We start from the raw sequence: 57,671 nt of genomic DNA, 5'->3' as shown, positions 1-57,671 counted from the left end.
TGGCGAAATCCTGCGCCATACGCACCAGAGCATCATAAATAGAGGCATCGCCATGCGGGTGATATTTCCCCATAACATCGCCGATAATGCGGGCGCATTTGGCATAAGACTGGTCGGGATAAAGCTTTAACAGCCGCATAGCATGCAAAATGCGGCGGTGCACCGGCTTTAAACCATCGCGTATATCCGGCAAGGCCCGGTTCATAATAGTGGAAAGCGCATAAGCCAGATAGCGCTCTTCCAGCGCCGCTTTCAGCGTGACCTGATCAATGCTCTGAGACATGACTTAATCCTTGGCCGTTAATTATGAGAGAGCACCGGCATCGAGCCGGCAGAACTGGCAAAGCCGCTGCCTGAGCCTGTATCGGCACTGTCACCGGCAATATTTACGAAAAAAACAAATAAGATTGCAAGATAAAACGGCAAGTGCCGCGCGGTCTAAAAGCCGCTCAGGCCAAAGGCGGCAGCATAAACTCCCTATATGTTGCCGGAATTTTACCCTGGCTGGCCGGCGCAAAGTAAAGACAGGCTTGCGGTAAGGCAGAATAATTGCTAAACAGCGCCGGTAATAGCTTAAATTTGCGGTAAATTTTGCCATCAGGCAGAGTTTCCGGCAAGGCGCTTGTGAAAGGTATATTATGTCTGTTTTCGCCGGTTTTAAACATGCTCCGCGCGGTCTTGTTGCGAGCTTTGCTCTCTCCCTTGCTTTTTCCAGCTCGGCTTTTGCCCTGGACGGCAAGGCTTTTATCGATATTATACAAGACGGCATGCAGCCTTATGGTCTGACTTTGGATCATAAAGGCCTGACAGTTACAGGAGATGATATTACTTTAAAAAATGTGCGTTTGCTGCAAAAAAATGAGGCGGATACTCCCTCTTTGCCGATTTATCTGGGCACTGTTGCTTTTAGCGAAGTGAAGGCAGAGGCAGACGGCTCTTTTAATGTTGCAAAAATTGCGGCGGGAGCAGACAGCCTGGCGGCGGCAGCCGATAAAAGCGAAGATAAGGCAGACGGTCTTTCCGGCCGCATTATTGTGCAGAATATAGAAATTGCGCAGGCGCATATCAGCCCGAAAGGCCAAACCTATACTATCGCCCAATATTTGCCCTATAAAAATGTGACAATCAAAAATATCACTTATCAGGCAGGCGATAAAACAACGTTAAGTCTTGACAATATTACAGCACAATATGAAAAAAAAGGCGATAATCAGTTTGAAAATATCAGCAAAATCGCCTCTTTTACTTATGATCCCGCGGCCTGGCCCGGGCAGGACGGGCAAAATGCCAAAACAGTGATGAGCGCTTTGGGTTATGATAAAATCCGCGGCAATTTTTCCGCTATTGCTCTGTGGAATCCGCAAAAGGGGAATCTTGATATTACCGAATATAAATTGGTCGCCGATAAAGCCGGCAGCCTGAGTTTCAGCGGTGATTTAAGCGGTGTTACCCAGCAATTTGCCAGTGCTTATCAAAAACTGGCGCTGCAACAGGCAGAGAATAAAAATCCGACAGAGCAGCAACAGCAGCAGTTAAGCCAAAGGGCTTTGGCTCTGGCTTCGCAGTTGGATTTCAATGCTTTTACCCTGACATATCAGGATAATTCTCTGGCAGGGCGTATCCTTGATTATATGAGTGAATCTTCCGCCACTGCCCGTCAGGAGCTGGTGTCGATGATGAAAGCCAATATTTTGCAAAATACGCAAAATTTCCGTGATACGGCTTTTGCCGATCGGGTAGCCGGCCAGATCAATGCTTTTCTGGATAATCCGCAATCTTTTCAGATAAGTGCGCGGCCGCAAAAGCCTGTTTCTTTTTCTGCTGCTTTACTGGCTATGTGGCTGTCGCCCGAACAGTTGATTGATCTTTTGGGGCTTAATGTAACCGCCAATAAATAGCAGCTTTCTTTGAAATCGGCCGCCGGCTGCAAAACAAGGCCTGCATAAAGCAAAAGCGCTGCCGGGCGGGGCAGCGCTTTTATCATCGACCGGGCTGATACTATGCCCGGTGATACCCTGTTTATCAAAGTGAAGATTCTGTCCAGCGGACAATATCCTGCAATACGCTGGAAAAGGCTTTATCCAAAGCCGCGGCATAATCAGCATTGCCGGAGCCTTCTACCCGTCTTTTCGCTGAAAAAACACGCGTTTTGCGTATATTGCCGGTTTTATCGTCCATCAATTTGGCAGCAATTTCCACATTGGCAAATCTGCCCTGGCTGTCAATATCAACGCTAAACACACGCAGATCCGTGATAAGCTGATAATTGGCATTAAGGCCGTCACCCGGCCGGCCGACACCGGCAAAATGCCCGGTATCCTCCAAAGCCTGCAAGAGCCGCATTTGCACAATATTGGTCAGGCGGTCGCTCCATTGCGCCTTTTTCAGATAAGCGACAGAGCCGTTCGCCTCGCGAATAACAATATCCTGACCGTCCAGCGCTTTTAACGCACCCGGATTGGCCACCAGGATTTGCCGGTGCTGCCTGGCTGTTTTTGCTGTCGCGCCGCTCCTGTAAGCGGGATTAAGATCAAAAGTCTGTTTAACCGCAGAACCGCAGCCCGACATTAAGGCCGCACACAAAGACATAATAATAATTTTGCTCGTCACTTTTTTCACTTCCCTGTAAACTACCTGATACAATGTTACTGTCATGCACCGGTAATTTTATCACCGGCCTGTTCTCCCATTATATTGCGGCACAGAACCTTGACCGCCGAAAATAATACGCTGCGGATTTTGCTCAAGATCAGACAGAGTGCGCTCAATACGCTGAATAGATTGACGGCTATCCATTGCCAGGGCCTGAATCTGGCGCAAACCCTGGCCGGAGAAATTTTGCAAATTGGCGGCAATCGGCCCAATATGCGCATTCAGAGTTTTGACAGCCTGCTGAATACCGTCCAATGTCTGGCGCATTTGCGCAGTCAGGCTGTTTTTATCGTCAGGAGAAAGCAAAGTATCAAGTTTGGCCATCAAGCCGTCAATATGCTGTGACGATTGATTAAGCCGCGCCATCATTTCCTTGCCATTGTCAAGAATTGAGGCAATATCGTCTTTCTTGTCTTTTAAAACAGAGGTAAAAGCATCGGCATTTTTGACAGTCTGGAGCAGAGGCCCGCGCGCATCATGGGTAAAGCCTTCCAAATCGCCGAGAATGGTATCGGCGCGGGCAAAAATATCCTGCGCTGTCGCCAGCAAATTATTCAGGGTAGAAGGATCGGCGTCAATACGGGCAACAGCATCAACTTTTTCCGCTTCCTGCAGCAAATTCGGCTCACTGAGATTGCCGCCGCTCAACTGGACAAAAGCAATCCCTGTCAGACCCTGAAAGCCCAGTGTCGCCTGGGTTGATCGGGTAACCGGCGTTGTGCCGTTAATCGCGGTTTTGGCAATCACCATATTGGGATCAGAGGGATCCAGCATCAGGCGGCTCACCTGGCCGACACGAATGCCGTTAAACAGAACCTGACTGCCTTCGCTTAACCCTGTAACCGAGCCTGGAATGCGCACGTCCAGAGGCTGCAAATTGGAGCGATCACCCAGCCGCGCTGTGTAATAAACCAGGACAAAGGCGAAAAAAAGCACCACAATAGTAAAAATGCCGACAAGAGTATAATTGGCTTTGGTTTCCATGTTTCTTTACCTTGTTACCTGTTCTTCCCCGGCTTGAGAGGGCCTGAGGCTGCGCTTTGCGGGAACAACCATTTGTCTGGCCCGGCGGCCGTGGAAATATGCCTTAATCCACGGATTATCAAGCTGCTGCATATAGGCAACCGTCCCTTCGGCAATAATATGTTTGTCGCCTAAAACCGCTATGCGGTCGCAGACAGAATAAATACTGTCCAGATCATGCGTTACCATATAGACTGTCAGCCCCATAATATCGCGCAGGCTGACAATGAGCTCATCAAAAGCCGAGGCGCTTATCGGATCCAGGCCGGAAGTCGGCTCGTCCAGAAAAACAATAGCCGGGTCAAGCGCCAAAGCGCGGGCAAGAGCAGCGCGTTTAATCATGCCGCCTGATAATTCTGCCGGGTATTTTTCTGCCGCATCGGCCGCCAGCCCCACAAGTTCTATTTTAACGCGGGCCAATTCGTCCATAAGCGCCGGCGAAATCTGCAAATATTCACGCATGGGCACTTGAATATTTTCCAAAACAGTGAGGCCGGAAAACAAGGCACCCTGCTGGAACAAAACCCCCATGCGCATATCAATACCGATTTTTTCCGCCTGACTTATTTTACCAATATTCTTGCCCAAAATACTAATATCGCCGGCAAGCTTGCGGTTAAGCCCCAAAATCGTTCCGGTTAAAACCGATTTTCCGGCACCGGAAGGGCCGATAAAACCCAGAATTTCACCGCGGCGAACGTCTAAATCCAGATTATTCAAAACCGTCTTGCTGCCAAAGCGCACAGTTACCCCGCGCACGGAAATAACCGGATCTATTTTATCTATGGCAGTGGCCGCGGCCTGGTTCTCGTTCATTTTTCACTCCGTTCCGCCTTTGCCTGCCGGCGATTGGCGAAACCCGTTTTGTCAAAAATTGATGGCGGCATAAAATATGGCAAAAAAGCCGTCAACAATAATTACCCAGAAAATAGATTTAACTACGGAAGAGGTAACGCTCAACCCCAGCGATTCGGCGCTGCCGCCCACTTTCAGCCCTTCTACCGCGGCGATAATACCGATAATCAGGGCCATAAACGGCGCTTTTATCAAGCCGGCAAAATAGGTCGTCAACTGCACACTGTCAGACAGCCGCGCCATAAAAGCACTAACCGAAATATTGGAATAAAAATCGGCAATAAGCCCGGCACCGACCAGCGCCGCCAGATCAGCAATAATAGTCAGTAAAGGCAGGACAAGAGCCAGTGCCACCAGGCGCGGAAAAATCAGGACGCTAATCGGGTTAAGCCCCATAACCTGTAAGGCGTGCGTCTCTTCCCGCATGCGCATGGAGCCGATTTCGGCCGTAATGGCACTGCCTGAGCGGCCGGCAATCATAATCGCCGTCAATAGCACGCCCAATTCACGAAAAACCAGAATGCCGACCAGATCGACCGTAAAAATTTCTGCTCCGAACTGGCGTAGCTGAAACGCGCCCTGCTGGGCAATAATGGCACCGACAATAAAAGACATAAGGATAATAATGGGAACAGCGCCAACGCCCATTTTATCCATCTGATTGATCAAAGCAGGCATGCTCACAGCACTGCGTTTGCGGTTTTTTTTCAACTGTGTGCCGCGAATAACCGAACCGAGAATAAACATTGCCATTTTGAAATCATGGCCGCCGTTTACTACAGTTTCGCCCAGTCCGTTCAATATGCGCCGGAGAAAAGAATTTTTTGGCGCTTCAACATAATCTTCCCTATGATCAAGGGTTTTGCCGACAGCCTGGAACAAATTCAGCCAGCCGTTTTTTGCCCCGGCAAAAGAGACATGCCGTTTTTTGCTTTCCAGGCTGCGATAAAGGCGCTCAATCAGCCAGGCGCCGGCAGTATCCAGCCTGGTAATATTGCCCAGACTGATAATAACAGTATCGCTTTCTGCTTTTTCCAGCCGCCGCATTGTATTATCAAGCGCAGCCACTGTCCCGGTATCCCAGGAACCTTGCAGATCCAATATTAAAACGCCGCCTTCACGCCGTTCTTTTATTGTCGGCTCATCTGACCGGTTATAAACAGGCGATTTTTTTACAGACATGGTTCTCAAATCAAAATTTACAAAAGCAAGACCATAATCGGGAAAAGGCAAACCCAAAACCGATAATAGCGCGTTCAAACTCTGTTTCATGCCGTATTCAAGCAATTATTAACATAAGCTTAAAAACGGCAAACTCCCTTAGCCTATATAGGCCGCAACAGCAAGGCTTATTAACGCCGGCAGGCCAAATTAGCGGCCTTTATAGCGTTGATAATGCTTATTTTAGCCGATTATACTTAATATAAAGCTAAAATTCTTCTTTGAGCGGCGGCCGGAAGCCCGCAATTTACTGTTTTATTTATGCCTCTTAATTGTCCGGGCGGAGACGGATAAAAAACGGAGAGACAGAAAAAAAGTCAAAATCCACAGGCAATAAACTGCCGTCAGCTTTCCCTGCACCTTTATATCCTGTATTAAGGGAGTCCGGCTTAAAGCGGCTCCATTTACCGGCCGCAGTGCGGTAAAGGCGGTAAAACAGGACGGCAGGCCGGGGCAGATTGTGTTAAACTGAGAGAAACCGAGGCGGATATGGCAAAAGGTAACAAAACAGCCAATAGCGACAAAAAGACCTTATCGGAATTTGAAAAAGCGGCGCTTTATTACCATCAACTGCCGCCGCCGGGTAAATTAAGCATTCAGGCCACCAAGCCGCTGGATAATCAGCGTGATCTGGCGCTGGCCTATTCTCCCGGTGTGGCAACACCTTGTCTGGCTATTCAGGAAGATCCGTCTCTGGCGGCGCAATATACGGCGCGCGGCAATCTGGTAGCCGTTATTTCCAACGGCACTGCGGTTTTGGGCCTGGGCAATATCGGCCCTCTGGCCGGCAAGCCGGTAATGGAAGGCAAGGCCGTTCTCTTTAAAAAATTTGCCGGTATTGATGTTTTTGATATTGAAATCAACGCGCCGGATATTGACACAGCCGTCAATACAGTTGCCGCGCTGGAGCCGACTTTTGGCGGCATAAATCTGGAAGATATTAAAGCACCGGAATGTTTTGACATTGAGGATCGGCTACGTAAAATCATGAAAATTCCCGTTTTTCATGATGATCAGCATGGCACTGCCATTATTGTTGCCGCTGCCATTTTAAACGGCTTGAAACTGGCGGGCAAAAAACTGGGAAATGTCAAAATTATTGCCTCCGGTGCCGGTGCCGCCGCTCTTGCCTGTCTTAATCTGCTGGTGCATTTGGGGGCAAAAGTGCAAAATATCTGGATAAGCGATCTCTCAGGTGTGGTTTATAAAGGCCGCACAGATCGTATGGATCGCTGGAAAGCTGTTTATGCCAAAGAAACCAAAGCGCGCAAACTGAACGAAATTGTTGAGGGCGCCGATATTTTTCTCGGCCTTTCCGCCGGCGGCGTGCTCAAGGCCGAAATGCTGAAAAAAATGGCGGCCAAGCCGTTGATTATGGCGCTGGCCAATCCGACACCGGAAATTATGCCTGATGAAGCGCGCAAAGCGCGGCCGGACGCCATGATATGCACCGGCCGGTCGGATTTCCCCAATCAGGTCAATAATGTTCTGTGCTTTCCCTATATATTTCGCGGCGCTCTTGATGTCGGTGCCACGGCCATTAACGAAGAAATGAAAATGGCGGCTGTGCGCGCTATTGCTGCTCTGGCGCAAGAAGAGCCGGAAGAAAATGAAAGCGATGCCGACAATATTTATCATACTTTCGGGCCGGAGCATTTAATCCCCTCGCCTTTTGATTCCCGCCTTTTGACCCGCATTGCTCCCGCTGTGGCGCAAGCGGCAATGGCAAGCGGTGTGGCTGCCCGTCCGCTGGATAATATGGATTCCTACCGTGAGCGGCTGGAGCGTTTTGTCTTCCGCACCGGCCTGGTGATGAAGCCGATTTTTGCCGCCGCCAAAAAGGCAGAGCAGAAACGGGTTATTTATGCCGATGGCGAAGATGAGCGTGTGCTGCGGGCCGCACAGGCTGTTATTGAAGAAAATATCGCCAGGCCGATTTTGGTCGGCCGGCCGGGTGTTATTGATGTGCGGCTGCGCCGCCTTGGTTTGAAAATTACTGCCGGTGAAGATTTTGATATTATCAACCCGGAAGATGATCCGCGTTATCGCCAATATGTGCATTTATTGCAGAAAACAGCAGGAAGATACGGCATTACCCCCAATATTGCCGAAACGCTCGTGCGTACATCGACCACAACTATTGCTGCTTTGGCGGTGATTCGCGGTGAGGCTGATGCCATGCTGTGCGGCCTGGCCGGCCGGTTTGATGAAAATCTCGGCCTGGTGGAACGCATTATCGGCCTGGCGCCCAATATTGGGCATTATGCTGCCTTGAGCCTGCTGGTATCACAAAACGGCTCGCTTTTTTTGGCGGATTCTTATGTCTGCCAGGATCCTTCCGCCGATGAGCTGGTGCATATTGCTGTTCAGGCCGCCATTGAGGTGCGCCGTTTCGGCATTGAGCCGAAACTTGCCTTTTTATCGCATTCCAATTTCGGCTCGCGCTTGAGCGACAGCGCTTTGAAAATGCGGCTGGCGGCTGAGAAATTCCGCAATCTTTACCCGGATATTGAGGCTGATGGAGAAATGCACGGAGATGCCGCTTTATCGCAAAAACTGCGTGACCGTATTTTACCTTCATCTTATTTGAAAGGTGAGGCAAATCTGCTGATTTTCCCTAATCTTGATGCCGCCAATATTACACTTAATGTTTTGAAAAAGCGCTGTGATGCCCTGCATATAGGGCCGATTTTACTGGGGGTGAAAAGGCCGGCGCATATTTTGACTCCTTCGGTCACAGCGCGCGGCATTATCAATATGACAGCCCTGGCCGTGGTGGAGACTACGAGTCAAAAGGCAAAAAGCGCCTAAAAACTGCCAGGCCTGACAAAGTGGGCCAAATTAAATTTTGTGCCAATGTCGGCGCAAAGGTGGAAATCCGCGCAAAACGGCAGTCAGCCTGTTGCTTATTGCCGTTTTTGTTTAATAATCCGACCCTGAAGAAGGCAGGAAATTGCCATGAGATAAATATCATGCTAAAGGGGATATATCCTCGGTTTGCGCCAAACCTGTTTGCCGCAGCGTGCTGATTTGGATAAATCAGCGGCTTCAGATAATAAGGAATTATGGATTTGTCTTCTACTTTTGATAAAGTTGCCGATATTATTGCTGAAACCAGCGAAATTGATCGCGCTATTATAACACCGGAGAGCAATACTGACGATTTGGGTATAGACAGCCTTGATTTCCTCGATATTGTTTTTGCCATTGACAAGAGTTTCGGCATTAAAATTCCGCTTGAGCAATGGACACAAGAGGTAAATGAAGGCAAAGTGGATAAAGAGGAATATTTTGTTCTCAAAAATCTCTGTGCTAAAATTGACGCTCTTGTTGCGGCCAGGAAAGATTCGTAAATTTTCTACCTTTGGCGCCGTAATCCGCAGGTCGGCTGGAGTTTGCACATGAGTGAGATCGGGGCGGCGTGCCTTGGCGGAGGTCTGGGATAATTTATCATGCAGGGTAATTCTGTCCTTATTACCGGTATCGGGCTTGTCTCCTCCATGGGGGAAGGGATTGAGGCGCATTGGCAGGCTGTTACCGCCCCATTGGCTCCTAATCTGGATAAAACGGGGTTTGCTCCCTATATAGTGCACAGGCTTGGCGCAGTGGACTGGAATTTGCAAATTCCCCGCCGCAGCGATCAGCGGCAAATGGAGATTTGGCAGAGGCTTGGCACTTATGCCGCCGGTCTTGCTCTGGAAGATGCGGGGTTAAAAGCGCGTGAAGATCTGACCGCCAAAATGGATATGATTATTGCCGCCGGCGGCGGTGAGCGTGATATTGCCGTCGACACCCAGATTTTGGCGCAAGCGCGTTTATGCCGGACGGAAGAAGAGCGCGGCCGGCTGCTTAACCGGATATTATTGACAGAATTGCGCCCTACTCTGTTTCTGGCGCAGCTTTCCAATCTTCTGGCCGGCAATATTTCTATCGTCCACAAGGTCACCGGTTCTTCCCGCAGTTTCATGGGGGAGGAAGGCAGCGGCCTGGCGGCGATGGAGACTGCCTTTGCCCGGATTCGCTCCGGCCAGAGCAGCCATATACTGGTGGGCGCTTCCTATAATGCCGAGCATTATGATATGCTGTTGGGGCAGGAGCTGAATTCTTATCTCAAGGCTGACGGCTATGCCCCTGTCTGGTCGCGTCACCGCGGTGATGAGCGCGCTCAGGCGGCCGGCGGCCTTATTACCGGCACGGCAGGTGCTTTTCTGGTATTGGAAAGCGCCGCTCATGCCGAAACGCGCGGCGCCCGCGTCTATGCCGAAATTGATATTATTGCAACCGGTCAGACAAACCGGCAAAAAACATCTTTGGCCGAAACTCTATCTGCCATGATCAAAACAGCAATAGCGGAAAAAAAGGCAGATTTTGCCGTCAGTGCCGCTTCCGGCGTGTATGGGGTAACACAGCAGGAGGAAAAGGCCCTGCAACAGGCCGGCCTTGTCTATCGCGCTTTCAGCACTTTATTCGGCCATATGCGGGAGGCGCAATTTCCTTTTGCCGTGGCCCTTGCCGCCCTGGCTGTGCACAAAGGCCGGGCTTTTGCCCCGCTGGAAAAAAAGGAGCCGGCGCAAATGCCGGAGCTTGAATCAGCCCTGGCAATAATAGCGGGGATAGACAGGGCGGAAGGTCTCGCTTGTCTGTCAAAAGTATAATATGTCTCACACCTCTGCCGATAAAAGGGCGGCGGTTTGCCTGAGACAGTTTAATACGCGCCGGTGAGGGCGCGGGTAATGGATAGAGCATGAGCGCGGAAAAAGATAAACAAGGGCGCCCGATTGTTGCGGTAACCGGCATGGGTGTCGTTTCTTCCCTTGGCCGGGGGAAAGCAGAAAACTGGCGCAAATTGACTGCCGGGATAAGCGGCATTCATAAAATCAGCCGTTTCCCGATAGCAGATTTGCGCACTTACATTGCCGGCACGGTTGATTTTTTGCCGGAAAGTGCGGCCGGCTCCTCTGTTTTATCGGAAACTCTGGCGCGTCTTTCGGCAATAGAGGCAGTTGAACAAGCAGGGTTTGAACCGGGAAATTTTGGCGGGCGGCTGGTTTTGGCTGCTCCGCCAGTGGAGCTGGACTGGAAAAACCGTTTTGCTCTGGATAATTTTGCCCGGCAGCATTGGGGCAGCGACTGTCCTCCCTCTTCTTACGCGTTATTATTGGCGGAATGCCGCCGCCACAAGTATGAAGCTTTTTTCGATACAACGCAATTCGGCCATATTGCCGAGCGGCTGGGGCGGGATTTCGGCACATGCGGCCTGCCTGTTTCACTTTCTACTGCCTGTGCTTCCGGCGCTACGGCTATTCAAATGGGAGCTGAGGCAATAAGGCGCGGCGAAAAGCGTGTGCTGGTTATCGCCACAGACGGTTCTGTCTCGGCGGAAGCTTTAATTCGTTTTTCTTTGCTTTCTGCCCTTTCTACCCATAATGACCCGCCGGAAAAGGCCTCAAAACCTTTTTCAAAGGATAGAGACGGTTTTGTTATGGCCGAAGGTTCGGGTGCTTTGGTGCTGGAATCCCTGGATAATGCGCTGGCACGCGGAGCAGAAATTCTGGGGATTGTCGCCGGCTGTGGCGAAACGGCCGATGATTTCCACCGCACCCGCTCCAAACCTGATGCCTCGCCGGCTGTCGGCTCCATGCGGGCGGCCATGGCTGATGCCGGGATCGGTATTGATGCTATTGATTATATCAATGCGCATGGCACTTCTACCCCGGAAAATGAAAAAATGGAATATTTGGCCATGTCGACCGTTTTTGGCCATGCTTTGCCTCATATTCCTGTTTCGTCCAATAAATCAATGATTGGCCATACTTTGACGGCAGCCGGCGCTATAGAGGCGGTTTTTTCCCTTTTGACAATTCGTGACGGTATTATCCCGCCCACTATCAATTATGACAGACCTGACGATACTATCCCGCTCGATGTCGTGCCTAATCGCAGCCGTCAAAAGCCGGTTTCTTTGGTTCTTTCCAATTCTTTCGGTTTTGGCGGGCAAAATAGCAGCCTGGTGCTGAAAGCTTACAAAATATAACCCTTATCTGCTGTATAAACGGGAGTGCAGCGCCCAGATCCAGGCAAATATAAGGACAAATTTATGCGTGCCTTACAATTATCAGCCAATCGCAAACTGGAACTTACCAATATTGCCGCGCCGGGCAAACCTGCCCCAGGTGAGGTGACGGTAAAAATCAAGGCTGTCGCCCTTAATCATATTGATGTCTGGGGCTGGCGCGGTATGGCCTTTGCCAAAAGAAAAATGCCGCTGATTATCGGCGCTGAAGCAGCGGGAGAAGTAACAGCGCTGGGAGAAGGTGTCAGCTCGGTTTTGCCCGGCCAGTTGGTTGCTGTTTACGGTGCCAAAACCTGTGGTCTGTGCGCCGCCTGCCGGGCCGGACAAGATAATTTATGCACTTATGTCGGCGGAGTTTACGGCTTTCATCTGGACGGCTTTGCCTGTGAGGCGGTTAATATACCGGCGCGCCTGCTGGTGCCGGCACCGCCCGGTGTCGATGCTATTGGCGCTGCTGTTGCCCCAATAACCTTCGGCACAGTGGAGCATATGCTGTTTGACAATGCCAAATTACAGCCGGGGGAGACAATTCTTGTTCATGCCGGCGGCTCAGGTATTGGTTCTGCCGCTATTCAACTGGCCAAAAAAACAGGTTGCACAGTGATAACCACTATTGGCTCTGATGATAAAAAGCCCAAAGCTGCGGCTTTGGGGGCTGATCATATTATCAATTATCGCAAAGACCGTTTTGAGGGCGTTGTCCGTAAATTAACCAAAAAAGCCGGAGTTGATGTTGTTTTTGAGCATGTCGGCGTTGACACTTGGGCCGGCTCCATGCTCTGCCTGAAACGCGGCGGCCGTCTGGTTACCTGCGGCTCCACTTCCGGTATTTCCACGCAGATGAATTTAATGCAATTATTCCAGCAGCAACTGAAAATTTTCGGCTCTTTTGGTTGCCGTATGGAAAATATGGCCAATGCCATGCAAAAAATAGCGCAGGGTCTGGTGCACCCGGTTATTGATACGGTAGCGCCGTTCAATGCTATTGGCGAAGCCTTGCAACGCATGGAAGAGCGTAATGTCTTCGGCAAAATTATTCTGGAAATTGCCTGAAAAAACAGGCATATTCGATTGGTTTCTTTAGAGAAATTATGAAACCCTTATTGCGCCTGCCAAGAAAAACTCTTAAACGCGGCTGGGATTGGCTGACAGCCGCGGCGGTTTTTTTATGTCTTGCCGGGCTTAAATGTTTTCCGGCCAGACAGGGTATTGCTTTTTTTGCCTGGCTGGCGCGTTTTCTTGGGCCTTTGACCCGGCGGCATCAGGTGGCTTTGCGGAATTTGCGCGCCGCTTTTCCAGAAAAGTCAGAACAGGAGCGCCGCGCTATTGCACGCGGCATGTGGGATAATGTCGGCCGCCTGTTTGCCGAATATGTGTATCTTGATAAAATTTTTGATTTTGATCCCTTGGCCGAAAAACCGGGGCTGGTTGAAGTCTCGGGCAGAGATTTATTTATCAAATTGCGCGATGAAAAAAAACCGCATATATTTTTCACCGCTCATACGGGTAATTTTGAACTTTTGCCGATTTGCGCGGCGGCGTTTGACCTGAATGTAACGGCGCTGTTTCGCCCGCCGAATAATCCTTATATAGCTAAACGCGTCTTAAAGGCGCGGCGCACAAATATGGGGCATCTTGTGCCCTCTAAAGCCGGATCGGCCTGGGCTTTGGCCAATGTGCTGGAAAAAGGCGGTAATGTCGGCGTGCTGGTGGATCAAAAGTTCAATCGCGGCATTAAAGGCCGTTTTTTTAACCGCCCGGTTAAAACCAACCCGCTGCTGGCCAAGCTGGCGCGGCAATTTGATTGCGCGGTTTATCCTGTCCGCTGTATTCGCCTGCCCGAGGGGCGCTATCGGCTGGAGCTTTACCCTGCCCTTACCCTGCCGCGCCGGAAAGACGGCACTATCGACATTATCGCCGCCACGCAAAAACTGAATCTTATTGTAGAAAGCTGGGTTCGGGAATATCCGGAGCAATGGCTGTGGTTTCATAAACGCTGGAAAAACGGCCGAAAATAACGGCAATATTATATAGCCGGCTCTATAGTTGCCCGATATTACAGATTCACCCTATAATACCGCATGCAAAGCAGGGAGAAGCTGATAAGACAGATAATCTTGCAGAAAAATGAAAAGATTTTCAGCAAAACGGGAATCCTGATCAATGAAAACCGGCTAATCTACTGAAAAAACAGCAAATCAGCCGGATTGCCGGGGTCTGTCAGAAAACAGGAAAGAAGCGAAACAAAACGCAAGGCCGATCATCTGGAGCAGCAAATAAAGCTGATAAATATTCGGGAATATTAGCCCTGATAACCTTGCGGATTTTTTACCTGAAAATTCCACATATCGGCGCACATAGAACGCAAATCCCGCTTTGCCTCCCACCCCAGTTTATCTTTGGCGGCCGCAGCATTAGCATAAAATTCTGCTATATCGCCGGCGCGGCGCGGCCCAATATCATAATTTATCGGACGATTTGAAATATGCTCAAAAGTATGAATCACATCAAAAACGCTATAGGGCCGGCCGCAACCAAGATTGTAAATATTCAGCCCTGCTTTTTCCAAATGCGCCAGCGCCGCTACATGACCTTCAGCCAGATCGGCAACATGAATATAATCACGCCGCCCGGTGCCGTCTGCTGTCGGATAATCATTGCCCCAAATGGTCAATTTTTCTCGCCGGCCGCCGGCCACCTGGGCAATAATCGGCATTAAATTATTGGGGTGACCGCGCGGATCTTCTCCTATCAGGCCACTTTCATGCGCGCCGACAGGGTTAAAATAGCGCAAAATGCTGAAACTCCAGCCGGGATCGGCCGCATACAAATCCGCCATTATGGTTTCTACCATCAATTTGCTGCGACCATAGACATTTTCCGGCGCCAGAGGGTGCTTTTCATCATAAGGTAAATATTGCGGCACTCCGTAAACCGTGGCGGTGGAAGAAAAAATGAATTTTTTAACATTGGCGGCCTGCATGGCCTGTAACAGACACAGACTGCCATAAACATTGCAATCATAATAATCCAGCGGCCGGTGCGCAGATTCCCCTACTGCTTTCAGCCCGGCCAAATGAATAACGGCGCTGCATTTGTAAGTTTCCAGCACAGATTTCAAAAAAGTACGATCGCGAATATCACCTTTCGCCAAAACCGGTTTTTTACCGGTTATAGCAGCAATACGCTCTATGACTTCCGCATAACTATTGGAAAAATTGTCAATAATGACAACAGAATGACCCTGCAATAACAGGGAAACACAAATATGAGACCCAATATAACCCGCGCCGCCTGTGACCAGAATTGTCATAATTGCTCCCGTTTAATTGTGCCTTGCATTGCCTCTGCTTCTTCTTTATTTTGGAACAGATTAAGGCAAAAGGCAAGCCGAGGCCAAAATATCCGCCTCACCCGCCCCCAATATAAATTGCCGCAAAAGAGCAAATTATGCAGGCTAGCGATAAAATAGAACAATTATTGGCTCTCATAGTCGCTCTGCGCCACCCGCAAACCGGTTCTGCCTGGGATATAAAGCAGAATTTTCGCTCTCTTGCCCCCTATGCAATAGAAGAAGCCTATGAGGTGGTTGACGCTGTCAATCGCAATAATAAGCAGGATTTATGTGAAGAGCTGGGGGATCTACTGTTGCAGATTGTCTATCATGCCCGATTGGCCGAAGAAGAAGGCAGTTTTAATTTTAATAATGTGGTGCAAGCCGTTAACAGCAAGCTTATCCGCCGGCACGCGCATATTTTCGGCCCGGCTGCCGCCAAAACTGCAAGGCTTGACGCTGCTGCGCATAAACAGCAATGGCAAGCAATAAAAATGCAGGAAAAAGCTGCCAAAGGGCAAGGTAATATTTATTATCTTGATGCAGTTTCCTCTGCCCTGCCCGCAGTGCTGGAGGCCGCCAAATTACAGGAAAAGGCAGAAGCAACAGGGTTTGACTGGGTTGAAGCCCGGCCTGTTTTGCGAAAACTGCAGGAAGAATTGAAAGAATTACAGGAAGCTATCAAAAAAGGCAGCGCTGAAGAACAAATGGCCGAATATGGTGATGTAATATTTACCCTTATCAATCTCGGGCGTAAAATAAGAGCAAATTTTGAAGACAGCCTGAAGAAAACCAATCAGAAATTTCGCCGGCGCTTCACTTATATAGAAAAAGAACTGCAGAAACGACATAGAAACCTGGCAGCAGCCAATATAGTAGAAATGGAAACCTTATGGAATGAAGCGAAAGAAAAGGAAGAAAAAAACAAAGAGCGCGTCAACAACACCCCGTAATAGTGATACATATCTCTTATAAAGACCTCGGGCAGGCTTTATAAATTATTGCCATGCAATTAAACCACTGCCATTAACTTATTTTCTATTACGCTAATTGTGCTTTCTGCCGGAAATCTTCAGCCGTAGCGGGGGTGATTTCTACCGATACACCGCAGCCGCAGGCGGAAGTCTGATTGGGATTATTAAAAACAAAACCCGTACGCAGTGGCGTGGCTTCAAAATCTATTTCTGTCCCCAGTAAAAACAGCACAGCTTGCGGTTCGATAAATACTGTAGCGCCGTCCTGCTCTATTTTATCCATATTCGGCTTTACTGCCGAAATATCCGGCGTGACCAAATCCATACTATATTCCAGCCCGGCGCAGCCGCCTTTTTTAACGCCCAGCAAAAGCCCTTGTGCCCCTTTATGAGCAGCGCAAATTTCCTTAATGCGCTGTGCCGCTTTATCTGTCAAAGTCACGATTGAAAAACGCGCCATAACCCGCTTTATCCGTCTTAAATTGATATTCTGCCCTATAGAACCGCCATATTAGCCGATTTTCAGCAAAAATGGAAGATAGGGCTTAAAGTGAAATCCGACCTTATTCTGGCAGACTCCCCCCCAATTACGGCGGCGGAATATAGCAGGCATAAACTGCTTTTTACAGGATTTATCAGCTTTCCCAAGCCGGTTTTTTATGAATAGTGAAAATTTTTATACCAAAAACATAAATATAACAATTCTCCTTGCCATATATTTTTTTGACAAAAGAGAATTTTCCCAACTGATAATATATTTTCTCCGGGAAAGTTTTTATTGTCAAAACAGGCAGGCCAAATAATTTATAGGTTTTGACAAAATAACCCCGCGCCCCCGGCGCGACAAGGGGAAAAAGCAGAGAAAACAATAAAGCTACGCCGTTTGCGGTTTTTGTTGCATAATGCCACCATAGGCCGGAATAATCGGGGCCGACACCGCCCCACGGCTTGGGCGTTGTCACATAATGAATCACAGCAATATCAGTAGAATCGGCGCGCCAATCGCCCAGCACTGTTGCAATTTGTTGAGAATTGCCGCCTTTGCGAATAATATCGCACAGGCCGGCAAAATTGCGGGCATTAACCCGCCCCCATTTTTGCGGCAGATAAAATATCTGCCCCTTGCAGACAGCGTTAATAGCGTCCTGATCCGGAAAGGGCAATTTATAATCCTGCGCCAGTAAAGCAAGAATTTTTTCTGTAAAACCGAATTTGCGGCAAGCCTGAATATTAAATAACATCGGGCTGGCGACAATATAATAATTATCCGGCAGAAGCCCCAGTTTTTGCTCAACCAGTTGCTTGCGCCGGGAATCCGCTTGCAGGCGCAAAGCAGCAACATTGACATCGGGCACGGCGGCGATCAGCCTGTCTCCCAGCGGCAAAGCAAAAAGGGCGGCAATATCAGCCAGAATAATATGATCAATATCCAGATACAGCGCTTTTTCACAATCGGCCAATAAATCGGGGATAAAAACACGCGCATAAGTGCCGTAGCCATAGCGTTTTAGCGCCGGCTCATTTTTGCGTAAAAAAGCATTTTGCTCCAAAGCGGCACGCAGTTTGATATATTTCAGAGAAAAATTACTCTTTCCCGTCAGCATTTCCTGTAAATTATGCCGCATTTCATCAAAAATTTCCGATTGCGGATCGGCGCAACAATCCATAATGACGATTTCATAGCCATAAGCAGCAGAAGAATGATCAATCAAAGACTGGAGAACTACCGGCAAATAAGGCGCATAATTTTCATCGCAGGCAAAAACAACCGTTTTCGGCTTGTTATCCTGCCTTTTTTTTGCAGGACTAATGCCGGCTTCTGCCAGGCTCCCACCGGCCCGACCCTCTATATCAACCGAAGATTTACCAAAATCTGCGGCCTTATTGGCCGCCATATTTGCGTAAGCCATTCTGCCTCATCTATATTGCCGTTTTTTTAACTTATCGGAGTTTAACAGATCAAAGGCCGGAAAAACACGCAGCGCTTTACTGTTTTCACCTTGTATCCCGGGTAATTGCCTATTTTTTCTCTCCCGGCATGAGGCGAATATGCAAATCACGTAATTGCGCCGCATTTACCTCAGACGGAGCGCCCATCAATAAATCAGCCGCCTGCTGATTCATCGGGAATAATGAAATTTCGCGCAAATTTCTGGCTCCCGTCAGCAGCATGACAATACGGTCAATACCCGCTGCCACACCGCCATGCGGCGGCGCACCATAATGAAAAGCACGGTAAAGGCCGCCAAAACGCTCTTCCACTATAGTGCGGGAAAGTCCGGCAATCGCAAAAGCCTTGACCATTGTTTCCGGCAAATGATTGCGAATACCGCCTGACGCAATTTCAAAACCGTTGCAGACAATATCATATTGCCAGGCTTTTATGGCCAGCGGTTCACTTGTCTCCAGCGCTTCAATGCCGCCTTGCGGCATTGAAAACGGATTATGCGAAAATTCAATCCGTTTTTCTTCTTCATTCCATTCATAAAAAGGAAAATCCACAATCCAGGCCAGGGCAAAACGGCTTTCATCAATCAGCCCCAGCTCTTCGCCCAGTTTGTTGCGCGCCGCTCCGGCAAAAGCGACAAATTTTTGCGGCCGCCCGGCGCAAAAGAAACAGGCATCATTTCCCGCAAGCTGTAATTGCCTGCGCAAATTTTCCGTTCGCTCAGCCCCAAGATTTTTCGCCAGCGGCCCCACCCCGCTCAAGACGCCCTCTTCCTCGCGCCAGAATATATAGCCAAGGCCGGGCTGGCCTTCTTTTTGCGCCCAGGCATTCATGCGGTCGCAAAAAGCGCGGCTGCCGCCGCCTTTGGCGGGAATCGCCCAAATTTCCGCCTGTTTATCAGCGGCCAGAATATTGGCAAAAACCTTAAAACCCGAATCGCGGAACTGTGCCGACACATTTTCCATCATAATCGGATTACGCAAATCAGGTTTGTCCGAACCATATTTGCGCATAGCCTCATCATAAGGGATACGGGGAAATTGCTCAGGGACAGCCTTGCCTTCGCCAAATTCTTTAAACACAGCGCGCATAACAGGCTCGATAGCGGCAAAAACATCTTCCTGCTCGACAAAACTCATTTCCACATCAAGCTGATAAAATTCTCCCGGCAGGCGATCGGCGCGCGGATCTTCATCACGAAAACAGGGGGCAATCTGAAAATAGCGGTCAAAACCCGACATCATCAATAATTGCTTATATTGCTGCGGCGCCTGCGGCAGGGCATAAAATCTGCCGGCATGCAGGCGGCTCGGCACCAGAAAATCGCGTGCCCCTTCCGGCGAAGAAGCGGTCAAAATCGGCGTGCTGTATTCAGTAAAGCCGCTTGTTGTCATCAGGCGGCGGATTGCGGCGATAATCTGCGTCCGCCGCACAATATTTTTGTGCAAAGTCTCACGCCGCAAATCCAGAAAGCGGTATTTCAGGCGAATATCTTCAGGATAATCCGGCTCGCCGAAAACCGGCAAAGGCAGCTCTTCCGCTCTGGACAAAATATCTATATTGCCGGCAAAAATTTCAACTTCACCGGTTGGCAAAGCCGGGTTTATCGTCTCCCCGCTGCGCGCTTTAACTTCACCTTCAACCCGAATCACCCATTCGCTGCGCACTATATTGGCGGTGGCAAAAGCAGCCGAAGAGGGGTTAACAATAATTTGCGTCAGCCCGTAATGATCGCGCAAATCAATAAAAAGCAGGCCGCCATGGTCACGCACACGGTTAACCCAGCCTGAAAGGCGCACTTTTTTACCAATATCGGCCTTGCGCAAGGCGCCGCAATTATGGCTCCGGTAAGCATTCATCATAGATTGCCTTTATAAAATACCGTTAAACTGCGCGCCGCAAAAGCGGCAGGAAGGCGGTACGACCGAGACTTAGCATATAGCGCCCAAGACTTACACAGGCGCACCCCCTTAAAGCAAGCGATTTTTGCCAAATTGCAGCAAATTTTATCCCATTGCGCCAAAGAGGAAGGCCGTTTATGGTATTTTTGCCTTTTTTGTTTTATCAAGCTGTGAAGTGGAGCCTGACCATGTCGCTTATTGCAACAACATCAGATCTGGAAAAAGCCCTGGCACGGCTGGCACAGGCGCCTTTTGTCACTGTGGATACGGAATTTCATCGCCAATCCACTTATTATCCCGAGCTTTGCCTTATTCAACTGGCCTCACCCGCCGGGCAGATACTGATTGACCCTTTATCCCCGCAGCTTGATTTAAAGCCGTTTTTTGCTCTGATGCAACAAAGGAATATTGTTAAGGTTTTTCATGCCGCCCGGCAGGATATTGAAATTATTTTTACTCTGAGCGGCCATATTCCTGAACCTTTATTTGACACGCAAATTGCAGCTCAGGCTGTCGGCTATGGTGAATCTGCCGCTTATGACAGTCTAGTCTATAAAATTACCGGTGTCAGGCTGGATAAATCTTCCCGCTTTACCGACTGGAGCAGACGGCCGCTGACACAAAAACAACTGGATTATGCCCTGGCCGATGTAACCTATTTGCGCGATATTTACCTGAATTTGAACAAAAATCTGGAAGAATGGGGGCGGCAGACATGGATAAAAGAAGAAATGGCGGTTCTGGCAGCAGTAGAAACTTATAAATTACCGCCGGAACAGGCATGGAAAAAAATAAAAGGCCAGCAACGAAAACTGCATACGCCCCGGCAATGGGCAGCCTTGCAAAGCCTCGCTGCCTGGCGGGAAGAACAGGCCCGGCGGCAGAATCTGCCGCGCGGCCATATTCTGGCTGATGACAGCCTGATAGAAATTGCCGCTCACCTGCCGCAAGATAAGCAAACGCTGCTGTCACTGCGTAGTTTGCGCAAACCGCCGCGCCACCGGCTCGATATAAATGCCCTGCTGCAACTGGTAATTGAAGCGGGCAAAAACAGCGCCCATCAAGGGCTGCCGCAATTTGCCGCATATTCTTCCGCGCCGGAAAATAATAAAAGTGAAGTGGAAATTTTAAAACTGCTGCTGAAACTCATTGCTGAAGAGCATAATCTTGCCCAAAAGCTTATTGCCGGCGGTGATGATATTAGCAGGCTGGCGGCAGAGAAAGAAAAGGCGGATATTGCCGCCATGCACGGCTGGCGGTTTGAGCTTTTCGGCAGCAAGGCTCTGGCTGTATTGTCCGGCCGGCTTGCCTTGAAATTTGATGCCGGCCGGCTGCTATTGTTTGAACCGGCAGCCGGTAACGGAAAATAAAAATTGAGAAAATTCCCCTGGCTTGAAGGAGCCTGAAGCCATGCAACATATAATGACCCTGACCTTTAACCCGACTGTAGACGCTGCCTGCGAAGTTTATCATGTCGATGCAGTGCAGAAAATCCGCACCCATGATGAAAGCTTTCACCCGGGCGGCGGTGGTATCAATGTTGCCCGCGTTATTGACCGCCTGGGCGGCAGTACGCAGGCGCTTTATGCCCGCGGCGGCGTTATGGGCGCAGTGCTGGATCATTTGCTGGAAGAGCGACAAATTGCCAAAAAAATTATCCGCATTGCCGGGGAGACACGTATCAATAATGTGATTCATGAGCAATCCACCGGGTCGGAATATCGCTTTATCGCCGAAGGGCCGGTTTTGCAGGATTCCGAATGGCGTGATTGTCTTCGTGCCTGTGAGGATAATGATTGGGATTGGCTGGTTGTCAGCGGCAGCCTGCCGCGCGGCGTGCCCGTAGCGGTTTATGACGAGCTTATTGCCCTGGCCGGCCGGCGCGGCGGTGAAATTGTTATTGATACATCGGGCGAAGCCTTGCAGCATGTGATGCAACTTGGCGGCGCAACTTTAATAAAACCCAGCCAGGACGAATTTGAAGAATGCACCGGGCAAAAATATGACAGACCGGAGGATATTGCCGAAGCGGCACAACATTTGGTGCATGGCGGTATCAGCAAGGCCATTGCCGTCACTTTGGGGGCAGAGGGTGCTGTTCTGGCCACGCGGAATGAGAAAATCTGCCTGCCCTCGCCCAAAGTGAAAGCAATCAGCGCCTCCGGCGCCGGTGACAGCTTTGTCGGTGGCGCGCTTTATGTTCTGGCCAAAGGCGGCAGCGTGGCAGATGCCTTCAGACTGGGGCTTGCCTGCGGCGCCGCTACGGTGATGGAAAAAGGCACAGGCCTCGGCACATTGGAGAATATTAAGGAGATTTGCCAAAATATTGCCGCTCAGTCTTATGCGCGAATTTTCGCTTCATAACAGGCTTTATAAATGGCAGGCGTAATATTGGGCAGAAGGCGGGTGCTATAGAATTATTCTATTTTCCGGCCGCAATAAACCGGCGAAAGCGGAAGGCAAGAAACGGCATTTTGCCGATAAAGCCGGAGAAGAGGCATAAATGATACAACATTCTCTCCCCTGTTTTAACAGTGATACAGGCAGTAAGGAAATTTTCATCGGCGCCAGAAAATTTATCTGCGCCGGTGCGGCGGCGCCTTTTGATCACCCGCATATAGCTTTAAATATGGCGGCGGAGAATGAAATATTGTGCCCTTATTGCTCTACGCTTTATCGCTTTGATGCAGATTTGCCTGATAATCAGTTAAAGCCGGCAGGCAGTTTCCACACACAGATTTAACAAAATTCGAGGGGGTTCCGTAAATCGGCGGAGATAAATTCATGGCAATAGAATACGCTGAACATGATATTATTATTGCCGGGGCCGGCATTGCCGGCATGGCAGCAGCGCTTGCTTTGGCAGCGCATAATATTCCCTCCACCCTTTATGAAAAATCTTCTGTCCTGCAGGAAGTGGGGGCCGGCCTGCAGCTTGCCCCCAATGCTACGCGCTTATTGGATAAATTGGGGCTGCTGGCAGCGCTGACGCCTTTGGCCGCCGAGCCTGATTTTATCAATTTAAACCATGCCGATAGCGGTAAAATATTGCTGCATTTACCAATAAAAGCCATGGCAGAGCAATATTGGCATGCACCTTATCTGACTATTCATCGCGCTGATTTACAAAAAGTCTTAAAGGAAAATATTGATAAAAACCCGTTAATTCATTATTACGGCAGCCATAGTGTTAATCAGGTGCGCGGTAATGCGCAAACGGGATTTCAGGTAGATATTGTCACTTTGCAGGAAGAGCAGGAGAAAAGCCAGGCAGAGGCAGAGCCGCAACAAAATTCTGTTGAAACTCTATCGGCGCGTTGCGTCATTTGCTGTGACGGCGTCTGGTCGCGCTTACGCGCCGCCTGTTGCGGTGAGAAAGCGCGCTTCAGTTCTTATATTGCCTGGCGATCCACTTTGGAGCGGCAGAATTTGCCGGCAGATTTTGCCGGCGGGGGAGTATTGGATTCTGTTTCCGCCTATATGAGCAAAGACAGCCATTTTATTATTTACCCTTTGCGTCAGGGGGCTGTTTACAATTTCGTCATTATCACCAAAGGCAAAAATATCGGCGATAAATGGTCGCAACAGGGCGATAAAGAGCAATTATTGCAGTTTTTTAACGGGAAGAATCCGCTTTTGCGGGCAGTGATTGACCAGGCGCCGTCATGGCTGTGCTGGCCGCTGTTTCAAATGCCTTTTCCACGCTTTTCAAACGCTAACGGGGTGATATTTTTAGGCGATGCCGCCCATGCGGTCACCCCTTTTAGTGCTCAGGGCGCAGCGCAGGCCATAGAAGATGCCTGCGCTCTGGCGCAATTTATAGCGACAGGATTGCGGCAAAGAGAGTCAGCAGATAATGCGGCTGAGCTTTCCCGTTTCAGCGCTCTGCGGGAGCAAAGGCTGAAAGCCGTTGCCGGGCGCGGTGATTTTAATCGTTTTGTTTATCATTTATCCGGCCCGGCCGCTTTTATCCGCAATCAATATATGCGTCTGCGGCCGCAGAGGCGTTTTTTGAGCGATCTGGATTGGCTTTACGGCTATGATGCTGTGGCTCCTTTCTCAGAATCCTAGCCGATAACAGCCGCCGGTAAAATAGCCGCCGGGCGCTCTTACCGCCAATGATTTGCTAATTTCCCGTTTTGGCCGACAGTTCAGGCTGCCCGTTCTCTTTTGCTGTAATTTTCCAGAAACCGGGCATAAAGCGATAAAGCAAAACAAAAAAACCAAAATACCAGCCCGGCAAAAATAAGCCCGGTTGCCGGTGTTTGCGGCGTAATCCAGTTTGCCTGCATGGAAGCAGAGCGAACAATCCCCAATAAATCATACATAGAGATAATATAAACCAGGCTGGTTTCCTTAAACATGCCGATTAACACATTAACCAAAGCGGGAATAACCAGGCGCACCGCCTGCGGCAATAAAATAAAGGCCATGGCAAAAGGATAAGTAAATCCCAGCGAGGCAGCCGCCTCATATTGGCTTTTCGGCACAGCCTGCAAGCCGCCGCGTATAGTTTCGGCAATATAGACGGAAGTAAACAGCGCCACAGCAATAAGAGCGCGCAAAAATTTGTCAAAATTCATGCCCTGCGGCAAAAATAACGGAAACAGCACACTGGCAATAAATAACAGCGCCACCAGCGGAATACCGCGCAATAATTCAATAAAAGCCACGCAAAACAGGCGCAAGGCCGCCATTTTGCAGCGCCGCCCCAAAGCCAGCATTATGCCCAGAGGCAGCGATAAAATAATGCTGCAATAGGCGATAATCAGCGTTACCATCAAGCCGCCCCACAGCGAAGTATCAACAAAAGGCAGGCCGAAAACACCGCCGACCAGTAAAACACCGCCAATAAGCGGCACAAGGATCAAGGCTATGCCGGCATTGATAAATTTATGCGGCACAGCGGGGGTGAGGAGCGGCACAGCCGTCAGCAGAGCCAGCGCAAATGTTGCAATGACCCGCCAGCGCTCAGCCACAGGGTAAAAACCATAGATAAACTGGCTGAAATTGGCGCGGACAAAAGCCCAGCAGGCACCCGACCAATTATCCGCCCGCAGACCGCCTTGCAATAAAGTGGTGCAGGCATGGCGATTTTCCCCTTGCCAGACAGCATCAATTAAAGCCCAGCGGATAAACGGCACAATACTATATAAAATCAGCAGTAAAGCGATAATTGTCAGCGCAATTTGCAGCGGCGAAGCGCATAAATTACGCTTCAGCCACAGTAAAAGCCGGTTTTGCCGACCCGGAATATCCGGCTGTTTCTGCCGCTTTGCCGCGGTAAAATGGCCCGGCTTCATCTCAACCCAGCCTTTCCATAAACAGCAATCGATGATTAAGCATATTCATCAGCGCCGATATAAGCAAACAAATAGCCAGATAGGCAATAATCCAGATAAGCACCACTTCAACCGCCTGATTGGTTTGTATCACCACTGTATTGCCGATTCGCATCAGATCGGAATAGCCGATAGCGACAGCCAGCGAAGTATTTTTAGCAATATTCATATATTGCCCGGCCAAAGGCGGCACAATAATGCGCAAAGCCAAAGGGATAATAATTGTGCGCACGGTCGTAATGCCGGTCATACCCAGTGAGGCGGCCGCTTCCTTCAGACCTTTATCCACACCCTCAACCCCGGCGCGCGCAGTTTCGGCAATTAAAGCAGCGCTATAGCAGGACAGCCCCAGAAACAAGGCCGAAAATTCAGGCGGAATGCTGCCGCCGCCCATAATATTAAAACGCCCCTGCTGCGGCATATCCACGCCAAAGCCGCGCCAAAAACAATAAAGCGCAGCAATACAGGCTGCGCCGATTATAATTTTTAGCAAATGGCGCAAAAAAGGCGAAATATTTAACCCTGCCGGACGCAGCGCAAATAGCGCCAATAGCGCAAAAACAAACAGCAGACAGGGCAGAATCAGGCCGTCCCGGCCCCAAAAAGCGCCCTCCCAATGCAAAGCCGGAAAATACAAGCCGCGTTGATTAACATAAATGTGAAAGGGCAAAACAAAACTGTCGCGCACAGGCGGCAAATATTGCTGCATCAGGCCGAAATAGAAAAATAAAATCACCAGCAAAACAGGAATATTGCGGAAAATTTCGACATAAAACAGGCATAATTTCGCCAGAAGCCAGTTTTTGGATAAACGGCCGAAAGCAATGCAAAACCCCAATATTGTGGCAGCGACAATGCACAAAACCGCCATAAAAACCGTATTAACCAAACCGGCTAATAAAGCTGTTTTGTAAGTGGAATTACTGTCATAGGGAATAAGGCTGTCGGGAATGGAAATGCCCGCCCGCATATCCAGAAAGCCGAAGCCTGAGGCAATATGCTGGCGGGTAAGATTTTCTACCGCATTGCTGTAAAAATAATGCAAACCGCAAAGCAGCAGCAATACGCAAAATAATTGGATAAAAAATCGCTTCCAGCAGAAAGCTGATAAAAAACACGCCCACAGACCGGGCTTTTGGCATAATATATGCCCGCCGGCAGCATTAGCCGCGCCGGCTTTTGCACTTGCATTTACAGGAGTTTTTTTGCTCGGCACAATAAAACTTTCTTCGACTGCTTTTTCAAAGATTTATAAAGCCCGGATTACAATTTGCCCTGCCTCTGTTTAGCGAACAGGAATACCATATTGCAACCCGCCTTTTATCCACAAATCATTAATGCCGCGCGCAATTTTCAAGGGCGAGCTACGGCCAATATTGCGCTCAAATATCTCACCATAATTCCCTGTATTTTTAATAATTTTCACTACCCAATCATTATCCAGCCCCAAAATTTTGCCCAGATTTGTGCCTGTTTCTGTCCCCAGCAGCCGCCTTATATCGGGATTGGTCGATTTCAGCATATCATCAATATTATTTTCAGTAATACCATATTCTTCGGCATTGAGGAGCGCATTATGCGTCCAGCGGATAATATTGGCCCAGCCCGTATCATTTTGCCGCACAATCAGGGCAAACGGCTCTTTTGATATGAGCTGCGGCAACACCACATTATCTTCCGGATTAGTGAGCTGCAGCCGCACCGCATAAAGCGAGGACTGATCCGTGCTGTAAACATCGCAGCGTCCGGCATCATAAGCGGCATTAACCTCAGAAAATTTTTCAAACACAACCGGCGTATAATCGAGATTATTGCGGCCGAAATAATCGGCCAGCGTTAATTCTGTCGATGTGCCGGATTGCACACAAATAGAAGCGCCCGATAATTGCGCAATGGAGGTAATGCCGGGCAGACGCCTGGAATTAACCATAAAACCCTGGCCGTCATAATAATTAACACCGACAGCAGTCAAACCCAGACCAATATCGCGCCCCATAGTCCAGCCTGTATTGCGAATCAGCACATCAATATCGCCTGATTGCAGGGCAGTAAACCGCTCCTTGGAACTCAAAGGGATAAATTTTACCTTACTGCCATCGCCAAAAACAGCCGCTGCCACAGCGCGACAATAATCCACATCAAAACCTGTCCACTGCCCTTTTTCATCAGGGATAGAAAAGCCCGTCAAACCGGTGCTGACGCCGCATTGCAGATAGCCGCGTTTTTTTACATTATCCAATGTATCAGCCGCAACAAAGCCGGTAAAAAAACCGTAAGCCGCAATAAAAACGGAAAAAATAATAAAAAACCGTCTCATCAAAATTTATCCCTTTTATAAAGCGTAATCTGCCTGCAAATACCGGCCTGTCGCGCCGTTTTAAAACGCAGTTCAACCCCAAATCTCATTTATCCCGCTTTTGCGACAGCACTCCGCCCTAATCGGGGGAAGATTTGCAGGACGGCGCCGATAAAATAGAGATAAAGGCCGCTGACAATCAAAATAGCGCGCAGAAAATCCGGCGCTTCCATGTGATAATAAAGAATAGTGAGTGTCGCTGTCGTCCCCCATAAAGCAAAGAAAACCGCAGTTACGCGCCGTAATCTTCTTACCCGCACAGGGTGGACAAAATAAACCGGCATAAAGGACAAAACGGCAGACATAAATACAAAGGCAAAAGCCAGCCAGGCCGGCGGGTGAACGGCAAATAAAGTGAAAACCACTATATTCCAGACAACGGGAAAGCCTTTAAAAAAATTCTCTTCCGTCTTCATGCCCGTATCGGCATAATATATGGCGCTGCTTATCACAATCAGCGCGGCCGAAACAAAGGAAAGCCCCTCACCCATCAGGCCGGCCTGATAAAGCGCAAAAGCCGGCAAAATTACATAAGTGACATAATCAATCACATGATCCAGCAATTCTCCCGACCAGTTCGGCAAAACATATTTGACATCAAGGCGGCGGGCTATCGGCCCGTCAATACCGTCAACAAACAGCGCCACACCCAGCCAGGCCCAGGCCGCTGTCCAATGCTTTTCGCTCATGGCAACCAGCGACAAAAAAGCCAGGAAAGACCCGGAAGCAGTCAGCAAATGCGCAGAAAAAGCGCGTATTTTCGGCATAGTCACCTTTTTGGCGCTGCCGGGCGCCGCTTTCGGTGCCTGTTTTTCTTCCCTGTTGCCTGCGTCTGCGCCGGCAATGTTCATATTGGCGGAATTTTTATCCAACTGCCCTGCTCTCTCAAAGCGCCTCAACCCAATAGCCCGGCCTACAGCTGCGACAAAACGAATCAGACCGAGCCGCAAAGCGCATTTTAGGTTTTAAACGACAAAAAAATAGTATAGAAACAGATTATGACTGAAGAATTGACAGAAAAGCAAGTGATTCCTTGCAATATTGCGGTAATCGGCAATGGGCCGGCCGGCATGCTGGCAGCGCTGGCGCTTTCCCGCCGGGTCGATAAAGTGGTGCTTGTCGGCCCTTGCAATCACGGGCAGGAAACGCGCACTACGGCGCTGATGATGCCGGCAATCGCCCTGTTGCGGGATTTGCATTTGTGGGAAGAGCTGCAAGCGCAGGCGGCGCCCTTGCGCATTATGCGTATTATTGACGGCACAAAAAGGCTTATTCGCAGCCCGTGTGTAGAATTTCGCGCCGCAGAAATCGGCGAAAGCGCTTTCGGCTATAATATACCCAATCAGGCACTCAATGCCGCCCTGGCAAAGGCGGTAAAGCAATGTCCCAGAATTCTGCCGGTGGAAGTTCTGGCCGAGCATTATAATCTGCATGAAAATTATGCGGAAACAGTTATTGCCGGCGGGCAGAAAATCAGAGCGCAGCTGATTATAGCCGCCGATGGGCGTAATTCCCAGGCGCGACAAGCGGCGAATATTACCGTTTCGCGCTGGGCCTATCCGCAAACAGCCTTAACTTTGATCTTCCATCATGAATTACCGCATAATGCTGTCTCGACAGAATTTCACACAGAAGAAGGGCCGTTTACGCAAGTGCCGCTTATCGGTAAGCGCTCGGCTCTGATATGGACAGTCCGCCCTGAGCAGGCGCGGTTTTTGCTGTCTTTGGGCAGACAGGCTCTAAGCGATAAAATCGGCAGCAAAATGGGCTTTATACTCGGCAAAACAGAGGTGGAAACCATGCCGGAAGCCTGGCCGATGGGCGGCATGACAGCCAGGCAATTTGCCGCCAGACGGGTAGCGCTGATCGGTGAAACAGCCCATCTCTTCCCCCCTATTGGCGCCCAGGGGCTGAATTTGACTATTCGTGATATTATTGATATTGGCCGGGCTGTGGGTTCAAACACTGCCGATAGCGGCGCCGCCAATGTGCTGGCGGCTTATAACCGCCACAGGCGGCCCGATGTCGCCTTCCGCACGGGTTTTGTCCATGGTTTGAACCGCGCCCTTTTATCTGATTTTCTGCCGGTGCAGCTTGTCCGCAGCAGCGGCCTGGAATTATTGCGCCGGCATGCTTTGCTGCGCAATTTATTTATGCGCGAAGGCATGGCACCAGGTGCAGGGCTGAAAAAGCTGCTGCCGCCCTTTTTACAATAATATAGCAGCAGGCCTGTCACTGCGCGGCATAGCGCCGGCAATATATTTTGTTAAAATTCATGTTTTTACTATTATGGTCTGATGCATAATTCCAAAATCCTGCTGCGACCGGAAACGCAATATTTATAGCGCAGTTTACCGCACACATTGTAAAGCCTGTCACCTCTGCCGTCACATCATGACCCTGTCTCCCGCAAACTGAAAAGCATGATTTAATAAAATAAAAACTGCCGCAAAGGCGGGTTACCGGATTTGGGAAACTGCTGCAAAGATAGCGGAACCATACAAATGTTTTTTGGACGGCGATGCTTCACACGGCCGATTTGCACCAAATTATGCCTCTCCGGCTAAAATATATGTCCTATACTGCCTTGCGCCGCACTATGATTCTTGTCTCTTCCATTTTCAGCAGCTCGCTGATTGTCTCTAAAAAATTTCACACTTCTCTGCAAATCTCTGTATAGCCTCTCTTTGAAACTATCTGTCACATAATATAGCCAAGAGGAGCTGCCGGGTTTAAAAATAAAACAAATCTACCGCCATATGGGACGAAAGCTTCGCGGCCGCGCATCGGCGGAACTGAGCCAGATAGAGCCGGATCTGCCCCATATATAGCAGAACCGGTCTGCCTGCTTCTGCTATTTGTTGCCCGGCTTCCCGTCTCGCGGCAAAGCAGGCCGCGCTCTGTCCCGCTTTATGCTGCTCTCTATTGCCCGGTGCCTTACTTAAACCGGCGACACGCCCGAAAATATCAAATCAAATGCCGCTGGTGGGAAACCGGGCGGCATTATTTTATCGCACAGCCAATAAAACAGAAAAGCAGACAGCTTAAGGCACTGTTTTCGCCTTTTCCTGCGCTGCCTTCATATTATCTTCCAGTTCTTTCTGCCGCAGCTGTAAAGCTTTTTGTACTTTATCCTGATCTTCCTGGAAAGCTTTATCTGTCATACCCGGCCCGGCATAAACCTGGCCAAAACCTTGCAAAGACACGTTAATCGGATTGGGATAACCCTGAACATTAACTGAAGTAACTGTCAGCCTTTTGCCTTTTTTCATGGCAGAGAGCAGAGTCTCGTCAAGAATCATATCGGCAATACAGGCCGGGCCGTTGCAAATCATATAAGGCACTGTCTTCGGCGCAGCGCCATCAATACTCACTTTAATACCTTCAGGGATAACCCGCCCTGTCGGCACCTGAATAGCAAAACGCCTTTGATTTTGTTTGCCCGATACTTCAATAATATTTAATATAGTCAGCGGCTGCCCGGTATCGGACAGCACATTATTCACCGTATTGCAAACATCAATATCCTGCTGTTTATTGCAGACCTTACGCCAGCCTTCCGTCATCTCCTGAGCATGAGCCGCAGGCAGCACAGCCAAAGGCAAAAAAACTGCCGCCAGTATTCCGCCAAAAAATTTTCTTTTCCCTGCAAAAAATCCGTTCTGCGCCATATTCAAGCGATTCCTTTCAATAATTTTGCACCAAATCCCGGCCACAGAGCTGACCCGCCCCCGTTTCTACAGCGTTTTGCCTGTTTGTCCCGGCCTTGTATAAACGCCGCCCGCGTTAATTTCCGCTGCCGGCCTATAGCATTCTTTCCGCACCTGTTCTACGCTATTTTAGCGGAGATTATGGCTATTTATTGCTGTCATCGCCATATTTCCACTTGAAAACAGGCCATATATCGAAAAAAATGGCGGCGCCGCTTTTGCACCGGCCGAATCAGATAAAATATCCAGAGCAGCCAAGGGGCAAAGCACCATGCTTATGCGTTTCAATATATATATTTTGCTTGCCGTTATTGTTACATTTTATGCCAGCGCAAGCTTTGCTGCGCCGGCGGCAGAAACCGGCTTACCATTGCAGACCGGCGGGCTGGCTATGCACGGTACTCCGGCTTTGCCGGCTGATTTTTCTCATTTTCCTTATGCCGACCCCGCTGCCCGGCAGGGCGGCACAGTCACTTACGGCACTGTCGGCACATTTGACGGCCTTAATCCCTTTATAATTCGCGGTTTCCGCACCACAGCGCGCGGTCTGTTTGCCGATACGCAATTTGGCAGCATGGTATTTGAAACCTTGATGCAGCGCTCGCAGGACGAAGCTTTTACCCTTTACCCGCTATTGGCTAAAAGCTACAGCCTGAATAATGCCCGCACTATTATGCGTTTTACCCTCAACCCGGCGGCGCGTTTTGCCGATGGCCGGCCGGTTTCTGCCGATGATATTCTCTTCACCTGTAATTTATTAAAAAATGAAGGCCGGCCGCCCTTTAACAGCTATATGAAACAGATTGCCAGGCTGGAAAAACTCAGCTCCGATACAGTGCAATTCACCTTCAGCCCGCCGATAAATCGCGAATTGCCGCTTATTATTGCATCGATCATGCCGGTTTTGCCGCGCCATGCTTTGACGCGCGCGCGCTTTGCCGAAAATAATCTGACCCCTATTTTGGGCAGCGGCCCTTATCTGATCGATAAAATAGAGGCCGGGCAGAGCATAAATTACAGGCGCAACCCCGATTATTGGGGCAAAGATCTGCCTGTCAATCGTGGTTTTAACAATTTTGACAATGTGCGAATCCGCTATTTCCGCAATGAAAATGCTCTATTTGAAGCCTTTAAAAAAGGCGATATTGATGTTTTTGTTGAAAATAATGCCAATCGCTGGCGCACAGCCTATAACTTCCCCGCGCTGAGCCAGGGCCGCGTCATCAAAGCTGCTTTTGATAAAGGCACGCCGGCGGCTCAGATAGGCTTTGTTTTCAACACCCGCCGCGCTGTTTTTGCCGATAGACGCGTGCGTGCCGCTTTGGCTGCCGTTTTTGATTTTGATTGGATAAACCGCAATTTTTACGACAATATTTATCAAAGAACCATCGGCTTCTGGGACGGGACAATTTTATCGGCAGTCGGGCGCGCGGCCAATGAGCGTGAGCGGCGATTGCTGGCGCCCTGGCCGGCTCTTGTCAGCCCGGCAATCATGGCCGGGCAAGTAATTCCACCGCCCAATGCTGCCGATAATAGCCGCAAACAGGCAGAGAAGGCATGGGATCTGTTGCAGCAAGCCGGCTTTACCCGCAAAGCCAATATAATATTTACCCCTGACGCTCAGCCCTTCCGATTTGAAATTATGTGCCAGACATTGGAAGAAGAAAAGCTGGCTTTAGCCTATCAGCGCTTTTTACGCCGCCTCGGCGTTACCGCGCTGGTGCGCACTGTAGATGACAGCCAATATCAAAATCGCCTGAGCAATTTTGACTATGACATGATTATCGGCAAATTATCAGCATCGCTTTCTCCCGGCAGTGAGCAGATGAATCGCTGGGGTTCGGCCTCACGCCGGATAAAAGGCAGTTTTAATTATGCCGGCGCGGCCGAGCCGGCGCTGGACGCAATTATTGCGGCAATGATAGAGGCGCGCAGTGAAGAAGATTTTATCAGCACGGTTCGCGCACTGGACAGGATTTTAATGGCACAGCATTATTATGTGCCGCTTTACCATTTGCCGCAACAATGGGTGGCCTATAAGGCCGATTTGCACCACCCGGATAAAACGCCGCTTTACGGCTTTCGTCTGCCCGCCTGGTGGCAGCAATAGTGCCGCTCTACCGGTGCCAGGGCGACCAAATGGCGCGCGCACTGGGGCAGACGGCCACACAGGCCTATAGAGATCAGTATAATCGCGACCAGCAGAACAAGCTGGCCGCCAATGCGCAAATGGATAATGCCCGCAACCAGGCGGCGCAAACCAGCCTTGCGCTGGGCTTGGGGCAAATGCGTGCCGGCGGGGGGAGTGATGATTTGGCGCAAACCCAGCTTGATGCCAATGCGCAAAAGTAGACAGAGGAGCAAATGGCACCATGGAAGCAGCTCGGCCTGTTTACCAGCGGCTTGCGGGGCTTGAGCGATGGATACGGCACAAGCACAAGCAGCGGAACAAGCACCGCTAAGGGGGCGCAAAGCCCCGGATTAGGCAGCTAGTTTGGCCTTGTGGGTATGGATCTGGCGGGTCTTGGCGGTTTGGGTGGCGGGGGCGTTTTTGGCAACAATTTATTCCCGCCGGCACCCAAAAAGTTTCAAGGCGGCTTATATTAAAAGCCGCCCGCATTATATACACCAACTGTCCCTGTGTGCCTAATCAACTTAGGCGCGTTCGCTGCTTGCTGGCGGGAGTATAAGCGGCCTCATTCTGCTGACAATGCACTAAACAAGGGCCCCGCCAAAAGCGGGGCTTTTTTCTGTTAATTACCAGCTGACATAGTAAACATAATAGCTTACACACAGATTATGATTAAGTCTTTCAAAAGCAAAATACCGGCAAAGCTTTATGAGACGGAGAAATCTGCAAAGATTGACAAACGCCTTGTTTCAAGAATTTGCATTCGGCTTGACCGCCTTAATGTGGCGGAGAAAGCGGAAGAAATGAATTTGCCGGGATTTGATTTCCGTGCGCTAAACGGGTTTAAGTCAACTCGATATACAGTTCATGTAAATGGGCCGTGGTGCCTTACTTTTGAATTTAGCAGGGGGGACGTTTATCGCGTTGACCTCGAGCAATATCACTAAAAGGAAAAGTCATGACTGATATTATTATGCCTCGCAAAATTGAGCGGTGTCCTGCGCACCCAGGGCGGCTTTTGGCAGAAATAATCCCTGCCACCGGGAAAACAAAGACAGATATAGCTAAAATGCTGGGTATATCCCGCCAATATCTTTATGATATTATCGGCGGCCGTAAGGCAGTTTCGCCGCGTATTGCAGCGCATCTGGGTAAAATGTTTGGTGATGGAGCTGCTGTCTGGCTGCGAATGCAGGCAGCTTATGACGCGTAGAATGCAGAGCAGAATATTGATGTAAGCCAAGTGCCGACTTTGCGGGCGGCGTAAAATTGCAGAAGAAAGGGTTTAAAAAATGGATTATGTTACTATTGGCAAGTGGCTTTTCTTCTTTTTTGTCACTGTGCCGGTTCTGGCTTTAATGCTCTCTTTCTTTGCCATATTGGAGGACAATATAAAAAAGCGCTGGCCCTGGCTTTGAGATAAAACAAGGCAAAAGTATTATCCTGCCCCATATAGTGGATTTGAGGCAGGATATGAGCAGTTTAAGCGACCTTTTCCAGCGCGCCAATAAAGCCTATGCAGATTGGCGCGGCACTGGCTGTTACCCCGCCGCTTGTTCTCTGCTCGCCGGTGCAGTTTTTGCCGGTGCCGTCAGCCCGCCGCCGCCAGCCGCACAAATTTTTCTGCCAGAGCTGCCATACCGCTAATCCGACTTTCCGGCTTTTCCCAATTACGGCTGAAGACCAGGCTTTGATCCGGGCGTATTTTGGCCATAGAGCCTTGCTCGGCTATCATTTTCACCAGGCCAACACCATTGGCAAATTCCCCGTGGCGCAAGGTGACAAGCGCACCCTTCGGCCCTGCCTCCAATTTCTCAATATTGGCCTTGCGGCATAAAATTTTAATATAAACCGTCTTTAACAGATTTTTTACTTCATCAGGCAGCGGCCCAAAACGATCAATCAATTCCGCTGCAAAAGCATCAATCTCTTTTATATCGTCCATAGCGCCAACCCGGCGATAAAGCCCCAGCCGCAACTGCAAATCCGGCACATAGGATTCCGGAATCATCACCGCCAGGCCGGAGGCAATATGCGGCGACCATTGGCTGTCCTCAATGGACGTTCCATCTTTCATCTCCGCCACCGCCTCTTCCAGCATTTGCTGGTAAAGCTCAAAACCGACTTCCTTAATATGGCCGGATTGCTCCTGCCCCAGCAGATTGCCGGCGCCGCGAATATCCATATCATGGCTCGCCAGTTGAAAACCGGCGCCAAGACTATCGAGCGATTGCAAAACTTTCAGCCGCCGCTCAGCCCCGGCAGTCATTTTGCGCCCCGGCGGCAAAGTGAATAAAGCATAAGCGCGCTGGCGCGACCGGCCAACCCGGCCGCGCAACTGATACAGAGCGGAGAGGCCAAACATATCGGCGCGGTGAACAATCAAACTATTGGCAGAAGGAATATCCAGGCCGGATTCAACAATAGAGGTAGAGAGCAAAACATCATATTGACCGTCATAAAAAGCATTCATGATGGAATCCAGCCGCCCGGCCGGCATTTGCCCATGAGCAATAACAAATTTCAGCTCCGGCACATGCTCTTCCAGCAAGGTGCGCACATCTTCCAGATCGGCAATATGCGGGCAGACATAAAAACTCTGACCGCCGCGATAATGCTCGCGCAGCAAAGTCTCGCGGATAGTCAGCCTGTCTATGGGCGAGACAAAACTGCGCACCGCCATGCGATCTACCGGCGGCGTGGCAATCAGCGATAATTCCCGCACTCCGGTCAGCGCCATTTGCAAAGTGCGCGGAATCGGTGTGGCCGACAAAGTCAAAACATGAATATCGCTTTTCAGCTCTTTCAGCCGCTCTTTATGCTGCACGCCGAAATGCTGCTCTTCATCAATAATCAGCAGCCCCAATCGGGCAAAATCCACCTTTTGGCTCAAAAGCGCATGCGTGCCGATAACAATATCCACTGTGCCGTCTTTCAAGCCCTGCTTGACAGCAGCAAGCTCTTTCCTCCCCACCAGGCGCGAGGCCTGAGCAAGCTTGAGCGGCAGGTTTTGAAACCTTTCGCTAAAAGTTTTATAATGCTGGCGCGACAATAATGTTGTCGGCACTACTATTGCTGCCTGCAAACCGTTCATGGCGGCAATAAAAGCAGCGCGCAGAGCTACTTCCGTCTTGCCGAAGCCGACATCGCCGCAAACCAGCCTGTCCATTGGCCGGCCGGAGGCCAGATCTTCCAGCACAGCTTCAATAGCGGCAGCCTGATCTTCGGTTTCATCATAGGGGAAACGGGCGACAAATTCATCATAAAGCCCGGGCGGCACCGGCAATTCCGGCGCGTGGCGCATTTGCCTTTGCGCGGCAATATCAATCAATTTGCCGGCAATAGCCAATAATTGTTTTTTCAGCTTGACCTTGCGCGCTGCCCAGGCAACCCCGCCTAATTTATCCAGTTGCGCCTCATGGCTCTCACCGCCATAGCGCGACAAAAGCTCAATATTGACGACCGGCAAAAACAGCCGGTCATCACCGGCATAACGCAGCTCCAGGCAATCAACCGGCGCGCCGGCGGCAGTAATAGTCTTCAAACCGACAAAACGGCCAATACCATGGTCAATATGCACCACAATATCCCCGGCCGACAATAAACCGGCCTCGCTGATAAAATCGGCATTGCGCTTGCGCCTGGCTGCCCGCTTTACCAAACGATCGCCCAAAATATCCTGCTCGGCCAGGAGGCAGAGAGTCTCACTTTCAAAACCATGCTCCACCTGCAATAAAGCGGCGGCAATCACGCCGCGCGGGGCAGTGCTCAGGCTCTCCAGCCTGTCTGTTTTTTCTATTTTATTAACCCCGTGCTCGGCCAGAATTTGCATGAGCCGATCAAGCGAACCCTCACTCCAGGCACCAAGCAGCAGTTTTTTGCCCGCTTTACGCTGGGCAGCCAGATAATCAGCAACAGCGGCAAACAGGTTTTGCTGTTCATTATTGCGCTCAGGGGCAAAATTGCGCGCATCTCTGCTCCCCGCATGGAGAACCGGAATCAGGCCGCCCTCCGCCAGGCGGAACGGACTCAAATCAATGCGGCGCCCTCCTTGCGCGGCATTTTTCTGCACCAGCCGGGCAAAAGCCTCAGAAGAAAGATAAAGCATTTCCGGCGCTAAAGGGTGATAAGGAGCCAAATCTTCACTCGCCGCCGCTTTGGCTGCGGTTTCTTCCTGCTCGCGCCGGGCTTCATAATAATCAACAATCAGGCGATAACGCTCATCAAGCGCGGCCGGCGCCAAATGATCAAAAATAATCGGCAGCGCTCCGGTATAATCCGGCAAAGTTTCCATTTGCTCATAAAAAAGCGGCAGCCAATGCTCCATACCGGCGAAACGGCGGCCGGCCGATATGGCCTGATAAAGAGCATCATTACCGGTAGCGGCGCCAAAAGCTTTGACATAGCAGCGGCGGAAATGGCTGATTGTCCCGGCATTCAAACTTATTTCCCGCATTGGCTGTAGTAATAAAGCGGCTTTATTGCCGCTGCTGCGCTGGCTGGCCGGGTCAAAACCGCGTATTGTCTCCAATATATCGCCAAAAAAATCCAGCCTTAGCGGCGCTTCCTCCCCTGGGGGGAAAATATCAATAATACTGCCGCGCACGGCATATTCCCCAATATCCCGCACCGTAGATACGCGGTCAAAACCATGGTTTTCCAAATAAGCGAGCAGCGCCTCACGATCGGCTTTTTGCCCCGGCCGGGCAGAAAACAGCTCTTTTTGCATAAGAGCGCGCGGCGGCAGTTTTTGTAATATTGCATTGGCAGAAGTCAGGATAATTCCCGCTCCATTGTTCTGGCGCAAATCGGCTATTTGCGCCAGAGCCGCCAGCCTTTTGGCCGAGACGGCCTGGCCGGGCGATACCCGATCGTAAGGCAGGCAATCCCAGGCAGGAAATTCTATTACCGGCATAAGCGGGCGGATAAATCGCAGCATTTGCGCAATATCGGCCAGGCTTGAACCGTCATGCGCAATATATAAAACCGGCCCGCCGGCCGCGGCTTCATCAGCCAGAGAGGCCAGCACAAAAGGCAGATAGCCGCCGGCCGCTTCATCAATAATAATATGCTTTTCCTGCTGTTTTTTAACACCCAATTCAGCCAGAAGCGCCATAAAACCAAGCCTTATACTAAAAACGCCGCGGCCTGCCCGGCGCGCGCTGCCTGCTTCACCTACTCCGCCCGTTGCCGACAGGCCAGAATATCGTGAAAAAGCTTATGATCAATATTGGCGGGGATTGCAATCTCTCCCATGAAGAAACACAATAAATCACTGTCTTCATAGCTCATAATATGTTCCAGCGCCTGTAACTGCTCCTCATCAAGCGTGTTTATATGCTTGTCGGCATAACAGCCCAGCAGCAGATCCATTTCGCGTATCCCGCGGTGCCAGGCGCGGAAAACAAGCCGCTTGCGCCGCTCAGCCGCGGCCGTATTATCCTGCTGTTTTTTGTCACCCTGCTCTTGCATGGTCTTTTACCTCTTCCCTGTCGGCGCGCGGATATTATCTGCCCCAAAGGTCAGACAGGCCGCGGCCCAAGGCCGGGCGTCTTGCCTTGGCCTGTTTGCTGCTATATAAACAGCCTGCCTGTTTATCTCTATGTCTGACCCGCCGCTTATATTCTGTTCCCATATTATGCCATAAAAAAGCTCAAGAGAAAACCGCTCCATGCGCCCTGTTTTGTTACAGCCTCTTTTTGCCACGCTCTCTTCCCTTACCGGCATTGGTGACAAAATGCGCGACCGGCTGGCTGCTCTGTTAGGCGGCAGGGCCGCTGCTGCTGCGGCAGCGGATTCTCCCTTGAGCGCTCCTTTGCCGCGCCTGATTGATTTACTGCATTTTCCGCCTCAGACAATTATCGACCGGCGCGGCCATTATACTATCGCCACCCTGCCGGCGCAAAAAATTGCCAGTTTAGAGGTTTGTATCGGCCGCCATAAAGCGCCGCAGCAGAGCCGCAAAAACAGCCCCTATAAAATAAGCGCCCATGATGAAACAGGGGAAATGGATCTGGTCTTTTTTCGGGCGCGGGGCGACTGGCTGCAACGGCAATTTCCCCCCGGTGAAAAGCGTTTTATTTCTGGCAAAATTGAATATTTTAACGGTCTGCCTGCTATGATTCACCCTGATTATAGCGTTAAACCTGATGAGCGCCGCACTATCCCGCCGGTAGAGCCTGTTTATCCGTTAATAGCGGGGCTGACCAATCGGCTGATTGCCAAGGCAATGACGCAGGCGCTGCAACGCCTGCCCGATTTGCCGGAATGGCTGGGTGCCGATTTGCTCAAGCGGGAAAATTTCCCTTCTTATACCGGTGCGCTGCGGCAGTTGCATCGCCCGCACAGGCCGGAAGATATTGAGCCGACAAGCCCGGCGCGGCGCCGGCTTGCCTATGACGAATTGCTGGCCGGGCAAATTGCCCTGCGCCTGATAAGGCGGCAAAACCGGCGCGGTCAGGGCGCAAACCTGCCGCCTGGCAACAGCTATACGCAAAAATTACGCGCGGCTTTGCCCTTTAAGCTGACCGCCGCACAAGAACAAGGCTTTACCGAGATTTCGGCCGATCTGGCCAGGAAACAGCGCATGCTGCGGCTGCTGCAGGGTGATGTTGGTTCCGGCAAAACGGTCATTGCGCTTTTGGCCATGGCCCAGGCAGCGGAATCCGGCGCGCAGGCGGCCTTAATGGTGCCGACAGAAATTCTGGCGCACCAGCATTATGCTGCTTTGGCGCCGATGGCTGAGCAGGCAGGTTTGCGCGCCGTGCTCTTGACCGGGCGGGAAAAGGGCAACAAACGCGCCGTAATTTTGCAGCAAATTGCGCAGGGAGAAGTGCAGTTTATTATCGGCACGCATGCGCTGTTTCAGGCAGATGTCCTCTATCACCGGCTGGCCCTGGCGGTCATTGATGAACAGCACCGCTTCGGGGTTGAGCAAAGGCTGCAATTACTGGCCAAAGGCCAGGGGGTGAATATTTTGGTAATGACTGCCACCCCCATTCCGCGCAGCCTGGTTTTAACCGCTTATGGCGATATGGATATTTCAACCCTCAGGGAAAAGCCGCAAGGGCGTAAGCCGGTTATAACGGCTTTGCTTTCTATGGCCAAAATGGGCTTATTGTTGGCTTCAGTGCGGCAGGCGTTAGGGCGCGGCGATAAAATTTACTGGATATGCCCATTAGTGGAGGGCTCGGAAAAAAGCGATCTAACCGCAGCGACAGAGCGTTTTGCCGAATTACAGGCGCTTCTCAGTGCCCGGATCGGCCTGGTGCACGGTAAAATGCCGGCGGCAGAAAAAGATGCGGTAATGGCTGCTTTTAAAAGCGGCGCTATTCGGCTGCTGGTCGCTACCACCGTGGTAGAAGTCGGCGTTGATGTAACAGACGCTTCAATTATGATTATTGAACATGCTGAGCGTTTCGGCCTGGCGCAGTTGCACCAGTTACGCGGTCGCGTGGGGCGCGGAGAAAAAGTGTCTTCCTGCACTTTGCTGTATAAAGAGCCGCTTTCCGCCACGGCCAGAGCACGGCTTGGCATTATGCGCGAAACAGAAGACGGTTTTCGCCTGGCAGAAGAAGATTTGCGCCTGCGCGGTGAAGGTGATATTTTGGGCCTGCGTCAATCCGGCCTGCCCGATTTTTGCTTTGCCGACAGCCGTCTGCACCGCGATTTGATGGAGATTGCCGCCAAAAATGCTCGTTTGCTGGTGCAAAATGAGGCTATCTGGGCAACGGAAAAAGGCGAAGCTTTGCGCCTGTTACTCTGTTTATTCCGCCAGGATAATGCCCTGCGCCTGTTGCAATCCGGTTAATGGCGGGGGCGGGTCTTTGTTAAAAGATCGCCAATCTGTCCTTGTCTGAAAGTAAAGCGATAATATTGGGAAATTTCATGCGCAGGTTTTATTACCGGTTTTCGCTGGCGGCGGGTTTTTGTTTATGCTTTGTCGCCGCTGTGCTACCTTTGAAAAGCGGCAGAAGCAGCGCTTTGGCGGCAGGCCGGGAGAAGCCAAAGCCAATAGCAGCGGCCGGCGACCAGACAGTGCCGCCGGGGCAAAAAGCCGGCTGCGACCGGCTCAATTTTGCCGGGCAGTCTTTTATTATTTGCCGCGCCAGGCCGGGGCGTGACACTATCAGGCTGTTTCTGGCCGATAATGCGGGGCGGCCTTATAAATATTTTCGCAATATTCGCGCTGAACTGGCGCAACATGGGCAAAAACCGCTATTTTTAATGAATGCCGGCATGTATCACAAAGATTACCGCCCTGTCGGCCTCTATATTGAAAACGGCAACCCGCTTTCCCCGCCGGCCCGGCACAGCGGCAAGGGCAATTTTTTTATGAAGCCGAACGGCATTTTTTATATTGCCGGCGGCAAAGCCGGGATAATGGAGACTGAAACCTTTATAAAGGCCGGCATAAAGGCAGATTTAGCCACGCAATCCGGCCCGTTACTGGTGCGCGGCAATCGGCTCCACCACCGCTTTATCCTCAATTCTCCTTATAAGGAATATCGCAACGGGGTGGGCGTTACCGCGCAAGGTGAGGTTTTATTTGCCATTTCCGAGGGCAAGGTTAATTTTGACACATTTGCCCGCCTGTTTCGCGATGGCCTGCACACACCTGATGCGCTGTTTTTTGACGGCTCTATTTCCAGCCTTTATGCGCCTGAGATGCACCGCGCCGACTGGTTTTACCCTATGGGGCCGATCATTGGTGTTATTGCCCCCGTCCGCCAGGCAAAGCCGCTCAGCCAGGGCGACTGAAGCTTCAATATTCTCCCCTCCGGCGTCGGAATATTTCACTTACCCAATCAATAAATACTCTCACTTTCGGCGGTAAATAATGCCTGTCCGGCCAGAGCAGCGATACATCTTTGGCAGCGGGCGGAAAATCCGCCAGGATTTCAACCAGCCGGCCGGAGCGTATATGCCGCTCAACGCACAGATACGGCACCTGAATGATCCCTGACCCGGCAAGAGCGCAGTCAAGCAATATATCGGAATTATTGACCAGAATAGTGCCGGCGGGGCGGCAGGACACGACCTCACCATTTTGCCTGAATGTCCATGCCATGACCTCACGGCTATGTTCGCTGAAAAAATTTACCGCTTTATGACGCGATAAATCATCTGGTTTCTGTGGCAAGCCATAATGATTCAGATAATCAGGTGCCGCACAGCTCACCATTTTTATCTGCCCTAAAGGCCGCACGACAAGGCCGGAATCCGCCAGCCTGCCTAAACGGATAACGCAATCCACCCCTTCAGCGATCATATCGGCCTTACGGTCTGAGGCCGACAGGGCAATTTCTATCTCCGGATATTGCAACTGAAATTCCGCCAGAGCAGGAACAAGCATATTATGCGCCAGGGCAAGCGGCACATCAAGCCGCAAACGCCCGCGCGGCGGCTGTGCCGGAGAAAAGCCGGCCATAATATCCTTTACATGAACCAGCAGCAGCCTGGCTTGCCGGTAAAACTCTTCTCCCTCGGCTGTCATGCGCAATTTCCTGGTGGTTCGATGCAGCAGTTTAACGCCCAGCTCCTCTTCCAGCTGCGCAAGAGCTTTGCTGACCGCCGGCCGATGCAGGTGCAAAGCGTCCGCCGCCCGGCTAAAACTGCCCAGCTCAACAATCCGGATATAAATTTCCATCTGTTCCAGCAAAGATGAATACATTTTTACCCCCTGAACAGGCTTTCGCCCAGATCATTGCAAGCATAATTGTTTCCTGTCTTATAACACTGAATTATTGTTGCAGCTCTTTTTCTTATAGGCTGTTTTTTATAATTTTCTGCAGGCGGCCGTGCCGCACGGCACCTGACCGCTGATTATATTTTTATAAAGCAATAAGGAGAAATCTATCATGAAAGCATGGGTTCTGAAAGATTTTGGGCTGAAAAATCTGAAACTGGAAAATGTGCCGACACCAAAACCCGGCCCGGGCGAGTTACTGGTAAAGATCGGCGCTGTCTCTCTTAATTATCGTGACAAAGCTATTATTGAAGGCTTTTATGAAGCAGATAAAGTGCATTTCCCTTTAATCCCCGTTTCTGATGCGGCCGGCATTATTGTTGCCACAGGAGCCGGGGTCACACGCTTCAAAACGGGCGACCGGGTTAATTCTCACCTTTATTCCCATTGGATTGACGGCGCGCCGGCGGCTGATGAGCCGGACTGGTGCCTGGGCATGCCGCTGCCCGGCGGCCTGGCCGAATATATGATTCTTGATGAAAAGGCGGCCGTCAAAGCGCCGGCGCATATGTCTGACGAACAGGCTTCCACCCTGCCGATTGCGGCGCTGACCGCCTGGTATGCCCTCATGAATACAGGCAGGCTACAGCCGGGGCAAACAGTGCTGGTGCAGGGCACTGGCGGTGTTGCCGTTTTTGCCACACAAATTGCCCATGCTTATGGCGCTCATATTATCGCCACTTCCGGCAAAGACAGCAATCTTGAGCGAATCCGGCAGCTCGGGGCTGATGCCGGCATTAACTATAAAACACAGCCGGATTGGGAGCAGCGCGTGCTGGCCTTAACACATGGCAAAGGCGCGGATATTACCCTTGAAACGGCGGGAGGCAATGGTATCAACCAATCCATAGCCGCCACCAAAATTGCCGGCACGATTGCCCAGATCGGGTTCCTTACCGGGCAAACAGCACAGCTCAATTTAATGCCGCTAATTTTCCGCCAGACAAGAATTCACGGTATTGCCGTTGCGCCGCGCACAGCTTTTGACGCGATGAATCCTTTTCTGGAGCGCCACAAAATCCTGCCGGAAATTGACCATATTTACCGGTTTGATGAAGCTATTGAGGCTTTTCACCATCTTTCTCGCGGCGCTTTCGGCAAGATAATCATTAAAATCAGCACCTGAAGCCGCTTTTCTGCCGACAATCAAGCCCGATTCTCTTGAGCCTTCCCGCTTGTAACACAAAGCCGGCGGCAGCACGCTTCCCGCCGGCTTTATTGCTGACAGGCCGTGTCTGCTCTGCCGGCGGCGCGCGCCCGGCGGCAGAGCCGCGCCGATTACAGCCTATTCCACGGTTACCGATTTGGCCAGATTGCGCGGCTGATCAACATCTGTGCCAAGCCACAGCGCCGTGTGATAGGCTATGAGCTGCATCGGCACGGCATAGGCGATTGGTGCCGCAATTTCCGGCTGATCCGGCATAATCACCGTGGCCTGGGTTTTTAAACTACAGGCTGCCGCTCCCTTTTTATCAGTAATGAGGATAAGCCGCGCGCCGCGCGCCGCCACTTCCTGCATATTGGAAACTGTCTTTTCAAACCAGCGATCATGTGGCGCTATGACAATAACCGGCATGGTTTCATCGACCAGCGCAATCGGCCCGTGCTTCAATTCACCTGCCGCATAGGCTTCGGCGTGAATATAAGATAATTCCTTCAGCTTCAGCGCCCCTTCCAAAGCCAGCGGCCAGGCAGTGCCGCGCCCCAGATAAAGCACATGCTTTGCCGCCATTAAATCATGGCAGACAGCTTTAATCTGCTTTTCCAGCTTCAAGGCTTCATTGAGATAACGCGGCAATTCCGCCAGCGCCCCGATAAGAGCGCTTTCCTGTTTTTTATCCAATAGGCCGCGCTGCCGGCCGGCTTCAATCGCCAAGGCCGCCAGGACTGATAATTGCGCGGTAAAGGCTTTGGTAGAGGCGACCCCTATTTCTACCCCCGCCAGCGTGGGCAAAAATATATCCGCCTCGCGCGCCATGGTCGACTCCGCCACATTAACCAAAGCAGCGGTTTTTACCCCTTGGGCGCGGCAATAACGCAAACTGGCCAGAGTATCAGCGGTCTCACCTGATTGCGAGACAAAAAGCGACAAAGTGCCGGCCGGCAATGGCGGCTCGCGATAACGGAATTCTGAAGCAAAATCATTTTCTACCGGCAGTCGGGCCAGGTTTTCAAACCAGTATTTCGCTACCAGAGTAGCATAATAGGCCGTGCCGCAAGCTGTGCAGGATAGCCGCTCCACCCGCCGCCAATCAATCACCTGCTCTGCCTTTTTTACGGTTTTGCCGCCCAAATCCAGATAATGCGCCAGACTGTGAGAAACAATTTCCGGCTGTTCAAACATTTCCTTTTGCATAAAATGACGATGATTGCCCTTGGAAACCAGAAAACTGCTGCCGGTCGACACAGTCTCTGCCCGGGCGACCTCCTTGCCGGCTTCGTCATAAATAATAATATGGCTGCGGCTTAAAACCGCGCAATCGCCATCTTCCATATATGTCACACGGTTGGTAAACGGCGCCAGCGCAATAGCATCTGAGCCGATATAAACCTCGCCTTCACCGCGGCCAATCGCCAAAGGCGGGCCTTTACGGGCGGCAATCAGCAAATCTTCCTCACCGGTAAAAATAAAAGCCAGCGCAAAAGCCCCGCGCAATCGCGCCAGTGTCTGCCGCACCGCCGCTGCCGGCGCCAGCCCGTTTTCCATGGCATTTGTCACCAGATGAGCGACAATTTCCGTATCCGTATCGCTGCTGAAGCGGTAACCAAAGGCTGCCAGTTCTGCCCGCAATTCGGCAAAATTTTCGATAATACCATTATGCACTACCGCCACTTTATCCGTCATATGCGGGTGGGCATTGCGCTCTGTCGGGGCGCCATGGGTTGCCCAGCGCGTATGGCCGATACCGCTATGCCCATAGAGCGGGTGATTATGCAGCTTTTCTTCCAGCCGCGCCAGCCTGCCGCCGGCACGCAAGCGCACCAGTCTGCCCTTTTCCAATGTAGCAATACCGGCGGAATCATAGCCGCGATATTCCAGCCTTTTTAACCCGTCTACCAAAAGCGGCGCTACAGGCCTTTTGCCCAAAATGCCAATAATTCCGCACATAAAACCTCTCTTATCCCCTCATTTTATTGGCAGATTCTGCTTTCCGCCAATCTGTCCTCCGGCTTCTCTCAAGCACAGGCCGGGTTGTAATTTAATGATTTTCCTGCCCTTTTTTGAGAGAAAGCAGCGCTTTCAATCTTTTACCGCCTTCCGGCTTGTTTACCTGACGCGCGCGGCCAAAAGCCAGCGCTTCATCATCAACATTATGCGTAATAACACTGCCTGAAGCAATATAAGCCCCTTTGCCAATGCTAAGCGGTGCCACCAAAGCGCTGTTGGAGCCAATAAAAGCCCCGGCGCCAATGCTTATTTTCTCTTTATTATAACCATTATAATTGCAGCTAATGGCTCCGGCACCAATATTGCTGTCGGTGCCAATTTCAACATCGCCCATATAAGCCAGATGGTTTATCTTCACACCTTCAGCAATATTTGCCTGCTTGATTTCACAAAAATTGCCGATTTTTACATTATCGGCCAGTCGGCTCAGCGGCCGCAAACGCGCATAAGGGCCGATAATCGCGTTTTTGCCAATAGTCGCCCCCTCAATATAGCTGAAAGCGCGAATATGCGCCCCCGCCGCAATGATAACACCTGTGCCGAAAAACACATGCGGCTCAATAAAAACATCAGCAGAAATTGCCGTATCATAAGCAAAATACACAGTTTCCGGCGCCTGTAAGCTCACCCCGCCGGCCATAATTTCCTGCCTTTTGCGGCTCTGCCACAGTGCTTCGGCCGCTGCCAGCTCTGCCTGCGTATTGACACCGACAATATCTTCAGCCGCCATTTCCAGCACCTGCGCCTCAAGCCCGCGCTCTGCTGCCAGGGCGACCACATCGGTCAAATAATATTCGCCTTTGCTATTCTTATTGCCCACAGCGCGCAATAGCGGTAAAATATGCTCAGCTTTCAAAGCCATAAAGCCGCCATTGCATAATTTTATCTTTTTTTCCCGGGCGGTTGCTTCTTTTTCTTCAACAATTTTGACCGGCCGACCCGCTTTTTCCACCAGCCGGCCATAGCCCTGCGGTGCCTCTGTATAAAAACCACTGACCACAATATCCGCCCCTTTTGCCAGCTTTTGCCGCGCTTTTTCTATATATTGCGGGCGGATTAACGGCGTATCGCCATAGGCTATCACTATATCATCATAGTTTTTGCCCAGCAAATCTTCTGCCGCCAGCACGGCATGCGCCGTGCCCAGCCGCTGCTGCTGGATAAAAAACTGCGCCTTTGGCGCCAGTTTTTGCGCTTCGATCTGCACAGCGGCGGCTCCCGGCGCGATAATCAGCGCCATATCATTACCGGCAGCGGCAGGCATTGCCCGTATAACATGGCCTATCAACGACAAACCGCCGATTTTATGCAAAATTTTGGGCAGCCGGCTCTGCATGCGTGTTCCCTCACCTGCTGCCAGAATTATTGATAAACAGCGCCTTGTCATAATTTACCTCATATTATAGCCCCGGCCTCAAACCCGCTTGCGCGGCCGAAATTGCCGCTCTTAATCAACCCAGACTGCCAAGGGCGGGGAATCTCTCCAGCAGCCAATAGGAAATATGGTGCATAAAACCGCCCAGGAACAATAGGCCGGTTATCACCAGAGCCAGACCGATAAATTTTTCTACCAAACCGAGATAGCGGCGAAAACGCATGAAAAAGCGCATAAACAAACTTGAGAACAGCGCCGCCAATAAAAAAGGCAGCCCTAGCCCTAAAGAATAGACAACCAATAGCGCCGCCCCCTCACCCATGGTTGCGCGCGAGCCGGCCAGGGTCAAAATCGGCGCCAGAATAGGGCCGATACAGGGTGTCCAGCCAAAGGCAAAAGCCAGCCCCATAATAAAAGCGCCGCCAAGCCCTGCCGGCCGGTTGCGTGTTTGAAACCGTGCTTCACGCGCCAGCCACCCCAGGCGAAACAGGCCCAAAAAATTAAGCCCCATAATAATAATAAGAATTGCGGCAATAACGGCAATTTCTACCTGATAGCGCAATAAAAATGTGCCAAGAGCGCTGGCGCTGGCGCCAAGTGCCACAAAAACCGCTGTAAAGCCTGCAATAAAAGCAAGAGCGGAAAGGGTAATGCGGCAGCGCACGGAAACTCTGCCGCTTGTGCCCGCGCCTGCCGGCCCGCTATTGGCGCCAGCCGCGCGCAAATCCTCTACCGAGACACCGGCCATATAGCATAAATACGGCACAACCAGCGGTAAAACACAGGGAGAAAGGAAAGACAATGCCCCCGCCAGGGCCACGCCCGCCCATGAAATATCCATTTTTTACCCAAATCTGCTGCGCCGCAAACGCAGCTTTATCACTCAATTTTATCTATTTGCATTAAGATACTGCCGGGAATGGAAAGTCAAGGCAGGTCTTATGGCCGCCATGACTCTGCGCTGCCGCTTTTGGCCCGCCGGCACAGTGCCGCAAAACTTTATCATTTTTTACCGGCCGGCGGGGAAGCCGAGAGCTGCGCCGCACAGCCGGCATGAATAACAGCTACAGCTTCATCATCAATATTTATTTGCCCATTTATATAAGTGCCGGGCAAAGATTTATCCGCCAGAGCATTGAGCGAACAATTACAAAAATCGCGGCAGATTTGCTCAGTATTTTGTAACAGACAGCTTTCCACACAATCCTGCTGTAGCGCGGCGCGGGCAAAATTGTAACTGGGCAAAACAAGACAGGAAAACCCATATAGAGCGGCAATAAGCAGCGGCTGATGCACAAGATAAATTACCAGGCTGTGCCGCCCGAGAAATTGCAAAAAACGGCTCAGGGTAATTGGTCTGATACCGTCCTGCAAAATATGAAGCCGGGCACGGCGCGCCATGAAAGCAGCCAGGCTTTGCCCGGCCAGGGCCCAGGCAAACCAGGGGAAAAACGGCACATAGTCAAAAGACGGCGCAGCCGCGCGGCTTAGCCCCAGCCACCATAAAGCGGGATAAGGCAAATCAAGGCCAATATGGGGCAAAGAGAAGCACAGAGCAATAACAGCACAATTCAGCCAAAGCGGTGTGTGCAAAAACAACAGGCCGACCAGAGCAGCACAGGCCACAGCATGCAATATGCCGAAATAGATAAAATCCTGCGGCATAAATACCCAGGTGGTGCTCGATACCAGGGCGGCACATAATAAAATTACCGTAAAACGGCGGAAAAAAGCCTTTGGGCGAAAACCGGCATTTTGCGCCAGAAACAGGCTGAAACCGGCTAGAAACAAAAAAGCCGCCGCCACTGAGCGCGCCAATAGCAACAGCACCCCGCTTTGCGGTATTTGGTCGGAAATATAGCCGAAAAAGGATAAATCCCAACTGCAATGGTAAATAACCATGCCGATAAGCGCTATGCCCCGGGCAATATCTATTTTTTGCAAACGCCGCATCAAGTGCCAATCTCTCTCAAGCTGTAAATCTGCCGACACAGACAAAGCAATATATAGGCCTTGTATAGAAAATCTTAACGATAAATTATTTTTTCCGAAAAATCCGTTGATTTCATATTTCTTAATATGCTCATAAAGGAGAATTACAACTTACCGGGAAAACATAACAGGCAGGTGCATATTGGCGTAAATATAGAGGGAATGCGTTATGGGGAAGGATTATAGACAAAGCGGGAGGTTGCGCTTTCACTATGCCAAATGGGCAATGCGTTTTGGCCCGGCTTTATTTGCCGCCGCCAATATTGGCGGCTTTTGCAATAATGCGGCCGCTGCCGCAACGGCAATCCGCCCCGACAGCATCAATTTGAATGACGCCAATATTGGCGATTATTTGCACCAGTATAAGGGGGTAAACTGGCTCGGCTATGCCGGCAATCCCGAATTGAAACAGAATTATCGCCTGGCGGATTTCATATTTCTGGATACACTCGGCCTTAATGCGGCCAATACCGGCCTGACTATTGACACAAAGCAAAACAGCTTCCCTTATATGCCGATTCTTTTGCTGGAAGGCAGCCTGTATATTGGCAATGGCAGTCTGCATATTATTGCCGCGGCGTCTGAAGCCGGTTATAATTCCGGCGCTCCGCTTTTCCCTGAAATGCCGCCGCAGGCTATTGGCTTTGCATCGACCGTCACGGGCAGGAATGATTTTATTCAAACGGGCGGTTCGGTTGCCATAGAGGCGCATGATAATGCCATTGCCGTAAGCGGCGGCAATTTTTATGGAATTCAGGGCGGCAGTTTTGCTGTCCGGACACAAGACACAGCTACCGGCGTCAGTCTGGCTTATAGCGATCCGACCAGCGGCAATCATAATGGCGCCGATATTTTATTCCGGCAAACCGGCGGCTATATTGATTTCGCGGCGAGAGACAGCAGCATAGGCCTGCTGAGTAACCAATCGGCAGCAATAAGCGGCGGCAATTTGCAAATTTACGCTGCCGATCAGGCACAGGGCATAATGCTGGTAGATAATGACACAGAATTTCGCCAGCAAGGCGGCAGCATTTTTATTATGGCTGAAAATGACAGTGTAGGGCTCACCACAGCAAAATTGCAAATAGAAGGCGGCCACCTTTCCCTGCAAAGCAATAATACGGCCAAGGCTGTTTATATCACTTCAGGCCGGCATGAAGACGGAACGCCGACACAAGGCGAATTTCTGTTTAAAAGCGGGATAATGGAAATTGCCGGTCAAACCGCGGCCGGGGAGGAGGCGCATGATTATGCTGTTTATGGCGATGACGGCAGCCGCGCCTGCTTTGGCAAAGACAGTCTGCTGCGGCCTGTAATCAAGACTGATTTTGCCGATAAAGGGGCGATAACAGGCATATTAAGCTTCGGCTCGGTGCAAATTGAACCGCAGGCCCGGCTGGATATAGCAGATATAATAGCCGTAAACAGTTATAAACTCACCTCTGCCCGGCCCATTGCCTTGAATTTTCTGGAAAGCCGCACCACACCTGTAAAAGGTGAATTCACTCTTACCAATTCGGCCGCCAGACAAAAATTATTCTATAATTATGAAATCGGGCTCAGTGATGACAAGCAGAATTATCAATTACGCCTGCTGCCGAAAAGCCGAAACAGTGCCGGCAACAGCCAGACAGAAAGCCAGGCTTTGCGGGTTTCCGATATTGTTCACGGCAATAATAGCCGCGCTGCCGCCGCTATGGAAGGCAGCCTGCGCAATTATCACACTGACAAGGCAGAAAAAACAACATATTACACGCTAAAAACCTTATATGACGCGCTTTACAATAGCAATCTTGGTGAAGAAGAAAATATTAACAGCCGGTTACAAAGCCTTTCTCCGCATCAATCCACCCGGCTGCCTGCCCTGGCTCTAACAGTGCAGGAGCATTTTGCCGATGATCTGCGCCGCGCAATTACGCAATTTTCAACCGCCAGTGCTGCCAATAATGAAATAATAGCAGAACAGGCAGCAGCGAGCAGCAGTGAAGATTCACCGGCGCTCTGGCTGAAGCCCGCCGGCAGTCACGATATATACCGCGCACAAAACCGCTCTTTTGCACGTTTGAGCGCCGATTATGGCGGTTTTAATTTTGGCGGCACAGCACATTACGGTAATTTTGCCCTTGGTATTGGCGGCGGCTTTGTCTCCGGCCGTTTGCATGGCGGGCAAAATTATCATGCCAATATGCGCTATTTCCTGTTTGGCGGTGCCCTTGCCTATGCCCGGCCGGCACGCGGCAATTTCCGCCCGGTTATGGATATAAATTTCAGTTACGGTGCCGGCCGTTTCCAGCACTATCGGCGTGACAGTTTTGCTGCTGTCAACCGCGCCACTATTAACCAGAACAGCTTTATGGTCAGCGCCGTCATAAGCCATTATTACCGGGCGAAATATTACAAGCTGCAATTTGCGCCGCAATTCGGTCTCGATTATGCTTATATTCATCAAAGCGCTTATAGCGAAAAAGGCGGGCTTTTGCCGCTGCATGTCAAAAGCGCCGCCTTTAATGCCTTGCGCCCCAAAATCGGTGGCGCGGTTTTGTGGAACAGCACACATAGGCTGCGGTTAATGGCCTATACATATTACCGCTATGATTTATTGGACACTAATATCAATCTGGACACAGAATTGCGCCATATTGCAGCGGCAGCATGGACAAGCAAAGGGGAAAACAGCAGTCGCTCTTCTGTCAGCAGCGGCATGGAGTTTTCTTATCACTGGCGGGAAAATAGTGTTGTGAGCAGCGCTTATGATCTCTCTATGCGCCGGCACAGAACAGCACAGAATTTTTCTATTCGGGTGAAAATTGCCTTTTAAGCCTGATAACAGCGCTAAATGGCAATTAAACGCAGGCGCTCCGGCTTTCACCCGGGGCAAAAATTTGAGGATTATTATGGCGCCCAATAATAAAGGCAAAAAATTTGTCGCGACAGATATTCTGATTATTATTATGGTGCTGGCAGCATCTGCCTTGCTTATTGTTAAAAACCGGCAGCGAGCAGCGCATGAGCCGGTTTGGGCAGAGCCGGCTGCAATTCAACTGCTCGAGGGCTATGCCGAAATTGAAGATGGCGATTCGCTTAAAATCAAGGGGCAGCGCCTTCGCCTTGTTGGCCTTGATGCCCCCGAATTGAAGCAATATTGTTATATAGAAGACAAAACTTATGCTTGCGGCCGCATAGCGGCCGATTATTTGCGCCGGCTTGTCAATAAACGCCGCGTGCGCTGCCAATGGGCAGAAAAAGATAAATATCAGCGCCTGTTAGGCCATTGCTTCGCCGGCGACAGTGATTTAAACCGCCAAATGGTTGTTGCCGGCTGGGCGGTAAATTACAGCAGCCCCGGAGACGGCGCTAATAATTACAAGAAAGAAGAATATCAGGCCCGGCTGGATAAACACGGCCTGTGGCAAGGGCATTTCAAACGGCCGAAAGACTGGCGCAAACAACACCCCCGATTGTAACCGCCGCCGGTAAAACAACCTCTGCTGCCGGCTTTACCTGTCCAGGCTTTTCAGGCCGGCTCGGCAGCGGGTTCCGCTGCGGCAAAACTTGCCATTTGCGCATGACACAAAGCGGCCGATTTAACAATAGCGGCAGCAAGCGCTGCGCCCGTGCCCTCACCCAAATGCAGCCCCAAATCCAATAACGGCTTTTTATCAAGAAGCTCCAGTAATTTCCTGTGCCCAGGCTCAGCCGCAACATGCCCGGCAAGGCAATGATCCAGCGCGCGCGGATTGGCCTTGTATAAAACCGCCGCAGCAATGGTGACCGCAAAACCGTCCAGAATAACGGGGATTTTTTCCATACGCGCCGCCAGAATAGCGCCGACTATCGCCGCCAGCTCACGCCCGCCTGCCCGGCGCAATACTTCAAACGCATCAGCTTTAGCGCAATAAGGCTTATGTAAGGCAACAGCGCGGCGCACAAATTCAAGCTCGCGCTCAAAAAAACCTCCCTTTATGCCGGCAGCGGGGCTTAGCCAGGCCTCAGGCTCGCCGCCAAATAACAGGCAGGCCATGGCAGCGGCGGCGGCACTGCCATTACCCATATCACCAAGGCACAGCAAATCCGTGTCGCCGACAATCGCCTCCATACCGAAAGCCATAGTGGCGGCACAACTGCGCTCGTCCATGGCGGCATCAAGGCTTATATCCTCAGTCGGGTAAGCCAGCGCCAGATCATAAACTTTCAGACCCAAATCATTGACCGTGCAAATCTGGTTGATAGCGGCCCCGCCTTTGGCAAAATTATCCACCATATGGCGCGTAGTCTCTGGCGCATAAGGCGAAATATTATTTCTGGCAATACCGTGATTACCGGCAAAAACCGCTACTAAAGGCCGCATGATTAGCGGCTTTTCCCGGCCGCGCCAGCCACAGAGCCAAACGGCAATTTCTTCCAGCCGGCCCAGCGCGCCAGGCGCGCAGGCCAGTTTGGCCTGCCGCGCCCGCGCCCGCGCCATCTGGCCGGCATCTGCCTCCGGCATGGTTTGCAAAAGCGCGCGAAAATCATCAAACGGGCGGCCAATCGTATTCATGACATCTATCCGGTAACAGGGGCTGACACTATGGGTTCAGGAATTGAAACACGCAAGGGTGTATAACAGGCGGCGGCAAAAGGCAAAAGCTTTAGCCGCAATTTCCCCTTTTGGCCATGCGCCCGGCCACTTGCCTGTCCCGTTTCCCGGCATTGGCGTGACGCCTGCCATAATCTCCGACATTTCCGGCGGCGGCATTGTCAGGCCGGCCCAAAGCCTTTATCGGCAAAATCAATATGGGCAAAGGCCTCATATAAAACCGAGCAATCCGCCGATGATTCATTAGCCTTGCTCGATAAAATCTGCCGCCAGGCTTTTGCCCCTTTAACACCGTGAAACAGGCCGATCATATGGCGCGTAACCTGGTGCAGGCGACCGCCGGCAGCAATCAGAGCGGCACAATAATCGGCCATAATATTGATTATTTCCCCATAATCTGTTTGCTGCTCACTGTCGCCGTCAATAAGGCTGTCTATCTGCGTCAGTAAAGCCGGGTTATGATAGATTGCGCGCCCCAGCATAACTCCGTCCGTTTTCTGCAAATGCGCTTTGGCCTCTTCTATTGTGGCAATACCGCCATTTATGCCGACAAATTTGCCGGCATAATGCCGCTTGAACCGGTAAACACGTTCATAATCCAGAGGCGGAATTTCACGATTTTCCTTAGGCGAGAGACCGTCAAGCCAGACTTTGCGGGCATGCACCCAAAAAGCATCGGCTCCGGCCTGCCATACAGGGGCGGCAAATTTATCCAGAGTTTCTGCTATAGCAAATTTATCCACCCCGATACGGCATTTAACAGTGACCGGCAGGCTGACAGATTTTTTCATCGCCTCAACCGCGCGGGCGACTTTATCCGGCTCCAGCATTAAACAAGCGCCAAAAGCGCCGGCCTGCACCCGGTCTGACGGGCAGCCGACATTCAAATTGATTTCATCATAGCCGAAATCTTCACCAATATGCGCTGCTTCTGCCAGTTTTTGCGGATCCGCGCCGCCTATTTGCAAGGCAACAGGGTGCTCTTCTGCGGCAAAGCCCAAAAGCCTGTCTCGCCGCCCGTGAATAATCGCCTCGGCTACTGTCATTTCGCTATAAAGCAGTGCTTTCCTGCTTAATTGACGATAAAAATAACGGCAGTGCCGGTCTGTCCAATCCAGCATGGGCGCTACGGCAAAAACCGGCTTCTGCCCCGTTGCAGCAAGAGAAATATCATATATATTTTTATTCACGGCAGCAAAGCATATCCCTGTTACAAGCAGCGCTTTTGCAAAATCGGCGCCGCATTTTACTGCGGCATACAGAATTCGGGCAAAAAAGGCCAGCCTGCCCCGGCATAATTTCTTTGTTTTTTGTCTGTTTTGCTCTAATATCGGCACCCTCGCGGCTATCGCCGCGGCGTAATTAAAAATAAGGCCCAAAACAGGGCAAAAGGGCTAAAATCTATGGCTACAATGCCTGTTATACCCCAAAAACCGCTCACCACCGGCTTATGCCTGCTTATAGCCGTGCAATTTTTGCTTGCCGGCCTGTTTAACGGCTTTGTCACCGGCCGCGCGGCAGCCCAGACAGGCGCTATCCCCATTATTCGCGATGCCGAAACAGAAGCTTTAATCAGTGATTATGCCCGCCCCATTTTGCAGGCGGCCAGGCAGCGCACCGATATTCGCGTGATTATTGTCAATGATAATAATTTTAACGCTTTTGTTGACGGCCGGCGCATTTTTGTCAATAGCGGCGCCTTGATTGAGGCCGAAACACCTAATGAAATTATCGGCGTGCTGGCGCATGAAGTCGGGCATCTGGCCGGCGGTCACCAATATCGCCTGCGCGATCGCATAAAACAGGCGCAAACTTTTGCCGTTGTCGGCATGCTGCTGGGGCTTGGCACCGGCCTGGCCGGCGGCGGTGCAGCCGGCGGCGGCATTATGGCCGGCAGCCGGGAAATGGCTCTGCGCAATCTTTTAAGCTATCAGCGCAGTGAAGAAACTATTGCCGATCGTTCTGCCATTACTTATCTTAATCAAACCGGGCAATCGGCAAAAGGCATGTTAAAAACCTTTGAGCGTTTTTCCAATAATCTGGCACTTTCCGGCATCAGGCCGGATCCGTATCGCCAAAGCCACCCGCTGCCGCAGGCGCGCATTGCCGCCTTGCGGGAACTGGCGGAAAAAAGCCCTTACTATAATAAAAAAGACCCGCCCGAGCTGCAATTACGGCATGATCTGGTGCGCGCCAAACTGGCCGCTTATCAACGAAAAACGGCGCAGTTACGCGCCTTTTTTGCCAGGGAGCCAAATGGCCTGCCCGTCCGTTATGAGCAGGCAATAAACGCGGTTGAAACCGGCGCGCCGCAACAGGCGGTTATACGCATAGAAGCTTTGATAAAAGACAGGCCGCAAAACCCTTATTTTCACGAATTATTAGGAGATGCCTATATTAAAGCCAATAAACCGGCACAGGCAGCACAGGCCTATAAACAGGCTATTGCGCTGGATAAATATAAATCACCGCAGCTTTATCTTGGCTATGGGCGCGCGCTTTTGGCGGCAAACGGCACTGCCAATAATCAGCTTGCCGTCAAAGCCTTGAAAACCGCCCTGAACAAAGAAAATGATGATCCCGCAATTTATAATTTCCTGGCGCTGGCTTACGGCCAGGCCGGCAAGCCGGCTTTGGCTGATCTGGCTACGGCAGATATGCACTATTACGGCGGCAATATTGGCGAAGCGCGTTATTTTGCCGCGCGCGCCAAACAAGGCCTGAAGCCAGGCTCGGCCGACTGGCTGCGGGCGCAGGATATATTAAATGTTACAGCACCAGACAGGCGCTAGGCCGGGCATGTTCTGCCGTTTTTTGATGCCTGCCCTTGTCCTTGCCGCTTAAGGCTGATATTTATTAGTCTTACGGGTATTTTGGCAGGGTCGATAATTATCTGCCGCATTTTCCTGCCAAAAACAGATGAAGGATTTTATTTTCTATGATTTTATGCCGGAAATCGGGGCGCGCTGTTATTTTCAGCCTGTGTTTATCTGCCTGTTTTAGCATAATTTCGCCCGGTTTGGTGCCGGCAGCGCCGGCAGAAGGCGCTATGGATATTGAGGCGATTAAAAAAGCTCTGCTTGACGACCCGCTGTTTTTAAGCCATTTGCATGATAGAATTTCGGCAGATTCCATCAATACAGATATAATCCGCCAATATCTTTTAAAAAATCCCGAAATTCTGGTTGAAATGCAGGAAGTGCTGGCCGCTAATGCCAATAAACAAGCACAGACTTTAGAAGAGCAGACCAAAATTCTGCAGGAAAATCAGCAGATTTTATATCATAC

The 57,671-nt window shown here is 50.8% G+C and carries 47 protein-coding genes and 1 pseudogene (2 of these 48 running past the window's edge); 25 read left to right on the top strand and 23 right to left on the bottom strand.

Annotated elements, in window-relative coordinates:
* A protein-coding gene (parC, locus tag DPQ22_RS06615; protein WP_150214353.1) for a DNA topoisomerase IV subunit A crosses the window boundary here: on the bottom strand, window positions 1-283 show its 5' end (the start). 1,961 nt of this gene lie to the left of the window's left edge; only the first 283 of its 2,244 coding nucleotides appear in the window; the start codon lies at window positions 281-283; its stop codon lies beyond the left edge, outside the window.
* Between the two features lie 355 nt (window positions 284-638).
* On the opposite strand from parC, the gene DPQ22_RS06610 reads away from it, so the two are divergent.
* Window positions 639-1,898, top strand: coding sequence for a hypothetical protein (locus tag DPQ22_RS06610; RefSeq protein ID WP_150214351.1), 1,260 nt, complete (start codon window positions 639-641; stop codon window positions 1,896-1,898).
* Between the two features lie 124 nt (window positions 1,899-2,022).
* Here DPQ22_RS06610 and DPQ22_RS06605 read toward each other — a convergent pair whose 3' ends face one another.
* The 4 genes from DPQ22_RS06605 to DPQ22_RS06590 are packed head-to-tail and all read right to left on the bottom strand — an operon-like array spanning window position 2,023 to window position 5,712.
* Window positions 2,023-2,655, bottom strand: a complete 633-nt coding sequence (locus tag DPQ22_RS06605; protein ID WP_320411423.1) for an ABC-type transport auxiliary lipoprotein family protein — start codon at window positions 2,653-2,655, stop codon at window positions 2,023-2,025.
* A gap of 15 nt (window positions 2,656-2,670) precedes the next feature.
* A complete protein-coding gene (locus tag DPQ22_RS06600; RefSeq protein ID WP_150214349.1) occupies window positions 2,671-3,636 on the bottom strand; it encodes an MlaD family protein in 966 nt (321 codons plus the stop codon).
* 6 nt (window positions 3,637-3,642) lie between these two features.
* The gene (locus tag DPQ22_RS06595) at window positions 3,643-4,491 is read right to left on the bottom strand and encodes an ABC transporter ATP-binding protein (RefSeq protein ID WP_150214347.1); all 849 of its coding nucleotides are present in this window, start codon (window positions 4,489-4,491) and stop codon (window positions 3,643-3,645) included.
* A 51-nt stretch (window positions 4,492-4,542) separates the two neighbouring features.
* The gene (locus DPQ22_RS06590) at window positions 4,543-5,712 is read right to left on the bottom strand and encodes an ABC transporter permease (RefSeq protein WP_150214808.1); all 1,170 of its coding nucleotides are present in this window, start codon (window positions 5,710-5,712) and stop codon (window positions 4,543-4,545) included.
* Between the two features lie 526 nt (window positions 5,713-6,238).
* Here DPQ22_RS06590 and DPQ22_RS06585 point away from each other — a divergent pair.
* The 6 genes and pseudogenes from DPQ22_RS06585 to DPQ22_RS06560 all read left to right on the top strand — a co-directional run bounded on the left by DPQ22_RS06585 (window position 6,239) and on the right by DPQ22_RS06560 (window position 13,842).
* Window positions 6,239-8,562, top strand: a pseudogene (locus DPQ22_RS06585) (NADP-dependent malic enzyme).
* A 254-nt stretch (window positions 8,563-8,816) separates the two neighbouring features.
* Window positions 8,817-9,104: an acyl carrier protein gene (locus tag DPQ22_RS06580; RefSeq protein WP_190323171.1), complete on the top strand. Its 288-nt coding sequence runs from the start codon at window positions 8,817-8,819 to the stop codon at window positions 9,102-9,104.
* A gap of 99 nt (window positions 9,105-9,203) precedes the next feature.
* A complete protein-coding gene (locus tag DPQ22_RS06575; protein WP_150214342.1) occupies window positions 9,204-10,406 on the top strand; it encodes a beta-ketoacyl-ACP synthase in 1,203 nt (400 codons plus the stop codon).
* An 89-nt stretch (window positions 10,407-10,495) separates the two neighbouring features.
* Window positions 10,496-11,785, top strand: coding sequence for a beta-ketoacyl-ACP synthase (locus DPQ22_RS06570; protein ID WP_150214340.1), 1,290 nt, complete (start codon window positions 10,496-10,498; stop codon window positions 11,783-11,785).
* Between the two features lie 63 nt (window positions 11,786-11,848).
* Window positions 11,849-12,877, top strand: a complete 1,029-nt coding sequence (locus DPQ22_RS06565) for a zinc-binding dehydrogenase (protein ID WP_150214338.1) — start codon at window positions 11,849-11,851, stop codon at window positions 12,875-12,877.
* Window positions 12,878-12,915: 38 nt separating this feature from the next.
* The gene (locus DPQ22_RS06560) at window positions 12,916-13,842 is read left to right on the top strand and encodes a lipid A biosynthesis lauroyl acyltransferase (RefSeq protein WP_150214335.1); all 927 of its coding nucleotides are present in this window, start codon (window positions 12,916-12,918) and stop codon (window positions 13,840-13,842) included.
* A 284-nt stretch (window positions 13,843-14,126) separates the two neighbouring features.
* On the opposite strand, the gene galE is transcribed toward DPQ22_RS06560, so the two are convergent.
* Window positions 14,127-15,137, bottom strand: a complete 1,011-nt coding sequence (galE, locus tag DPQ22_RS06555) for a UDP-glucose 4-epimerase GalE (protein ID WP_150214333.1) — start codon at window positions 15,135-15,137, stop codon at window positions 14,127-14,129.
* A 137-nt stretch (window positions 15,138-15,274) separates the two neighbouring features.
* Between galE and mazG the strand changes: the two genes are divergently transcribed.
* Window positions 15,275-16,111, top strand: coding sequence for a nucleoside triphosphate pyrophosphohydrolase (gene mazG, locus DPQ22_RS06550; protein ID WP_150214331.1), 837 nt, complete (start codon window positions 15,275-15,277; stop codon window positions 16,109-16,111).
* An 88-nt stretch (window positions 16,112-16,199) separates the two neighbouring features.
* Here the strand turns inward: mazG and DPQ22_RS06545 are convergent, their stop codons facing one another.
* The 3 genes from DPQ22_RS06545 to aspS form a co-directional block, all read right to left on the bottom strand.
* The gene (locus tag DPQ22_RS06545; protein ID WP_150214329.1) at window positions 16,200-16,592 is read right to left on the bottom strand and encodes an iron-sulfur cluster assembly accessory protein; all 393 of its coding nucleotides are present in this window, start codon (window positions 16,590-16,592) and stop codon (window positions 16,200-16,202) included.
* A 175-nt stretch (window positions 16,593-16,767) separates the two neighbouring features.
* Window positions 16,768-18,042: a glycosyltransferase family 8 protein gene (locus tag DPQ22_RS06540; protein WP_150214326.1), complete on the bottom strand. Its 1,275-nt coding sequence runs from the start codon at window positions 18,040-18,042 to the stop codon at window positions 16,768-16,770.
* Between the two features lie 109 nt (window positions 18,043-18,151).
* Window positions 18,152-19,939: an aspartate--tRNA ligase gene (gene aspS, locus DPQ22_RS06535; RefSeq protein ID WP_150214804.1), complete on the bottom strand. Its 1,788-nt coding sequence runs from the start codon at window positions 19,937-19,939 to the stop codon at window positions 18,152-18,154.
* Between the two features lie 230 nt (window positions 19,940-20,169).
* Here aspS and rnd point away from each other — a divergent pair, with 230 nt between their 5' ends.
* The 4 genes from rnd to DPQ22_RS06515 all read left to right on the top strand — a co-directional run bounded on the left by rnd (window position 20,170) and on the right by DPQ22_RS06515 (window position 24,052).
* The gene (rnd, locus tag DPQ22_RS06530; protein WP_150214802.1) at window positions 20,170-21,351 is read left to right on the top strand and encodes a ribonuclease D; all 1,182 of its coding nucleotides are present in this window, start codon (window positions 20,170-20,172) and stop codon (window positions 21,349-21,351) included.
* Window positions 21,352-21,391: 40 nt separating this feature from the next.
* On the top strand, window positions 21,392-22,345 hold the full coding sequence (locus DPQ22_RS06525) for a 1-phosphofructokinase family hexose kinase (protein ID WP_150214324.1): 954 nt from the start codon (window positions 21,392-21,394) through the stop codon (window positions 22,343-22,345).
* Between the two features lie 139 nt (window positions 22,346-22,484).
* Window positions 22,485-22,724 (top strand): zinc-finger domain-containing protein, encoded by a 240-nt coding sequence (locus DPQ22_RS06520; RefSeq protein ID WP_150214322.1) that lies wholly within the window; start codon window positions 22,485-22,487, stop codon window positions 22,722-22,724.
* Between the two features lie 41 nt (window positions 22,725-22,765).
* Window positions 22,766-24,052 carry an FAD-dependent monooxygenase gene (locus DPQ22_RS06515; RefSeq protein ID WP_150214320.1) on the top strand — a complete coding sequence of 429 codons (1,287 nt, stop codon included), beginning with the start codon at window positions 22,766-22,768 and terminating at the stop codon, window positions 24,050-24,052.
* 80 nt (window positions 24,053-24,132) lie between these two features.
* Here DPQ22_RS06515 and DPQ22_RS06510 read toward each other — a convergent pair whose 3' ends face one another.
* The 4 genes from DPQ22_RS06510 to pcsA all read right to left on the bottom strand — a co-directional run bounded on the left by DPQ22_RS06510 (window position 24,133) and on the right by pcsA (window position 28,446).
* Window positions 24,133-25,284: an amino acid ABC transporter permease gene (locus DPQ22_RS06510; RefSeq protein WP_150214317.1), complete on the bottom strand. Its 1,152-nt coding sequence runs from the start codon at window positions 25,282-25,284 to the stop codon at window positions 24,133-24,135.
* Between the two features lies 1 nt (window position 25,285).
* Window positions 25,286-26,368 (bottom strand): amino acid ABC transporter permease, encoded by a 1,083-nt coding sequence (locus tag DPQ22_RS06505; protein ID WP_150214315.1) that lies wholly within the window; start codon window positions 26,366-26,368, stop codon window positions 25,286-25,288.
* 240 nt (window positions 26,369-26,608) lie between these two features.
* Window positions 26,609-27,640: an amino acid ABC transporter substrate-binding protein gene (locus DPQ22_RS06500; RefSeq protein WP_150214800.1), complete on the bottom strand. Its 1,032-nt coding sequence runs from the start codon at window positions 27,638-27,640 to the stop codon at window positions 26,609-26,611.
* Window positions 27,641-27,729: 89 nt separating this feature from the next.
* Window positions 27,730-28,446 carry a phosphatidylcholine synthase gene (pcsA, locus tag DPQ22_RS06495; RefSeq protein ID WP_246681536.1) on the bottom strand — a complete coding sequence of 239 codons (717 nt, stop codon included), beginning with the start codon at window positions 28,444-28,446 and terminating at the stop codon, window positions 27,730-27,732.
* Between the two features lie 231 nt (window positions 28,447-28,677).
* Here pcsA and DPQ22_RS06490 point away from each other — a divergent pair, with 231 nt between their 5' ends.
* Window positions 28,678-29,895 carry a UbiH/UbiF family hydroxylase gene (locus DPQ22_RS06490; RefSeq protein WP_150214313.1) on the top strand — a complete coding sequence of 406 codons (1,218 nt, stop codon included), beginning with the start codon at window positions 28,678-28,680 and terminating at the stop codon, window positions 29,893-29,895.
* Window positions 29,896-30,723: 828 nt separating this feature from the next.
* Here DPQ22_RS06490 and DPQ22_RS06485 read toward each other — a convergent pair.
* Complete coding sequence (locus DPQ22_RS06485; RefSeq protein ID WP_150214311.1) at window positions 30,724-31,350, bottom strand: invasion associated locus B family protein; 627 nt, start codon at window positions 31,348-31,350, stop codon at window positions 30,724-30,726.
* Between the two features lie 310 nt (window positions 31,351-31,660).
* Here DPQ22_RS06485 and DPQ22_RS06480 point away from each other — a divergent pair, with 310 nt between their 5' ends.
* The 5 genes from DPQ22_RS06480 to DPQ22_RS09285 all read left to right on the top strand — a co-directional run bounded on the left by DPQ22_RS06480 (window position 31,661) and on the right by DPQ22_RS09285 (window position 34,938).
* Window positions 31,661-33,499 carry an extracellular solute-binding protein gene (locus DPQ22_RS06480; RefSeq protein WP_425305155.1) on the top strand — a complete coding sequence of 613 codons (1,839 nt, stop codon included), beginning with the start codon at window positions 31,661-31,663 and terminating at the stop codon, window positions 33,497-33,499.
* 29 nt (window positions 33,500-33,528) lie between these two features.
* Window positions 33,529-33,741 carry a hypothetical protein gene (locus tag DPQ22_RS06475; RefSeq protein ID WP_150214309.1) on the top strand — a complete coding sequence of 71 codons (213 nt, stop codon included), beginning with the start codon at window positions 33,529-33,531 and terminating at the stop codon, window positions 33,739-33,741.
* 447 nt (window positions 33,742-34,188) lie between these two features.
* The gene (locus DPQ22_RS06470) at window positions 34,189-34,467 is read left to right on the top strand and encodes a type II toxin-antitoxin system RelE/ParE family toxin (protein WP_150214306.1); all 279 of its coding nucleotides are present in this window, start codon (window positions 34,189-34,191) and stop codon (window positions 34,465-34,467) included.
* A gap of 11 nt (window positions 34,468-34,478) precedes the next feature.
* Window positions 34,479-34,733, top strand: a complete 255-nt coding sequence (locus DPQ22_RS06465) for a HigA family addiction module antitoxin (protein WP_150214304.1) — start codon at window positions 34,479-34,481, stop codon at window positions 34,731-34,733.
* 79 nt (window positions 34,734-34,812) lie between these two features.
* The gene (locus DPQ22_RS09285; RefSeq protein ID WP_256371583.1) at window positions 34,813-34,938 is read left to right on the top strand and encodes a hypothetical protein; all 126 of its coding nucleotides are present in this window, start codon (window positions 34,813-34,815) and stop codon (window positions 34,936-34,938) included.
* A gap of 173 nt (window positions 34,939-35,111) precedes the next feature.
* On the opposite strand, the gene mfd is transcribed toward DPQ22_RS09285, so the two are convergent.
* Window positions 35,112-38,636, bottom strand: coding sequence for a transcription-repair coupling factor (mfd, locus tag DPQ22_RS06460; RefSeq protein ID WP_150214302.1), 3,525 nt, complete (start codon window positions 38,634-38,636; stop codon window positions 35,112-35,114).
* Between the two features lie 59 nt (window positions 38,637-38,695).
* Window positions 38,696-38,992: a succinate dehydrogenase assembly factor 2 gene (locus DPQ22_RS06455; protein ID WP_150214299.1), complete on the bottom strand. Its 297-nt coding sequence runs from the start codon at window positions 38,990-38,992 to the stop codon at window positions 38,696-38,698.
* 199 nt (window positions 38,993-39,191) lie between these two features.
* Here DPQ22_RS06455 and recG point away from each other — a divergent pair, with 199 nt between their 5' ends.
* Together recG and DPQ22_RS06445 are read left to right on the top strand one after the other, a co-directional pair.
* Complete coding sequence (recG, locus tag DPQ22_RS06450; RefSeq protein ID WP_150214297.1) at window positions 39,192-41,330, top strand: ATP-dependent DNA helicase RecG; 2,139 nt, start codon at window positions 39,192-39,194, stop codon at window positions 41,328-41,330.
* Window positions 41,331-41,407: 77 nt separating this feature from the next.
* A complete protein-coding gene (locus DPQ22_RS06445; RefSeq protein ID WP_150214294.1) occupies window positions 41,408-42,280 on the top strand; it encodes a phosphodiester glycosidase family protein in 873 nt (290 codons plus the stop codon).
* A 4-nt stretch (window positions 42,281-42,284) separates the two neighbouring features.
* Here the strand turns inward: DPQ22_RS06445 and DPQ22_RS06440 are convergent, their stop codons facing one another.
* Window positions 42,285-43,193, bottom strand: a complete 909-nt coding sequence (locus DPQ22_RS06440) for a LysR family transcriptional regulator (protein ID WP_150214292.1) — start codon at window positions 43,191-43,193, stop codon at window positions 42,285-42,287.
* A gap of 187 nt (window positions 43,194-43,380) precedes the next feature.
* Between DPQ22_RS06440 and DPQ22_RS06435 the strand changes: the two genes are divergently transcribed.
* Window positions 43,381-44,394 (top strand): zinc-dependent alcohol dehydrogenase family protein, encoded by a 1,014-nt coding sequence (locus tag DPQ22_RS06435; protein ID WP_150214289.1) that lies wholly within the window; start codon window positions 43,381-43,383, stop codon window positions 44,392-44,394.
* 159 nt (window positions 44,395-44,553) lie between these two features.
* Here DPQ22_RS06435 and glmS read toward each other — a convergent pair whose 3' ends face one another.
* From glmS to DPQ22_RS06415, 4 genes are all read right to left on the bottom strand, one after another.
* Window positions 44,554-46,377, bottom strand: a complete 1,824-nt coding sequence (glmS, locus tag DPQ22_RS06430; RefSeq protein ID WP_150214287.1) for a glutamine--fructose-6-phosphate transaminase (isomerizing) — start codon at window positions 46,375-46,377, stop codon at window positions 44,554-44,556.
* Between the two features lie 91 nt (window positions 46,378-46,468).
* On the bottom strand, window positions 46,469-47,827 hold the full coding sequence (gene glmU / locus DPQ22_RS06425; RefSeq protein ID WP_425305157.1) for a bifunctional UDP-N-acetylglucosamine diphosphorylase/glucosamine-1-phosphate N-acetyltransferase GlmU: 1,359 nt from the start codon (window positions 47,825-47,827) through the stop codon (window positions 46,469-46,471).
* A 61-nt stretch (window positions 47,828-47,888) separates the two neighbouring features.
* Entirely contained in the window at window positions 47,889-48,653 is a 765-nt protein-coding gene (locus DPQ22_RS06420; RefSeq protein WP_150214282.1) for a cytochrome c biogenesis CcdA family protein, read from the bottom strand.
* Between the two features lie 161 nt (window positions 48,654-48,814).
* On the bottom strand, window positions 48,815-49,765 hold the full coding sequence (locus DPQ22_RS06415; protein ID WP_150214280.1) for a DUF1624 domain-containing protein: 951 nt from the start codon (window positions 49,763-49,765) through the stop codon (window positions 48,815-48,817).
* Between the two features lie 208 nt (window positions 49,766-49,973).
* On the opposite strand from DPQ22_RS06415, the gene DPQ22_RS06410 reads away from it, so the two are divergent.
* Window positions 49,974-52,622 (top strand): autotransporter outer membrane beta-barrel domain-containing protein, encoded by a 2,649-nt coding sequence (locus DPQ22_RS06410; RefSeq protein ID WP_150214278.1) that lies wholly within the window; start codon window positions 49,974-49,976, stop codon window positions 52,620-52,622.
* Between the two features lie 76 nt (window positions 52,623-52,698).
* Window positions 52,699-53,268, top strand: coding sequence for a thermonuclease family protein (locus tag DPQ22_RS06405; protein WP_150214276.1), 570 nt, complete (start codon window positions 52,699-52,701; stop codon window positions 53,266-53,268).
* 50 nt (window positions 53,269-53,318) lie between these two features.
* Here DPQ22_RS06405 and DPQ22_RS06400 read toward each other — a convergent pair whose 3' ends face one another.
* Entirely contained in the window at window positions 53,319-54,344 is a 1,026-nt protein-coding gene (locus tag DPQ22_RS06400) for a nicotinate-nucleotide--dimethylbenzimidazole phosphoribosyltransferase (RefSeq protein WP_150214274.1), read from the bottom strand.
* A gap of 200 nt (window positions 54,345-54,544) precedes the next feature.
* The gene (gene dusA, locus DPQ22_RS06395) at window positions 54,545-55,573 is read right to left on the bottom strand and encodes a tRNA dihydrouridine(20/20a) synthase DusA (RefSeq protein ID WP_256371582.1); all 1,029 of its coding nucleotides are present in this window, start codon (window positions 55,571-55,573) and stop codon (window positions 54,545-54,547) included.
* Window positions 55,574-55,786: 213 nt separating this feature from the next.
* Between dusA and DPQ22_RS06390 the strand changes: the two genes are divergently transcribed.
* A complete protein-coding gene (locus DPQ22_RS06390; protein ID WP_150214272.1) occupies window positions 55,787-57,175 on the top strand; it encodes a M48 family metalloprotease in 1,389 nt (462 codons plus the stop codon).
* Between the two features lie 146 nt (window positions 57,176-57,321).
* Window positions 57,322-57,671, top strand: the start of a protein-coding gene (locus DPQ22_RS06385) for a DsbA family protein (RefSeq protein ID WP_150214270.1). 511 nt of this gene lie beyond the right edge of the window; the window shows 350 of its 861 coding nt (coding positions 1-350); it begins with the start codon at window positions 57,322-57,324; its stop codon lies beyond the right edge, outside the window.

Source organism: Candidatus Tokpelaia sp., assembly GCF_008636115.1.
GTDB lineage: Bacteria > Pseudomonadota > Alphaproteobacteria > Rhizobiales > Rhizobiaceae > QLZD01.
Note: the sequence above shows the minus strand (reverse complement) of the source record. Positions and strands in the feature narration are given on the sequence as shown.

What these genes read in the sequence shown, in the direction of transcription:
- DPQ22_RS06610 (WP_150214351.1), top strand. Translation starts at nt 639, where the DNA reads ATGTCTGTTTTCGCCGGTTTTAAACATGCTCCGCGCGGTCTTGTTGCG.
- DPQ22_RS06605 (WP_320411423.1), bottom strand. Translation starts at nt 2,655, where the DNA reads ATGACAGTAACATTGTATCAGGTAGTTTACAGGGAAGTGAAAAAAGTG.
- DPQ22_RS06600 (WP_150214349.1), bottom strand. Translation starts at nt 3,636, where the DNA reads ATGGAAACCAAAGCCAATTATACTCTTGTCGGCATTTTTACTATTGTG.
- DPQ22_RS06595 (WP_150214347.1), bottom strand. Translation starts at nt 4,491, where the DNA reads ATGAACGAGAACCAGGCCGCGGCCACTGCCATAGATAAAATAGATCCG.
- DPQ22_RS06590 (WP_150214808.1), bottom strand. Translation starts at nt 5,712, where the DNA reads ATGTCTGTAAAAAAATCGCCTGTTTATAACCGGTCAGATGAGCCGACA.
- DPQ22_RS06580 (WP_190323171.1), top strand. Translation starts at nt 8,817, where the DNA reads ATGGATTTGTCTTCTACTTTTGATAAAGTTGCCGATATTATTGCTGAA.
- DPQ22_RS06575 (WP_150214342.1), top strand. Translation starts at nt 9,204, where the DNA reads ATGCAGGGTAATTCTGTCCTTATTACCGGTATCGGGCTTGTCTCCTCC.
- DPQ22_RS06570 (WP_150214340.1), top strand. Translation starts at nt 10,496, where the DNA reads ATGAGCGCGGAAAAAGATAAACAAGGGCGCCCGATTGTTGCGGTAACC.
- DPQ22_RS06565 (WP_150214338.1), top strand. Translation starts at nt 11,849, where the DNA reads ATGCGTGCCTTACAATTATCAGCCAATCGCAAACTGGAACTTACCAAT.
- DPQ22_RS06560 (WP_150214335.1), top strand. Translation starts at nt 12,916, where the DNA reads ATGAAACCCTTATTGCGCCTGCCAAGAAAAACTCTTAAACGCGGCTGG.
- galE (WP_150214333.1), bottom strand. Translation starts at nt 15,137, where the DNA reads ATGACAATTCTGGTCACAGGCGGCGCGGGTTATATTGGGTCTCATATT.
- mazG (WP_150214331.1), top strand. Translation starts at nt 15,275, where the DNA reads ATGCAGGCTAGCGATAAAATAGAACAATTATTGGCTCTCATAGTCGCT.
- DPQ22_RS06545 (WP_150214329.1), bottom strand. Translation starts at nt 16,592, where the DNA reads ATGGCGCGTTTTTCAATCGTGACTTTGACAGATAAAGCGGCACAGCGC.
- DPQ22_RS06540 (WP_150214326.1), bottom strand. Translation starts at nt 18,042, where the DNA reads ATGGCTTACGCAAATATGGCGGCCAATAAGGCCGCAGATTTTGGTAAA.
- aspS (WP_150214804.1), bottom strand. Translation starts at nt 19,939, where the DNA reads ATGAATGCTTACCGGAGCCATAATTGCGGCGCCTTGCGCAAGGCCGAT.
- rnd (WP_150214802.1), top strand. Translation starts at nt 20,170, where the DNA reads ATGTCGCTTATTGCAACAACATCAGATCTGGAAAAAGCCCTGGCACGG.
- DPQ22_RS06525 (WP_150214324.1), top strand. Translation starts at nt 21,392, where the DNA reads ATGCAACATATAATGACCCTGACCTTTAACCCGACTGTAGACGCTGCC.
- DPQ22_RS06520 (WP_150214322.1), top strand. Translation starts at nt 22,485, where the DNA reads ATGATACAACATTCTCTCCCCTGTTTTAACAGTGATACAGGCAGTAAG.
- DPQ22_RS06515 (WP_150214320.1), top strand. Translation starts at nt 22,766, where the DNA reads ATGGCAATAGAATACGCTGAACATGATATTATTATTGCCGGGGCCGGC.
- DPQ22_RS06510 (WP_150214317.1), bottom strand. Translation starts at nt 25,284, where the DNA reads ATGAAGCCGGGCCATTTTACCGCGGCAAAGCGGCAGAAACAGCCGGAT.
- DPQ22_RS06500 (WP_150214800.1), bottom strand. Translation starts at nt 27,640, where the DNA reads ATGAGACGGTTTTTTATTATTTTTTCCGTTTTTATTGCGGCTTACGGT.
- pcsA (WP_246681536.1), bottom strand. Translation starts at nt 28,446, where the DNA reads ATGCCGAAAATACGCGCTTTTTCTGCGCATTTGCTGACTGCTTCCGGG.
- DPQ22_RS06490 (WP_150214313.1), top strand. Translation starts at nt 28,678, where the DNA reads ATGACTGAAGAATTGACAGAAAAGCAAGTGATTCCTTGCAATATTGCG.
- DPQ22_RS06485 (WP_150214311.1), bottom strand. Translation starts at nt 31,350, where the DNA reads ATGGCGCAGAACGGATTTTTTGCAGGGAAAAGAAAATTTTTTGGCGGA.
- DPQ22_RS06480 (WP_425305155.1), top strand. Translation starts at nt 31,661, where the DNA reads ATGCTTATGCGTTTCAATATATATATTTTGCTTGCCGTTATTGTTACA.
- DPQ22_RS06475 (WP_150214309.1), top strand. Translation starts at nt 33,529, where the DNA reads ATGGCGCGCGCACTGGGGCAGACGGCCACACAGGCCTATAGAGATCAG.
- DPQ22_RS06470 (WP_150214306.1), top strand. Translation starts at nt 34,189, where the DNA reads ATGATTAAGTCTTTCAAAAGCAAAATACCGGCAAAGCTTTATGAGACG.
- DPQ22_RS06465 (WP_150214304.1), top strand. Translation starts at nt 34,479, where the DNA reads ATGACTGATATTATTATGCCTCGCAAAATTGAGCGGTGTCCTGCGCAC.
- DPQ22_RS09285 (WP_256371583.1), top strand. Translation starts at nt 34,813, where the DNA reads ATGGATTATGTTACTATTGGCAAGTGGCTTTTCTTCTTTTTTGTCACT.
- mfd (WP_150214302.1), bottom strand. Translation starts at nt 38,636, where the DNA reads ATGGCGCTTCTGGCTGAATTGGGTGTTAAAAAACAGCAGGAAAAGCAT.
- DPQ22_RS06455 (WP_150214299.1), bottom strand. Translation starts at nt 38,992, where the DNA reads ATGCAAGAGCAGGGTGACAAAAAACAGCAGGATAATACGGCCGCGGCT.
- recG (WP_150214297.1), top strand. Translation starts at nt 39,192, where the DNA reads ATGCGCCCTGTTTTGTTACAGCCTCTTTTTGCCACGCTCTCTTCCCTT.
- DPQ22_RS06445 (WP_150214294.1), top strand. Translation starts at nt 41,408, where the DNA reads ATGCGCAGGTTTTATTACCGGTTTTCGCTGGCGGCGGGTTTTTGTTTA.
- DPQ22_RS06440 (WP_150214292.1), bottom strand. Translation starts at nt 43,193, where the DNA reads ATGTATTCATCTTTGCTGGAACAGATGGAAATTTATATCCGGATTGTT.
- DPQ22_RS06435 (WP_150214289.1), top strand. Translation starts at nt 43,381, where the DNA reads ATGAAAGCATGGGTTCTGAAAGATTTTGGGCTGAAAAATCTGAAACTG.
- glmS (WP_150214287.1), bottom strand. Translation starts at nt 46,377, where the DNA reads ATGTGCGGAATTATTGGCATTTTGGGCAAAAGGCCTGTAGCGCCGCTT.
- DPQ22_RS06420 (WP_150214282.1), bottom strand. Translation starts at nt 48,653, where the DNA reads ATGGATATTTCATGGGCGGGCGTGGCCCTGGCGGGGGCATTGTCTTTC.
- DPQ22_RS06415 (WP_150214280.1), bottom strand. Translation starts at nt 49,765, where the DNA reads ATGCGGCGTTTGCAAAAAATAGATATTGCCCGGGGCATAGCGCTTATC.
- DPQ22_RS06410 (WP_150214278.1), top strand. Translation starts at nt 49,974, where the DNA reads ATGGGGAAGGATTATAGACAAAGCGGGAGGTTGCGCTTTCACTATGCC.
- DPQ22_RS06405 (WP_150214276.1), top strand. Translation starts at nt 52,699, where the DNA reads ATGGCGCCCAATAATAAAGGCAAAAAATTTGTCGCGACAGATATTCTG.
- DPQ22_RS06400 (WP_150214274.1), bottom strand. Translation starts at nt 54,344, where the DNA reads ATGAATACGATTGGCCGCCCGTTTGATGATTTTCGCGCGCTTTTGCAA.
- DPQ22_RS06390 (WP_150214272.1), top strand. Translation starts at nt 55,787, where the DNA reads ATGGCTACAATGCCTGTTATACCCCAAAAACCGCTCACCACCGGCTTA.